The 42705-nt window shown below is 44.4% G+C and carries 20 protein-coding genes and 1 riboswitch (1 of these 21 cut by a window edge); of the genes, 17 read left to right on the top strand and 3 right to left on the bottom strand.

Annotated elements, in window-relative coordinates:
* The 8 genes from KI659_RS14970 to KI659_RS14935 all read left to right on the top strand — a co-directional run.
* Positions 1–1505: RHS repeat domain-containing protein (locus KI659_RS14970; protein WP_213946178.1), on the top strand; the 1505-nt coding region annotated here is incomplete at its 5' end.
* A gap of 14 nt (positions 1506–1519) precedes the next feature.
* Positions 1520–2095, top strand: a complete 576-nt coding sequence (locus KI659_RS14965; protein ID WP_213946177.1) for a hypothetical protein — start codon at positions 1520–1522, stop codon at positions 2093–2095.
* Positions 2096–2154: 59 nt separating this feature from the next.
* Positions 2155–2403: a hypothetical protein gene (locus KI659_RS14960; RefSeq protein WP_213946176.1), complete on the top strand. Its 249-nt coding sequence runs from the start codon at positions 2155–2157 to the stop codon at positions 2401–2403.
* Positions 2404–3601: 1198 nt separating this feature from the next.
* A complete protein-coding gene (locus tag KI659_RS14955; protein WP_213946175.1) occupies positions 3602–4324 on the top strand; it encodes a fibronectin type III domain-containing protein in 723 nt (240 codons plus the stop codon).
* A 41-nt stretch (positions 4325–4365) separates the two neighbouring features.
* A complete protein-coding gene (locus KI659_RS14950; RefSeq protein WP_213946174.1) occupies positions 4366–8544 on the top strand; it encodes a T9SS type A sorting domain-containing protein in 4179 nt (1392 codons plus the stop codon).
* 260 nt (positions 8545–8804) lie between these two features.
* Positions 8805–9344, top strand: a complete 540-nt coding sequence (locus KI659_RS14945; protein WP_213946173.1) for a hypothetical protein — start codon at positions 8805–8807, stop codon at positions 9342–9344.
* An 8-nt stretch (positions 9345–9352) separates the two neighbouring features.
* Entirely contained in the window at positions 9353–10978 is a 1626-nt protein-coding gene (locus KI659_RS14940) for a hypothetical protein (protein ID WP_213946172.1), read from the top strand.
* Positions 10979–11413: 435 nt separating this feature from the next.
* Positions 11414–11884, top strand: coding sequence for an MFS transporter (locus tag KI659_RS14935; RefSeq protein WP_246535434.1), 471 nt, complete (start codon positions 11414–11416; stop codon positions 11882–11884).
* A gap of 97 nt (positions 11885–11981) precedes the next feature.
* Here KI659_RS14935 and KI659_RS14930 read toward each other — a convergent pair whose 3' ends face one another.
* Positions 11982–12581, bottom strand: coding sequence for a TlpA family protein disulfide reductase (locus KI659_RS14930; protein ID WP_213946170.1), 600 nt, complete (start codon positions 12579–12581; stop codon positions 11982–11984).
* A gap of 484 nt (positions 12582–13065) precedes the next feature.
* On the opposite strand from KI659_RS14930, the gene KI659_RS14925 reads away from it, so the two are divergent.
* From KI659_RS14925 to KI659_RS14910, 4 genes are all read left to right on the top strand, one after another.
* Positions 13066–16899, top strand: coding sequence for a T9SS type A sorting domain-containing protein (locus KI659_RS14925; RefSeq protein WP_213946169.1), 3834 nt, complete (start codon positions 13066–13068; stop codon positions 16897–16899).
* A 262-nt stretch (positions 16900–17161) separates the two neighbouring features.
* Complete coding sequence (locus KI659_RS14920; RefSeq protein ID WP_213946168.1) at positions 17162–22573, top strand: Ig-like domain-containing protein; 5412 nt, start codon at positions 17162–17164, stop codon at positions 22571–22573.
* Positions 22574–22659: 86 nt separating this feature from the next.
* A complete protein-coding gene (locus KI659_RS14915; protein ID WP_213946167.1) occupies positions 22660–24666 on the top strand; it encodes a DUF7507 domain-containing protein in 2007 nt (668 codons plus the stop codon).
* A 1210-nt stretch (positions 24667–25876) separates the two neighbouring features.
* A complete protein-coding gene (locus KI659_RS14910; protein WP_213946166.1) occupies positions 25877–26293 on the top strand; it encodes a hypothetical protein in 417 nt (138 codons plus the stop codon).
* Positions 26294–27438: 1145 nt separating this feature from the next.
* Here the strand turns inward: KI659_RS14910 and KI659_RS14905 are convergent.
* Both KI659_RS14905 and KI659_RS14900 read right to left on the bottom strand, forming a co-directional pair.
* Positions 27439–29853 carry a zinc-dependent metalloprotease gene (locus KI659_RS14905; RefSeq protein WP_213946165.1) on the bottom strand — a complete coding sequence of 805 codons (2415 nt, stop codon included), beginning with the start codon at positions 29851–29853 and terminating at the stop codon, positions 27439–27441.
* A gap of 621 nt (positions 29854–30474) precedes the next feature.
* Positions 30475–32625, bottom strand: a complete 2151-nt coding sequence (locus KI659_RS14900; RefSeq protein ID WP_213946164.1) for a S9 family peptidase — start codon at positions 32623–32625, stop codon at positions 30475–30477.
* Between the two features lie 155 nt (positions 32626–32780).
* Here KI659_RS14900 and KI659_RS14895 point away from each other — a divergent pair, with 155 nt between their 5' ends.
* The 5 genes from KI659_RS14895 to metF form a co-directional block, all read left to right on the top strand.
* Positions 32781–37112: a PAS domain S-box protein gene (locus KI659_RS14895; RefSeq protein ID WP_213946163.1), complete on the top strand. Its 4332-nt coding sequence runs from the start codon at positions 32781–32783 to the stop codon at positions 37110–37112.
* A gap of 62 nt (positions 37113–37174) precedes the next feature.
* Entirely contained in the window at positions 37175–38482 is a 1308-nt protein-coding gene (locus KI659_RS14890) for an outer membrane protein (RefSeq protein ID WP_213946162.1), read from the top strand.
* 116 nt (positions 38483–38598) lie between these two features.
* A riboswitch (SAM riboswitch) is annotated at positions 38599–38700 on the top strand.
* Positions 38701–38769: 69 nt separating this feature from the next.
* Entirely contained in the window at positions 38770–39822 is a 1053-nt protein-coding gene (locus KI659_RS14885) for a homocysteine S-methyltransferase family protein (RefSeq protein WP_213946161.1), read from the top strand.
* A complete protein-coding gene (metH, locus tag KI659_RS14880) occupies positions 39819–42500 on the top strand; it encodes a methionine synthase (RefSeq protein ID WP_213946160.1) in 2682 nt (893 codons plus the stop codon). Before KI659_RS14885 ends, metH begins: the two co-directional genes overlap by 4 nt.
* Positions 42501–42705 carry the beginning of a methylenetetrahydrofolate reductase [NAD(P)H] gene (gene metF, locus KI659_RS14875; protein WP_213946159.1) on the top strand. Its footprint extends 749 nt past the window's final position, so 205 of the gene's 954 nt are visible here — the first part of the coding sequence; the start codon lies at positions 42501–42503; its stop codon lies off the right edge, out of view.

The raw sequence follows: 42705 nt of genomic DNA, 5'->3' as shown, positions 1-42705 counted from the left end.
GGAACCTGATTGAACTTGACCAGCAGGCCGGCCAGCAGCAGGCCCCGAAGGGCAATGGAAACGGAAAGGGAGGCAATAATGGCCAAGGTAACGGCAAGGCCAATGCGCCGGGGCAGAACAAAGGAGGAGAGACTGGAAGTTTAGCGCTTTCGACTGATGATATCAATTACAGGTATGATGCGGTAGGAAAACTGATATCTGATGAGAAAGAAGGTATCACCAATATAGAATGGAATCCTTACGGTAAAATCAGATCCGTGAGCAAGACAGATGGGACTAAGTTGGAATTCAGGTATGACGCCGCAGGGCAGCGTATTGAAAAGAAGGTAGGGGAATCGGTTCAGAGGTATGTGAGGGATGCGTCAGGCAATCCGATGGCAATTTATGAGGTGGATTCTTTGACGGAGCAGTCGATATACGGCAGTTCAAGATTGGGTATTCAGGTGGCCAGTTCACAGCAAGGATATAGGAACCTGGGAGGAAAGCGGTATGAGCTAAGCAATCATTTAGGCAATGTATTAGCAGTGGTTTCAGACAACATCCACCAATCTTCAGATAGCACGTGGGCTGAAATTATCAATCTGACTGATTATTACCCATTCGGGTTAGCCATGGAGGGGAGAGCTTACCAAGACTCCTTATCTTATAGATACGGGTTCAATGGGAAAGAAAATGATTCAGAGACGGGTACGCAGGATTATGGGTTTAGGATTTATGATCCGAAGATTGCGAAGTTTTTGAGTGTGGATCCTTTGACTAAATCTTACCCGATGTTGACACCGTACCAGTTCGCATCAAATAGGCCGATTGATGGGATTGATTTGGATGGGTTGGAATATTGGAATTCAACAAGTATATATTCAGAAGGTATAAATGTGGCCGTGGGAAATTTTTATGGATTTAATTTGGGTATTTCAAACGGTACTGCCTGGGATATGATTGGTAAAACCCAATTTAAAACCTATACTGCCGTATGGCCTGGTAACCAAAATTTAAGTGAAAGTAGTACAAATCCTAAAATTATTGGAGGAGCAGAAATAGGTATTGATGGAGGTTTCAACTTTGCATACAAGAAACCGACATTCTCAAAAGCAATGGAGGCTATAGGCATGTCAATGAGTACAGTAAGTGCTAAATGGGGGCTAGGAGGAAGTGTGCAGTTTGGGAAAAATTTGTTTGGAATTAGAGTGGGGTATGGTATAGGAGGAAGTTTTAAAAGTGGAGACCAATCTGTGGTTTTTGAATCTATTTCTATTTCAAATTCAGAAGCTAGTAAAATAAGACTAGGTGAAGATTGGATATTAAGTGAACCATCATTTTACAGAAACAGCCAAGAAGGCAGTATAAGGGCCGAAAGCCAAATTATTATTGATGGAAAAGGAAGTGGGATTAAGGTTTATAGTAATGCTGTTGAGTCAGTTAATGATTCTGGCAGTTTGGAATATAAACCAGATGGAATTTGGAAGTCTAGATCGTATTTTGAAAAAGAAAAGGAGTATAAATAATAACTTTCATAGATATGACATTTAATTTTAAAAGATTTTTAATTTCAATAATAGTAATTTCAATAATTGTTCCAGTCATATGGTATGGGTATGTAGGATATTGGCAGCTTAAAACCAAACGATTATATGTAAAGGCAAATTCAGAATATGAAGTAATGTATGGTTACCATACTAAAATAAATAAAATTGATCAGACTTTGATTGGGAGGAGTAGAGAAGATGGTAGAAAGTTGGTACATTATTATTCCAAATTAAATGAATTAAAGTTCGTTAAAAGGGATACAATCGTTTATAATGGAGATACTTTGTATAAAGATCCGATTTCAGTCCCTGTTCCAATCAATTATGTAGGAGTAAAAACAAGAATATATGTTTCTTCGGATGAAAAATTTAAGGAGGTTGTTAAAGGTTACGTGTTTAATGTTGAATGCTGGGGTTATTTTGTTGCTTATATTCCATCAATTAATATCCATGAAACAGAACCTTCTGAAGAGCAATATATTGATTTTATGAAATATGTAGACCAACTTCCAAAATCCAATAGTAACAGATTTGGTTCATTAAGTCCTTACGGTTTTTATTGTAATTAAGCAGATAACATTTATTTGACTAATGAAAGTGTCTTCCTTCATGAAAAACGTCATTAGGTTTGAGCTGGACCGCCATGATCGAGAAGGACCGGCAGGATACGGTGATTACGTTATATAGCTATGATGAACATGAGGACCGAGCGTTAAAAATTGCTCCGGTGGCCCCGAAAGCTTTCGGGGTTAGCGAGGAGCCTGTCCCGAGAAGCATTTGCGGATCGGGAGGCCAGGTTGCAGGGGAGGAAAGGGTTTACTTCAAAAGATCCCGTGACTGGCCCCTAAGCGTACGGAATATGTATATGATTTGGTGAGTGGGAATGTGAACTTTGTGATGTACCAGAATGGGGATTTGACTATAACTCACCACAGATGTCACAGATTCACACAGAGATAAAAATTAATAAAGAAGTCAAATACACACCTGCCTCGGCAGGATTTGTCCCACATATATTGGATGGATTCCTCTGAGGTGAAGTTTGGATGTGAATATACCGGGTGATGGTGATCCTGGTGCAGATGGAGTCAACGGCCTGAGGACAGGTAAGGATGCCTTTGCCTTTACTTTGGGGTATAATGCGGATGATTAATGAATAAGCAAATTAGGTTAAGCCGATTGCTTTATATGGTGGATTAAGAACACCTTCTAGAAGAATTGCAAATCCTTTTTATCCCGACCGCTGCGCTTATCGGGACCACTGAAAATGGTGGTCTGGCTTCGGAATTGCAAATTCCGAAGAGCAGGAGAGTGGGTTTATAAACTCCATAGTTTATAACGTTATCCCGAACACTTGACATTCACGGCTTGGTTGATAGGTTTAAGGTCCTTCAGGGAATAGCTGCGCTATATTCCCTGAAGGACTGATTAATGGATTAAGGAGTGGAAGTACCTTACGTTAATCCCNAGTGGGTTTATAAACTCCATAGTTTATAACGTTATCCCGAACACTTGACATTCACGGCTTGGTTGATAGGTTTAAGGTCCTTCAGGGAATAGCTGCGCTATATTCCCTGAAGGACTGATTAATGGATTAAGGAGTGGAAGTACCTTACGTTAATCCCTTAATCCATTCAACCCTTAAACCTATTTCATAGATCCCCGCAGGGATGATTGGGAAATAATCTTCTAACCTACGTAGTTTAGAAGGTTATTCGGCCTGCGGCCTGGTTTAGGGGTTTAGAAACCGCGGAGCGGCGAGGAGGATGAGGCGTGGGCTCACGCAAGCCCATAATGTTTATATATTGGCTCCACCAATTATTTTTTTGAGCGTGGTCCCTGAGTGAAGGCGATGGGAAGCCGAAGGGGGCGTCTTCCAAATACAATCTTCTTGAGTTAAAGCAATCATTAATTTTTTAAATATATCGTTTAAAGACTGTAAAGGGTGATTATGTATAAAAATAAGTAAAAAATTACTTAAAAATTTGATATTAATCCATGTAAACGTAATTTAGCAGTAGTTATTGTTTAAAAATTCATATAGCTGCTTAAATTATTGTTTTTACTTGATAGATATGATTGATATTTTGAAATCTAAGAAGGGTGGTTTTATTTTTTTCCTGTCTCTTGCCCTGTGGTCCTGTGAAGAGGATTTTGAATTGCTTAGACCATCAGTTGAAACCCAAGAAGTAACTGATGTTACCCATGAGTCCGCGTTATCTGGTGTCATTATCCTAGATGATGGGGGAGACCCTATTCAGCAAAAGGGATTAGCCTGGGGAATAAGTTCTCCTCCTACCATTGAAGATAACCAAACCCTGTTGGAGGGCGATAACATGGAGGCTAGTCTTACGGGGCTTCAGCCTGGTACCAATTATTTTGTAAGGGCTTTTGCTAGAAACAGTGTGGACATCAGCTATGGTAGGGAGTATGAATTTAAAACTTCATCAACCTATCCTCGAGTAGCGTTACTTCAAATTGAAAACATAACCGTCAATTCGGCCAGGGTTAATGCCGAAATGGAAAGCTATGGAGGATCCGAAGTGGCAGAGAAAGGGTTTTGCTGGGGACGGAGTAGCGAGCCTACCCTAGAGGATGGGCATGTCATTTTTGCTGAAGGGGAAGAATTTAATCAGACCCTCTCAGGACTTGAGCCGGATACTCAGTACTTCGTCAGAGCTTTTGCCAGAAATGAAGTTGGCTTGTCATATAGCGAAGAATATGACTTTTATACTAAAGATAGGCTACCTGAAGCCCCGGCTCTGCCTGGCAAGACGGCGTTCCCTTCAAAACGGTAAAGGGACTGATTGTAAACTAGTTATTAAATGATTTTTGGAATATGAAGAGATTTCTACTTTTTGCTGTTTTTATATTGATCAGTTTGCAGGCAGAAGCCCAACGGATTACCTCAAGGGGCGGACCTGTTTATTTTATTGATGATGAGAATCAACTTTGGGGATGGGGTGGTACAGGCTTGGCGAGTGGGAAAGGGGATGGGGATGTTCCTGAACTTTTAAATTTAGATATAGAAATAGAAAAGATTTATGCCAGCCCGGATGCCACCCTCGCCATTGATGTGAATGGTGATGTTTGGGGCTGGGGGACGAACTATTTTGGAAAATTGGGGATAGGTGAAGAAGCAACAGCTTCTACGCCGACCCAAGTAAAGTTTCCTGCAAAAATTAAGGAAATTAATTTTCTTCAAAATACAGCAATTGCTTTAACTATTGATGGAAAAATTTGGGGTTGGGGAAGCAACCAAAATAATAGATTGAATTTGGGGGAAATCAGCATTCAAAGAACACCCGTGGAGATTTTTCCTGAAACAAGTTGGAAATCAGTTAAATTAAGTTCATCTGGCTTCGCTGGAGTTCGAGAAGATGGTACGTTGTGGGCTTTTAACCGGATTATTCAAGAAGACGGAGGGTGGGAACCAGGTCAATCATTAAAAGCTGTTAATCTTGAGAATGATTGGAAGGTGGCTTATGATTTAAGTGCCAGCTTTGCGATGAAAGAAGATGGCAGCATGTGGAGTTGGGATCGCTTAAGAACCGCTTTGGAGGGCTTAGATCCTCTCTTACCAGAGAAAAAATTCAGTTCTTTCAACTATTCGGGTAGATACTCATTGATTGACGAGGAAGGAAATCTATTTCTATTTCAGGATGGGGAATGGATGCTTGCTAATGAAATGAAATGGAAAGAGGTAGAAACTGGAAGCGTCAATTTAGGGATAACAAACGATAATGAGGTGTATACTTGGGGTTGGAATCTGAATGGTAATCTTGGAATAGGCACTCATGGAAATAAAGCATTTCCTTTCAGGCTGGAGATTCCCTTTCCAGTAAGCTCTTTTAGCTCAGGCCTAGATTCATTTATTGCATCTGGTGAAGGAGGTAATCAATATATTTGGGGATCTAGACACCCGGAAAGACATTTTTTACCTGACACCGTAGACTATAGGCTGCCTTTTCCAATAGAAAGAAAAGGACTTACCTCAATTCAAATCAATGACAGGAACGTGACGGGATTTGATACCGACGGTTTCTTGTATGGTTGGGGGAATTTTGTCAGCTGGGATGGCATACTTGGAGAAACCTTACTAGAGAAAACCCGTCTATCTGATTTTAATGACTGGAAAGAATTTAGTTATACAATGGGTCATAGCTTATTTTTAAGAGAAAATGGTGATATATATATCTTAGGCGATTTTTATCCATACGAAAATAATGTGCCCTGGAATCTGAGGCTCTTGAAAGAGGATTCTGATTGGTATAAAGTAAGCGTAGCAAACAATTACAGCATTCTTGTAAAAAGAAATGGAGAAGTGTGGGTGGCAGGCCAAAATACATTTGGAAATTTGGGCACAGGGGATAATATTACCAGGGCAGAGTTTGTGTTGATGGACAGTTCGGGTGTGTTTGCTGATATTAGAGAGATAAGAAGCTCAGGTGTACAGACTCTCGTTATCTTAAATGACGGGACCTTATGGCGTTGGGGCCAAAATATTGATAAGCATATGGCCAATACTGAGGAAATAAGACTGACTCCTTTTCAGGTTGGAACTGATAATGATTGGAAAGAAGCTGCGCCTGGACGATATGGAGCTCTTTATATTAAAGAGGATGGGACCCTTTGGGCATCTGGGGAGAATGTTTTTCATTTAGACCATAGAGAACTTTCCGACCCAAGTGAAATAATACAGTTGGGAGAGGATAAGGATTGGAAGCATGTATATACCAACGATTTTGATACTAATTTTGCCCTTAAAAATGATGGTTCATTGTGGTCTTGGGGTAACTCCGGGCTGGGCCGAGCAGGTAATTCGGATGCCTTTCGAGATGAATTGCAACTGGTTAAATTTAATGTAGAGAAACCGCTTCCTCCAGTTATAGGTGACCTACAGGTGTCTGAAATGGAACCAGGAAAAGTAACCCTAAGTACATCTGTAGAAAATGTCAGCGCTGATTCGATATCGATTCGTGGGTTTATTTTCGCCCAAACTGATAATCCAGGTTTTGAGGACAGTGTAGTTGAAAGCCATGAGGGTTTTGAAGCAGAAGTTGAAGGACTTGCCCCCAATTCTACCTATTGGTTTAAGGCATTTATCATAATGAACAACTCTGATACGGTGGTGAGTGAAGTTTATTCCCTTACCACAGCCACCGTATTGGCAAGCATAGCCACCCCTAGCACAGTGAACATTGATATAACTACCGCTAAAGTGCAATCGGAAATAGAGTCTGAAGGGGGAGCCAAAGTACTCGAAAGAGGGTTTGCGTGGTCAATTAAACCTGAGCCCTCTATGCAAAACGCAATTCTATTGGAAGATGAAATGAGCTTTGCTGCCACCTTGACCAATCTCAGTCCAGATAGGGCATACCATGTATGGGCTTTTGTACGTACTGAAAAGGGGCTTGCCTGGAGTGAACCTTTGATCTTCAATACTTTGGATGACGATTTGCCGCCCATTATCTCATTTCGACACGAATCAAAAGAATATTTTTATCTCGAAGGTGCGTATGAAATCCAACTTGAATTAGCTGATCACAGTAAAATTTCGGAAGCCATAATTAAATATAAGGGAATCAGGCAAGCTGAGGATGACTTGGAATGGAAAGGTTCTGGGAATTTGGCAGAGATTCCCAGTGACACCTTGAATATAACCTACAGCTTTGAGGAAGTCAATTTTGATGAGTTGGGAATGGTATTTCATGTAGAAACCACTGATGAGTTTGACAATACGTCTATAAGTGAGGAGAAGGTTATCTATAGAACTTACAGTTCTGCCGCTCCTTTATCTTATGCTTTGCCACATGCTGGGGTGGCCACCGAGGACTATAGGCTTTTTAGTGTTCCTTTAGACCAGCCAGATGCCACGGTATCCAATACCCTGGGACGTGATTTTGGGGAAGTACATGAGGCACTATGGCGGATAATTTCACTTGCAGACGGAGAACTGAGGGAAATGTCTGGAAATGAGCGATTGGAAATGGGTAAGGCCTATTGGCTCATTTCAGCATTGAACCAGCCCTTGAATTTTGTGGGTAGTGTGGCTAGGGTGACTCCCGGCGATCCATTTCAATTGGAGCTGGAGGAAGGGTGGAATATGATCAGTAATCCTTACCCCTTCGATTTGGATTGGGATTTCGTAGCAGCTACCAACAAGAATTTGGGAGATGTGCCGTCCCCATTAGGGTTTGTCGGGGACTATTATGAAGAGCTTATGTTGAGGCCATTTGAGGGTGTGTTTGTGTTTTCTCCTTCCCCAAAGCAGGTTGTTTTACCGGTTGGATTAGGGGCAGGCTCATCTGCAAGGTTAGCTTCCAGAGAAGATACTGGTTGGAAATTGTCATTTAACCTAGGCACACCATCTGGATTATCAAACAATGTTTCAGCATTGGGTATTTTAGAAGAGGCTGTGGAGGGGTTTGATCGCTACGATTTACCCCTTATGCCGAGAATGGCATCGTATGTAGACATTTCGTTTTTGGATAAAGAAATTGTGGGGCTTCCGTTTACCAGGGATTTTGTCTCAGAGCTGGAGGGATATTCTTGGGAATTTCAAATTAACAGTACTGAAGAGCAGATTGATCTAAGTTGGTCCATCGATAATTTAAAGTCTGGTCAGCTTAAACTGGTAGACTTGACTCATGGTACATCCTACGATATGGCTAAGACCAATAAGATTTCAACTGTCAAGGGGAGTGAGTTTAAGGTTACTTATACATCCCAAGGAGAAATTAGGGGTGCAGCCCGGCTAAACAATATTTACCCCAACCCCGCGAGTTCTATTGTCCATATTCCTTTTACCCTGCAACACGATGCCCCCTATGAAATCCATATATATGATAGTATGGGCAAGCTGATTGACATAATTGGTCAAGAAATCGGCAAAGCCGGAGAACATGAGGTTTTATATAATGTAAATCAATTAACTCGTGGTCTTTATCAAATCTTGATTAGGACTTATGGCGATAATCAACCTGTTTTGATGAGTAAAAGATTGATTGTTAAGTAATTATTGAGTGGATTTTTTATGTGTAAAACGCAAATTTTTACGTGGTTTTGCGTCCCGCTGGCATAACTGTATTGGATGCCCAACGGGACAAATTAAGGGATTAAAAAATAAACAGGTTTTAAGTTTTAAGTCCAAATATTTGGCATTTTATTCATGTATTAAATTTTTGGTACTTTTTTTGTTTAGTTGCAGCTTTAAATTATTCAGTATTCGTCCCCTTAGGCCGAATTAGATATTCATCTTTTTAAATTCTTATTTCCATGAAAAAACTTTACCTCTTTGTCATCTTATTTTCACTAGGTGGCGTTTTGTCCAATTTAAAAGCTCAAGTCACCTTTTCCCATTCCGCGGGGGTTTTTTCCACTAACTTGACTAGCAACATCCCAGCAGGGCTGGCCTATTCTCCCAGAGTTAATTTCTTGGAATTGACAGATGAATCTACCTTGTCATTTGGAACCCATTTAGGGCTGGGCATTACCGGCGGTTGGGCTTCAGATCTTTTGGTGGATGTTCCTTTAGTGGTAGAATATAATTTTGGACATGCTTCCAGCCCCTATTCTGATGCGCTTTTTGGGGGATTCGTTGGACTCGGTTACGATTACATGCATATTGAAAGCCTAGGCGATGAACCATCCACTCTGCGCCAAAGCATCCATGGCCCTATGGTCAATGCCGGTATCAGGGCGATAGTATTGGAAGTGCCTTTTATGCTTAGGGCAGCCTACACCCTGAACCTCAATGATCACCAAGGCAATCCTACGAATGTGTTGGTTTTAGGACTATTGTTTAACCTTAATTGATAATTATTATGAGAAGTTTCGTCATTGTTTTATTGAGTTTATTTTTTGCTTTTTCGGTGGAGGCCCAAAACCAAACCGGCCAACTGGTCAAAGCCAAAAAGCTGAAAGGAAAAAAGTACAGGACCATACACCGGATAATCGGACAGGATGATCTAGGAGTCTATGCCGTAAAATCCAGTAAGGCTGACCATATCGATGATTTTGTCAAAAAACCTGTGTTGGAGCGGTATGATGAAAACCTGAATCTGGTACACTCCATGAAATTGGACAAAAGGCCTTATGCCGGATTTTTTCTGTTTGAGGAACTGATCCAATTCAACAATGATCTGGTCATGTTCTTCACGACAATGAAGAAAGGTCAGAATGTTTTCTATCAGAAAATAGACAAGCAGACACTACAGCCGATAGGCAGTCCGGAGCAGGTGAGCCAGAGCCAACTGCCCCTGTTGTTCAAACCGCAGATGCTCAAAAAAATCAATATAGAAGTTTCCCCTGATGGAGAGAAGGTGATGGTGTTTTTCCGCCACCCAACGGGAGCCGGGCAGCCGGCGACTTTTGATATGGCAGTATTTGGACCGGGAATGGAAAAAGAATGGGAGTATACAGCCAGGCTTACGGATGAAAACCGGTATGTTCATGTATCAGACGCCAAGATTGATAATGATGGAAGGGTTCATTTTGTAATTAAACAACAAGGTAAAAATAGGGAGGTGAAACAGGGCGGTGAGCCTGAATCAAGATCATTTCTACAATCTTATAGTAGGGATGGCAGATTGGCTTCTACGGAGTTGGTTTCCCAATTTGATCCATTTTCCAACATGATGCTTGGGATTGATGTACAGGGAGGGCTACACTGTGTGAGCATATACTCCAATTATAAAAAACGTAAAGGCTCTGCTGGGCTTTATACGATGAAACTCGCAGCAGACACTCATGAGGTGATTTATCAAGAATATAATGCCTTTACCGAACAGCTAACTTCACAGGGATATCGTGCTGAAGACCCTAAAAGCAAAGTAACCGTCATAGGCAATTTGAATCCCAGTAGGATTCTAGCCTATTCAGATGGAACCATTGGTTTTATTGCCGAAGAGAGAACGGACCATGTGGGGTATGAGTACAGGAACCCTTCGAGTCAATCCAAATATCTTCAGCAAGGGGTTCACCCGCTCCATCAGAATCAGATGAACTCTCAAAAGACAGAACGTTACCGTTTTGGAAGCGTATATGCTTTTAAATTCAATAGCGATGGGACAGAACAATGGAGTAGTAAGGTTTTGAAAAACCAACACTCCAAAGAGGAAAAGGATTTTTACCTGTCTCATGGCCTGGCCTTTCTAAATGACAAAATCTATATGGTGTTCAATGAGAATGTAAAGAATTTTGAAGTTGAATACCTCGAGGACTATAAAGGGCTGAAAGGTAAAAATAATAACCAGGTTGTGATGGTTGGGTTTGATCGCGAGGGTCAAAAAAGCAAAAGCGTCCTTGCCAAAACAAAAGATATCGATGTGTTTGCCCGGCCTATTATCACCAAGCAAGTTGAAAACAATCAGTTGATCCTATTCGGACAGCTGAACAGAAAAGCCTGGATGGGCAGAATTGATATCAATCCGAATTTAGCAACAAATTAAAAGCTGACTAATAGTGGTTTAAAGGTTTAACGTCCCGCTGGCATAATTGTATTAGATGACCAGCGGGACTGACCGCTTCTTCAATTTTATCGGTTGTAAAGTAGCCGACACCCGAGTCGGAGACTCTTTACTCAGAGGTGCGAAGTCTGAAGACATTCGCACAACGGTAGTTCTGAGCGCTGAGCACTGGGCATTTAAAATACGGAAAGGCCAATACGGCTAGAATGGCCACGTTTGATGCTGGATCTGACAACAATGACAATAATGACAACGGCGAATTCCGATGCGTAGCGTCGGAAAAGCGGACAACCATGACAACCACGTGAACCTCAAGTACGAAGGACGAAGTACGATCGGCATCCGATCAAACATTAAACCATAAACAAATGAACGAAAATATTTGAAATGTCGGGACTGGCTACAGACACTGCTTTCTTGCAGGCTGCATCAGTTGGGTTGATAAACATGGTTTTTACTCTTCTTGCCATGAGTTTGATAGATAAGATAGGCCGTAAGAGGCTGATGGGTATCGGGTCCATTGGAATGATCGTCAGCTTGATCACCACCGCATATCTTTTCCAGCATGGAAAGGGAGATGTTGGGATATTGATACCCTTGTTGGTTTTTATTGCCAGTTTTGCCTTCTCTCAGGGGGCGGTGATATGGGTATTCATCTCTGAGGTTTTCCCCAATAAAGTACGGGCATCAGGGCAGTCTTTTGGCACATTTGTCCATTGGTTTTGGGCGGCAGTGATGACTTGGTCTTTTCCTATCATCGCTGTAATGCCAGGTGGAGGCACGATAGCATTTGGCTTTTTTGCAGTGGCCATGATACTTCAATTTGGATTTGTGATTAAATATTTTCCTGAAACGAAGGGAAAAGTACTGGAAGAGGAACTTGCATAACTGACGGGCTACACCTTCTGGATTGGGTATTCGCCCTGCGGCCTGGTTTAGGGGTTTAGAAACCGCGAAGCGGCGAAAACGATTAGGGGGGTGGGGGCTAGTGGGTAGCAACGGATATGTTATCCAGTTTCCCATCAATAAATTCCCGAATGATCCTGTTGTAAGAGGTGGAGGCACCTGGGAGTACTTTGCCTAGGGTTCCGTCGGATTTGATCAAGAGGTGGAAGGGTACTGCCCTGCCTTTTTTGTTTGTTTCAAAGGATTTGATGTATCGGTTTACTTCGAGGTTGCCGAAGACCTGCTCGTAATTGAAGATCAGGTCCGGGCGCTTATTGTTATAGTTTCTAAAGTTGAACATGCCCAATTTATCAGGGTGTTCATCGGAGAAAGCGATAAACCTTACTTTTTCATTTTGGTAGTCTTCCACTATCTGGTTGAGATCCGGGATTTCCCCTATACAGGGCTGGCACCAGGTTCCCCAAAAGTTAACGATCAATATTTCATCCTCCTTAATGTCTTCATCAATCATATCGCTGATGGCTTTTCTGACATTGGCAGGGGAATCAGCTTTATATAGGCTCGCATCTGGTAAGGCAAAAGCCAGAAATATTATGATGAAAGCGGCTGGAAAGGTATAAGGTTTGGTCATGTGAATCTTGTAAAAATCAGTGGGTTGATACCTAAATAATCTTTTCAATATAGATGTTTTAGTTTTGCGGAGCAAAGACAGATTGTGGTAGCCACCGCAATGAAAATAAAGAAGCGCAAAGAATTATTAGTTTAATGGTAAGGGAAGCCGCAGGGTGGTGATGGCGTGGTTTGCTCTAAACTCCTAAACCTCCCTATCCCCGCAGGGATGATCAAGGAATAAACTTCTAACCTACGTAGTTTAGGAGGTTATTCGGCCTGCGGTCTGGTTTAGGGGTTTAGTAACCGCGGCCAGCCCTCTAACCCATCTACCATTTTAATATTCTGCAATCTCATGCATCTAAATGTATTTTATGGATACAAATATGATTTGCAAAATATTGTTTTAATTTATAGGGTCTGAAAGCTTGTAAATATTGGGGATTTAGTTTTAATTAGGACCCAAATAAAAACCAGTACTTCAGAGGTTTGGGTAATAGGATAGGTTAGCAGGTACAGGAATAATTCAATTAGTGTCCATTTAACTTATTTCTATGAAAAAAACTCTACTGTTTTGTATTGCCTTCCTTTTTGCCTTTTCAGCTTTTTCACAACATGTCTTTGACGCCAATTTTGCGCCCAAGTTTTATGATTATGCCAAAGCAGAGCAAGCCCTGGCCCAGCCCGACGGCAAAATCATTGTAGCAGGTAATTTTATCGAAATCGATGGGAAGGAAGTGTCCGGATTGGTCAGGCTTAACCCTGACGGTTCGCTGGACCCAAGCTTTAATTTCGACTGGGCGCCCATTACCATGGTGCGGAGGATGGAAATCGGCCCCGACAACAAAATCTATGTTCTCAATGGCAGCAGGGTAGGAAAGGGGCAGACGCTTTTCCGGCTTTTTGAGGATGGGTCAGTGGACTCCTCCTTTGAAATCTCCCTCGATACGGAGATCATGGAATTTGCCATCCTACCTTCCGGAAACCTTGTAACCCGACATTTCCAACGCCATGGGCCCTTGCTTCATATGTATGATGCGCAAGGGAAAAAGGTTGAGGATTTCCAGGTGGAAAGTAACACTGTTGACTTCACCCACCTTGCGGTGCAGGGGGAGAAAATCCTTGCGCTTATCCCTTCTTTTGAGGAAGGTCCGTCCAGCTATAAGCTTATCAGGCTTATGCCCGACGGCAAGTTTGACCCAACTTTTGATTCGCCAACCCGCTACAGTACCGTTCCGCAATACCATCAGATAGTGGTATGGCCGGACAACAAATTCACCCTATACGGATTCATCTCTTCAGAACAGAGGCAGCTTGCCAGGTTTATGCCTGATGGGGAGTTGGACCCCACCTATGCCAATCCCGTTTTCGGCTCAAATTATGACATCCTGAAATATTCACCGGCTCAAAACGGAGAACTTTTTATCCTCGACAGGGAGGAATTCAGGGATGTCACTCTGCGCAAACTCAGCAACCAGGGGGGGCAGCAGTTTTCCTTTCCCGGTATGACGTTGAGTTCCGAGGAAAGAAGCGAGTCCGAACAGGGCATCATCCCCCTGGCTTTGCCTGACGGGGGACTGTTGGTGTATGGAGCCTTCAGCAAAATTGCCGATCATAATTCTTTCGGAATTACCAAAATTGACCTGTTCAACAGGATTGTGGAGAACTTCAATCCGGAACTTTTAAAAGCAGGTTCTACACAAGTGGCCAAAATGGACCATCAGGGAAGACTTCTGGTCGGGGGGGATTTTGTGAAGGTCAACGGGCATTTTGCCAACAGTTTGACAAGGTTTAAGAGAACCGGTGAAGTGGACGTCACTTTTACTGCAAATTACCTCAAGCAGCGGAAGAATGCGGTTACCGATATATTTGTAACTGAGGAAAATGAGGTTTATGTGGGTCTGGAAGTTCCTTGGACCTCAGCGGATTTTCTCCACCAACTCAACGATCAGGGAGTGTTGATGGATGATTTCAAGGAGAAATTTATGGTGCTGTCCTTGGGCGATGGAGTCCGGAAAATTCTGCCTTTGGAAGACGGAGGATTTTTGGTTGGCGGAAACTTTATGGCCGATAAAAACAACCTGAAGCCCCAATACCATCTGGTCAAATTCAACAGGGACCATTCCTTTGATCAGGACTTTAACGTGACGCCCCACTTCAGCAATATGACAAGGCTTTACACCATGGGCATCTCAAACGGGCAGCTTTACACCTCCTCTTTTGACAGAGACGACAATTACCATTTGAAGGTGTTTGGCCTAGATGGCGAGTTTGTCCGGGATTCGGTTTTCCAGGAAAGCGCCAATTATTCCGTCAGGGCGATCACGGCCTTGCCGGGAGGTAAAACACTTATTTCCGGAGGACCCAACCGCCAATTCAGTGAAAATGACAGCTTCAGGAATTTTGTACTGGACAGCCTTGGAAACATAACTGAGGGTAATTTTTCGCATAGACGCTTTATGGTGAATGACGTACAGGTGCTGCTGGATTCAACGCTATTGTGGGGAGGAACCTTTTCTTCTTTCAACAATTTCAACACCCCATATATTGCCAGAACTGACATGGAGGGGATGATCAAGGCGGTGGATACCGAGCTCAATGGACCGATTGAAACCATCAATTATTTGGAAAATGGTTTTCTGGCCTTGTCCGGTACATTCACGGAAGCCAATAAACAGCCCAGATTTGGCTTTGCAATCCTACGAGGGCCGCGCATTTCCCCAAGAATCATTGGGATTAAGGGACCGGGCATTTTTGGCCAAAATGAAACCATTGACCTTGGGGACCTTTTGGAGGTCATCGATATGGACAACAGTTTTCCTTCAGGATATACTTTCAAAATCTTGGGCAATGAAGTCGGCTACAGCATTGGGGAGGGAAGTATCACTACCGAAAAGGGTTATGTGGGCCCTCTGACATTTGAGGTGCAGGTCAACGACGGGGAAAGGGACAGCAATATTTTTGCGGTGGAGCTCCAAGTGGAAAGCTATACCAAGATTCAAGTGTTGGGGACCAGCCTTCCTGAGATGATTGCCAAAAACGGGTATCTGGAAATCAAGTTGGAGGACCTGGAACTGAACCTTGACCCAGAAGATGAGGGGTACAAAGATCTTCTGATCGTGATCGAGGAAGGTGAGCATTATACTGTAGTTGATGGTAAAATCATACCTGACACCGATTATTTGGGTGAACTCAAAGTAACCTTCAGGGTGGATTTTGGCAGTGTAGAAGGATTGCCTTATATCCATAATCTGTTGGTAAGGGACTTTGAAATGCCTGTGATAGTAGGGACAACCTTGACATCTGACCGCTATTTGAATGAAAAGATAGGGGTGACCATTGGGGAGCTTGTTTTCGAAGAAAACCCAGAAATGAACCTCCAAGGTTTTGTGCTAAAACTTCATGCAGGAGCCAATTATATTATTGAAGGGGATACCATTGTTCCTTCAGACCATTTTAAGGGAACCGTTAAGGTAGGCATCAGTCTGGTCAAAGGAGAAGAGGAAACCAATGTATATATAGCTGAATTCAACATGGGTGCCTTGGAACTTCCACGGCCTCAAATCACCAGAGTAGCCTTGCCAAGGGTGATCAACCTGAATGATAGCCTGATCCTGACTTTGGAGGATCTGGTGTTGAGTATAGGACTTACGGAACAGGAGAAGGAGTATTATAAGGTAAATATCAGTGAGGGGGAAAACTTCCGGATAAATGGACAGAGCATTTCCCCGGTGAGGGCCTTTACCGGAAAGATGACCATACCGATATTCCTTACCGCTCCGGATTACATCAGCAATGTTTACCTCTGGGAGGTCACCGTGCTTGATCTGGTAATTCCAAAGATTGCGGAAGTGAAGCACGAAAAGGTAATCCCTCCGGGCCAGAACCTTCGGATCAAAGCAGAGGATTTGGAGTTTGATGAAGATATCCCGGCAGATCAAATGGAGTTTTTGAAGATTAACATTCTTCCCGGCGAGCATTACGAAGTTGAGGAAGAGGATATCATCCCTGAGAAGAATTACGAGGGTATGATCACCGTGGGCCTTGAGGCAGAGTTTGGCAAATACAACACCCAGACCGCCTATATCAACTTCAGGGTTTCGGCAGTGACAGGCATTTCCATGCTGGAGAACGTGTCCAACAAAGTGAGAACCTATCCCAACCCGACAACAGGTGAGCTGAACATAGAGGTCAACTACCTGCAGCAGGGCACCACCATGATCGAGGTGATGAATCCGGCCGGCAAGGTGCTGCTGCAGCAGCTGATCGATAAGGACAGCGAAAAACTGATGCTCAACCTCTCCTTGGCCAATCTCCCAAATGGCCTGTACATTCTGAGAATCAGGACGCAGGACAAGGTTGCCATTAAGAAGGTTCAGAAGAAATAATGGAAACCTTTCAGGTCTATCAAATCCATGAGACCTGGAAGGTTTTTTAGTGAGAAGTGAAAATTGGGAAGAAATAGGTGTGACACTTTCCTCCTACTTTTTACCACTTACTTTTAACTATTTCTCGAGTCGGAGACTCTAAACCTCGGGGGTGCGAAGTCGGAGACATTCGCACAACGGCTTAATGATGGAAACCTTCCAGGTCTATCAAATCCACAATACCTGGAAGGTTTTTCAATGAATAACATTTATTTCTTTTAAAATGAAAAAGTTTTTGCTTTTGGGGATCCTGCAGGTCCTGGTTTTACAGTTTACTTTTGCCATAGGAAATTCCCACACAGATTTGGGGAAATTATCAGTAGAGGAAACCGCCAATTTTCAAGCTTTATTGTTTAATGAAGGTGAGGATGACCTTGTCTTTGCATTGAGGGAAACACGTGATTTTCCACAACTAAAAGTTCTGACGGACTTGCCATTGACCTTATCACCTGGTGACTCAGCATATATTGAGTTTAGTTTTGTTCCAGAGCAACTAGGGCCATTCAATGGGCAGATTACATTTGAAAACGGGTTTAGGCTTTACGTCTTTGGGACTATCGTGGAAAATCATCCCGAGGTTTCCATGAAATTGCAGGGAGCTAAGACCTTTGGTTTTGAAGGGGAGGAACTTCAGTTAGAATTTATAGTTGAAAATACCGGTGAGGTGGAGATAAAGGAATTTACAGTGAGGGAAGACCATTCAGCTTTGAATTTTAAGATGGGAAAGATAGGAGTCGGAGAGGTGGCTTCACATAAATTTACCTATGTCGTCACCAAGAAAGATATTGACAGTAGCGATATAACGCTAATCTTTACCGGATTAACTGATAACGGACACGCATTCCAGAGGTATGAAAATCTGATTTTCCAACCTGGACCGGTTATCACTTTAGTAGAAGCTGATGAAATGAAGGAGCTTTTAGTGATGGAGTATTATCGGTATCATATTTTAATTCAGAATACGGGATCAGAGGATTTGGTTATAAGCGGTGTAGACTTTCGGTTTCTTGGCTTGGATAACACAAATACCTTTCCTATGGTAGTGCCTCCAGGCAAATTTGGATCTGTAAGCTTTAATTTTTTCGCAGATGGTCCAGGCGATTTTAGTCAGAAACTGACAATTAAAAATAACAGTGTTAACGAGCCTGAACTCGAGGTGGACTTTGTTGCCCAAGTAAGGTATGGACCTAGTGAATGGGAAACCTACATTAGTATTGATAAAGAATATTTTTTACACGAAGGGGATGATTTAGAGGTCACTGTAGAAATAGTAAATACGGGTGATTACGGTACTGAAATTAGGGGACTGGAGAGGTATACCGGAAAATCCATACACATTGGACAAATACGCTCAAGAAGTTCGGTAATTAGAAGTTTCAGCTATACCGTTACCCCAAGTGATATTAGCAAAGGAAGCATTTTATTTGAGGTTGAAACCAATGGTCCGAATGGGGAGGAAAACACTGTTTACAAAGAAATAATGCTTAGGCCCCTCCCCAATATAGAAATAACCCCAGATCGTTCTTTTTTTAGTGAGGTAGGGGAAGAGATCAGGTTTGAAATTGCCATAGATTATCCTATCGAAATAATTCAAATAGAAGCTTATTTGTCATCCTTCTCCACAACTGTCAAAAAGGAAGAAAAGGGGTGGTCAATTGACCATGTAATTACCCAAGATGATATAGAAGAAGAGGCAGTTGAGATCCGGGTAGTAATTATCGATAAAAACGGTAAGTCTACAGAAGCGCTCTACCTTTTACCATTTAAACCTCAGGAGGAAAAAGGTGACGATGAACCAGGCAGTGATGAAGAAGAAAAAGGTTCCGAGAAGGGGGATGGGGAAGAAGGTTATACTGGAGGAGACATTGATTTCCGGGTATTCCATCCAGGTTTTGCACCTAGATTTTATGACTATGGAATTGTCCATGCAACATTTGCCCAGAGGGACGGTAGGCTCCTGGTGGCTGGAGAATTCATTGAGGTTGATGGTCAGGAAGTGAAGGGCTTGGTGCGGTTTCACCCAGATGGAACGCTTGATCACAGTTTTCAATATGACTGGGTTCCCCTCACCAGAGTAAAGAAAATAGAAAAAGGCCCAGACGGTTTGATATATGTGCTCCATAATTCTATTATCGGCCAAGGTCAAACACTTTTCCGGCTTTTCAATGATGGAAGATTAGATGCTTCATTCGTGATTTCACTTGAAAGTCAAATTATGGATTTTGTAATTCTTCCCTCTGGAAACATTGTTGCTAGGCATGCAGAGCGGTTTGGACCTCAGCTACATATGTATGATCCCAGTGGCGAAAAGGTCAATGGTTTTCGAGTGGAGAAAAACGAGTCCACATTTACCCAGCTGGCAGTTCAGGGTGATAAAATTCTTGCCTTACTTCATGTTCATGAAAATGGTACATTTTCCAAGGAGCCAGTTCGATTATTACCAGATGGCAAATTTGACCCAACTTTTAGTTCCATACGTTTTAGTTCTGTTTCACCTGAACATAATATTGTTGTGTGGCCAGACCATAAATTCACTTTATATGTAAGGTACCATTCCGGGGAAAACCAATTGGTTAGGTTTAACCCTGACGGTTCAATTGATCCCACCTATACAAATCCAGTTTTTAGTTCCAGCAATAGTCTATTTGATTATGCACCATCCGAAAATGGGGAACTTTTTATTCTTGACAGAGTAGGTAGTGAAATTACCTTACGGAAATACACCGTACAAGGTGACCAACAGTTATCCTTTAGCCCTATGGTAGTGACGAGAAGTCAAAGAAGTGAGGGGATGTATGAAGTAAAACCTATTTCTTTACCGGAAGGAGGTTGCCTTTTATATGGAACTTTTAGTGGACTTGACAATCATAGATCTTTTGGGTTGGCTAAAGTCGATGCCCAACATCAGGTGGTAAAAGGCTTTAACCCTGAAATTTTAAGGCCGGGTTACACTAATGTTTCGCGGATAGATAATCGAGGTAGGCTAGTGGTAGGGGGCGTTTTTTCAAAAGTTAATGGGCATTTCACGAATAATCTAGTTAGGTTCCAATCAAATGGTGAAGTCGATAAAAACTTTGCTTCAAATTACCAAGTTGAAGGCCGAAACCAAATAAACGATCTGCATGTAAATGAGGATGGGGAAATTTATGTTGGCTTGAACCTTCCATGGACTTCGGCTGATTTTCTAAATAAGTTGAATGAAAAAGGTGATTTAATTCATGATTTTAGAGGTAAACTTACGACTACTATTGTGAGTTCGGGAGTAAGGAAAATATTACCTTTGGAAGGGGGAGATTTATTATTAGGGGGCAATTTTAGAACCGTAAATAAGGATCCACAATATCACGTAATCAAAATTCGCCAGGATAATTCCATTGATACGGATTTTAATCTTTCTGATCACTTTAAGGATATTCGCCAAATACACACAATGGAAATTTCTGCGGGTAAACTTTATACTTCCTCTTTTGATAAGGAGGATAATTTTTACCTGAAAGTCTTTTACCTTGACGGAGAGTTGGTTCAGGATTCGGTTTTCAGAAGCAGTACAAATTATTCGATCAGGGCTATCACTGCCTTACCAGGAGGAAAAACGCTGCTTGTGGGAGGGCCCAATAAGCACCATTGGCATGATGACCGTTTTAAGAGTTTTGTACTCGATAGTCTTGGAAAGGTAACGGATGGGGATTTTTCTCATAAAAGCAATCTTGTGAATGATGTGCAGCTACTAGCAGATTCCACATTATTGTGGGGTGGAAATTTTACAAGCCTAAACAATTTTCATTTCGATAATATAGCCAGAACAGACACCTTAGGGTCTGTTTTGCCTCAACAGTCAGAAATAAACGGGCCTATTTTCAGGTTCAGCATGCTAGGTAATGGATTTTGGGGGATATCAGGAAGGTTTACTGAGGTAGATAACCAGCCTAGCTACGGTTTTTCAATAATAAAGGGTACCCATATCCCGCCTCGTATCATTGGAATAAATAGCTCAGGTATTCATAGCCAGGACGAAACCATTTTTATGGGTGATCTTTTGGAGGTTGTAGATATGTTTAAACAGTTCCCAGAAGGTTTCACTTACCAAATTACGGGCAACGAAATAGGCTATACCATAGAGGAGGGAAGTATAAGAACTGATAGGGATTTTTCCGGTAAGATAAGTTTTGATGTGCAAGTAAACGATGGAGAGGCAGAGAGTAAAAGCTATTTGGTAGAGCTTTATGTGGAGGCTGTCAAGAGGGTACAGGTACTTCATCAACGACTTCCCGAGGTTATAGCAATGGATGGATATATGGAGATAAACCTTCAGGACCTGGATCTTAATGTAGGACCGGAAGAAGAAGGTTTTCAGGACTTGAGGATCGTAATTGAGGAAGGAGAAAATTATACAGTTATAGATGGTGTTTTAATCTTAGATAAAAGTTATCAGGGAAATTTAAAAGTAGTTTTCAGAGTGGACAGCGGGGGCATTGAAGGAATCCTTTACACCCATACTGTATTGGTGAGGGATTTTGATATTCCAGTGATAAAAGGGACTCTTATGGAAACGGACCGATACCTGAATGAAAGAATTACACCCACTTTTGATGACCTGATTTTGGAGAAAGTACTAGATAAGGATTATCAGGATTTTGTGGTAAAAGTGCATCCCGGTGCTTATTATTCAGTCCAAGGAGATACAATTGTTCCAGCAAGAAACTTTAAGGGAAGCATTAAGGTGGGCATCAGTCTCGTAAATGGTGGGCGGGAAAGCAACGTCTATAATGTAGACTTTTACCTTGGAGGGAAAGCAACACCAAAGCCCCGAATTATAAGGGTATCCCTGCCAAAATTGCTTAACCAAAACGACAGTGTTACGGTAGCTTTAAAAGATGTGGAGATGGATTTAAACCTTTCCGAAGATGAGTATTTATATTTCAGCTTAAATATTTTAAAAGGGGAAAATTTCCGGATAAAAGAAAGTACCATCATTCCTGAAGTAAACTTTACAGGAAATCTTACCATTCCAATTTTCTTGGAGTCAAGTGATTATAGGAGTCCAGACTATTTATGGGAAATAACAATCCTCGATATGGTATTTCCTGAAATTTCTGCAGTTAGGCATCCTGAAATAATTTTTACAGGATCAAATCTCAAAATTAGACCAGAGGATTTAACTTTCGATGTGGAAATACCGGAAGAGCAGCTGGAGTTTCTAGCCATTAATATCCTTCCGGGTGAACACTACGTTGTGGAAGAGAATGAGATTGTCCCTGAGGTGTCCTATGAGGGCATCATCACTGCAGGAATTGAAGCCGAATTCGGTAAATACAAAACCCAGACCGCCTTTATCAATTTTAGGGTATCCTCAGTGACCGGGGTTTCCATGCTGGAGAACGTGTCCAACAAAGTGAGAACCTATCCCAACCCGACAACAGGTGAGCTGAACATAGAGGTCAACTACCTGCAGCAGGGCACCACCATGATCGAGGTGATGAATCCGGCCGGCAAGGTGTTGCTGCAGCAGCTCATTGACAAGGACAGCGAAAAACTGATGCTCAACCTCTCATTGGCCAATCTGCCAAATGGCCTGTACATTCTGAGGATCAGAACGCAGGACAAGGTTGCCATTAAGAAGATACAGAAGAGATAGAGTGGGATGGGATCCTCCCTGTAGGGACGAAAAATTTTTCGCCCCTACAGGGAGGATTTTTTTTATTAGAATCAATTACATATAAAATGAAAAAGTTTTTGCTTTTGGGGATCCTGCAGGTCCTGGTTTTACTGTTCAGTTTTGCGAAGGGTAGCTCTTTTGTTGATTTGGGTGATCGGGTGGTATGGCAAACTGCTGAATTCCAGGTTGAATTAAGCAATTCTGGTGAGGATGATCTCATTTTTGATGCATTGTGGGAGATAGGGCTCCCCAGTCTAAGGATTTTGGATGATTTTCCTTTGACCCTTTCACCAGGTGAGACTACATATCTTAGAATGAGTTTTGTCCCTGAAAATGTTGGGGAATTTAAAGGAGAGATAGGATTTGATAATGGGTTTAGAGTATATATTGAAGGAAGGATCCTGGATTTTGAACAAAAAGTATCTATTATCCTACTGGGCAAAAAAAGCTTTGGGTATGTAGGAGAGGAGCTTACTTTTGAGGTGGAAGTTGAAAATACAGGTGACATTGCCATTGAAAGTTTTACAATCAGGGAGGAGCATACAGGTTATGATGGTGATATTGGGCCTATTGAACCAGGAAAGAAGTTGAGCCTGTATATACCCTATACGGTAACCCAGGAGGATATAGAGAGAAATAGTATCCACTTAACGGTTGTGGGGACTACTGAGAATGGGTTTCAATTTTTTCATGAAGAACTCTGGCGGTTTAAACCTGGTGCGATGGTTTCCGTGCCGGAGTTGATTGATTTGGGGAATGTCTATTATAAATATGTGGATACTTTGATCCATATAGATTTTCATAATCCGGGAACAGATACTTTAAGGGTTTGGGGAAAAAAGACTTTTAGCAATAACTTTTCTTCAGTCTCCAATTCCCTAGTTTTAATTATGGCCCCCGGAGAGAAAGGGGAATGGCCTATGAAGTTTTTCCCGAGGGCGGTAAACATGGATTTTGAAGGAGATATTGAATTTTATACCAATAGTACAGTAACCCCTGAGGTAATTGTAAAACATAGGGCCAAGGTTGTATATGGGCCTGGAAACTGGGAATTGAAAGGCTTTATGCAGGATACTTACACTAGGGTAGGGGAAAAAATAGATGTCAAAATTGAAGCGGTTAATTTGGAAAACTTTATTATTGGTAACCTGAGAGGCTCTGAGAGGAAATCCCAAAGGGAGTTATATTTTGCTCGCAGAATTAATCCTTTTGAAATCTCTGAGTTTGCATACCAGTATACAGTCACAGAAAATGACATCTTGAACAGCAAAATCGACTTTGACTTTTTTACTTCTGATGTCACGGGAAATGAGGTTTCCCTTCATAAGGAGGTCACCTTAAAGATCCAGGAAGATGACGCTTTGCCACGCAAAATAGAGCCTGTTATCATCAGGGAGGGAAATACTCCTTCGGCCATACAGTTTAAGTTTGAGTGGGAGGAAGAGGTGCTTTCTCTGGCCTTTGATCTGGTGATTAAACCCGGCTTTGCCATCGACTGGAGTAAGGTAGAGCTGCCGATTCCCCTTAGGGATACCCACCAATTGACGGTAGAAGAGAATGGGGCTCCCAATAGTAGAGTGCTGGACAATGTTGTCAGGGTAAAGATCACCTCCAAGGATGGGAAACCGTTACCTCAAGGCGAGGGGATACTGTTTAACATTCCCATTGAAGCTGAGGATTCTGAAGAGTATGAGGTGAACTTCGACAATATTGTCCTGCTTGCTGCCACAGGCAATGTATTGCCAATCAATGCTGGGAATTACAGACTGGCCGCGAATGATCCGGTGACCGGGGTCTACCCGGAATTCAGGCACCTCAACATCTTAACCCAGAACTACCCGAATCCCTTTAGTAGGGCAACCACCATTAAGGTAAACCTGCCCAAGGAGATGAAGGCCAGGTTGGCGGTGTACAGCGTGACCGGCGAAGAGATCATGGTCCTGCTGGATGGCCCGCTGAAGGCTGGCGAACACGAGGTAATGCTGGACGGAATGGATTTGAAACCGGGGCTCTATCTTTATCAATTGCAGGCTGATGGGATGGTGTTTCATAGGAGGATGATAAAGCGATGATATATGGTGGTTTAGTCGGCCTGCGGCCTGGTTTAGGGGTTTAGAAACCGCGAAGTGGCGAAGATGAGGGTTTGGATCACGCAGCGGCGCTAAGAAAATCGCAAAGGCCGCGACGTTTAGTGTGGTTAATCTCTTCTTCCCCTCGCCCCGGTCCTTGAGCACAGGTTGGTTAAAATGGTTATTATTCCACTGGGCGTAGTTACGCTGTATTCCCAGCGGTGACTGATTAATGGATTAAGGAGCTGGAGTACCTAACCTTAATCCCTTAATCCTTTCAACCCTTCAACCTTATCACGGGTTGGTTTAAAGGTTCAACGTCCAGAAGGGAATAGCTGCGCTGTATTCCCAGCGGTGACTGATTAATGGATTAAGGAGCTGGAGTACCTAACCTTAATCCCTTAATCCTTTCAACCCTTCAACCTTATCACGGGTTGGTTTAAAGGTTCAACGTCCAGAAGGGAATAGCTGCGCTGTATTCCCAGCGGTGACTGATTAATGGATTAAGGAGCTGGAGTACCTAACCTTAATCCCTTAATCCTTTCAACCCTTCAACCTTATCACGGGTTGGTTTAAAGGTTCAACGTCCAGAAGGGAATAGCTGCGCTGTATTCCCAGCGGTGACTGATTAATGGATTAAGGAGCTGGAGTACCTAACCTTAATCCCTTAATCCTTTCAACCCTTCAACCTTATCACGGGTTGGTTTAAAGGTTCAACGTCCAGAAGGGAATAGCTGCGCTGTATTCCCAGCGGTGACTGATTAATGGATTAAGGAGCTGGAGTACCTAACCTTAATCCCTTAATCCTTTCAACCCTTCAACCTTATCACGGGTTGGTTTAAAGGTTCAACGTCCAGAAGGGAATAGCTGCGCTGTATTCCCAGCGGTGACTGATTAATGGATTAAGGAGCTGGAGTACCTAACCTTAATCCCTTAATCCTTTCAACCCTTCAACCTTATCACGGGTTGGTTTAAAGGTTTAAGGTCCAGAAGGGAATAGCTGCGCTGGGTTCCCTTCTGGACTGATTAATGGATTAAGGAGCTGGAGTACCTTACGTTAATCCATTAATCCATCCACCCCATCAACCTATTCATAGATTCGCGAAGCGGTTATCGGGAAATAACCCTGCCATTGCCGGCCGGCAAGCCTCTAAATCAACACTCTAAACCTTACTGATAATCAGATTGTTATAATTAAAATATTCTGATTGTGATGAAGGCTTTTGTTGTGGTGTTTGTGGTGATGTGGATGGCTGTTTTTGATGCGATGGGACAGCAGAATGATGTGAGAAGGGAGCTCGAGGAGATCAGTTTGGCAAATAAGAGGATACAGGAACAATGGGAGTCAAGAAGTACGAAGTACGAGGTACGAGGTACGAAGACGGAAGTGCAAGGTACGAAAGAACCATGGTATGAGGAAAGGACGATGCCGGACAGTGTGCCCATACAGCAATATGTGATGGCTTATTACAGGGACCTTTACCGACAGGAATATAGACCTGAAAATCTCCTGAGAAGGGTAGGTGATGTCAACTTTATCCATTTCATACAAAGAGGGGATTTTTCGGTTTTCATACTTGGAACACCCAGGCCAGTCACGCCGATCCGTGGGGCTGGTATATGGAAGTGACACGTCGTGTGGTTTAGGAGTTTAGTCGGCCTGCGGCCTGGTTTAGGGGTTTAGAAACAGCGAAGCCACGAATGGTTTCACGCAACGGGAATCGCAACGGCCGCAACGTTTTAGTGTACTTCATTCTCTTTTTCGACCGTCTTGGTCCCTGAGCAAAGACGAAGGGCACGAGCTGGTTTAAAGGTTAAAGATCCAGGAGGGAATAGCTGCGCTAGATTCCCTTCTGGACTGATTAATGGATTAAGGAGCTGGAGTACCTTACCTTACTCCCTTAATCCTTTCAACCCTTCAACCATTTCAGGAGGTGGTTGAAGGGTTTAACGTCCAGTAGGGAATAGCTGCGCTGGAGTCCCTTCTGGACTGATTAATGGATTAAGGAGCTGGAGTACCTTACCTTAATCCCTTAATCCTTTCAACCCTTCAACCTTTTCAGGAGTTGGTTGAAGGGTTTAACGTCCAGAAGGGAATAGCTGCGCTGGATTCCCTTCTGGACTGATTAATGGATTTGGGAGCGGAAGTACCTTACGTTAATTCCTTAATCTATTCAACCCTTCAACCTTTTCACGGGTTGGTTTAAAGGTTCAACGTCCAGAAGGGAATAGCTTCGCCATAGTCCCTTCTGGACTGATTAATGGATTAGGGAGCTGGAGTACCTTACGTTAATTCCTTAATCTATTCAACCCTTCAACCTTTTCACGGGTTGGTTTAAAGGATCAACGTCCAGAAGGGAATAGCTTCGCCATAGTCCCTTCTGGACTGATTAATGGATTAGGGAGCTGGAGTACCTGACGTTAATCCATTAATCCATTCAACCCTTCAACCTTTTTACGGGTGGGTTTAACGGTTCACCGTCCAGAAGGGAATAGCTTCGCCATATTCCCTTCTGGACTGATTAATGGATTAGGGAGCTGGAGTACCTTACGTTAATCCATTAATCCATTCAACCCTTCAACCTTTTTACGGGTGGGTTTAACGGTTCACCGTCCAGAAGGGAATAGCTTCGCCATAGTCCCTTCTGGACTGATTAATGGATTAGGGAGCTGGGGTACCTTACGTTAATCCATTAATCCATTCAACCCTTCAACCTATTTCAGCAGGGATGATCGGGAAATAATCCTGCCTTTGCCGGCAAGCAGACTTCTAAACTACCAGCAGAATATGTCATCCTGCCCAATTGGGGCGCCGGCGGGGATGTCGAGGGGTTTGGTGGGGGTGAGCTCCTCGGGTTGGGAGAGGAAATGGTGGATGTGGCTGGCCAGATAGTTGTCATGGGCTTCCTGGGCATAATTGCTGCCTCCTTGCCTCTTGGTAATCTGCCTTGATTTATATTCCCCACTGTACAAATCCTCCAGCTTCTTGCGCGTGATGGCCCGTACGGATGCTGAGGCCTCCGAACTTTTGGCCAGGGAAATCAACTCCTCCACCAAAATCCTTGAATTTATCATGTTGATTTCCTGTGCCCAGCCTTCTTTTCCGCTTTCAAAAAACTGGTTGGTCAACTTGTCCACCGTTTCCTGAAAGGAGGGAAGGGAATTGTCACTCAGGTGCTGCTGGTAAAGCCTGTTAGCCCTGGCGGGATGAAAAAGGAAGCCCAAGGTCATTTTGGCCACATTTTCCGCAGGGGCGGCGGGGTCAAAATTAAGTGCGTTTCTGGATGAAAAGGTCTCCCTGCTTCTCCCAAAGCCCATAGGCCGGGGGGGAATCAAATCCGCGATATGCCCAGGAAGCACCAGGTGTTCCGGGGAAAGGGTGGCCAGCAGTGCATCCAGTGCCTGGCGCTGCATGCTGCCTTCCACTCTGCTCTGGGATTTTTGGTTGTCTCCTTTTACCTGATAGGTATAGTCCACGCCTCCCAGCAGCTTGCTGGCGGCCTCAATCTGATATCGGTGCATGAGGTAAAGTGGCACCAGCACTTCTTCCAAACTTGCCACAGGACGGCCTTCTTGCAGGGCGTTCAGGCCAAAATCCTCAAGTTTGCGCTTGCGGATGGTCAGCAACCGGCTTAGTTCCTCTGCTGGATTCTCTTGGTTGTCCCACAGGTGGGCGCGGGGATGGCTGCCTCCCGGATGTCTGGCGTCCATGTCGGCTATGAATTCCAAACCCTCCTCAGCGGCATCGATAAGAATCTTATCCAATTCTATTTCCTCATCTTTTCCTTCCCCAAATTGTGCATAGCCATACCTAATCGCCACCTTGTCCCAGTTGCCTATAGCTTGATCGTAGGCATTGCTAAGATCGATTTTGCCATTTGATTCCATGTCTATCTGGGGGTAAGGGTAGTCCATCACCGAACTCATATTTGGCGAAGCCGCATAATTATGGGACAGGCCCAAGGTGTGGCCGATCTCGTGGGCCGAAAGCTGGCGCAGGCGGTCCAATGCCATATGAAGCATGCCGCTGTCGTATTCAGCTCCCTGTTCAAATGGCTGGAGCAGCCCCTGAGCGATCAGGTAATCCTGCCGTACTCGCAGACTCCCCAAAGTAACATGGCCCTTGATGATCTCCCCGGTTCGGGGGTCGCGTACAGACGCTCCATATGACCAGCCCCTAGTGGATCGGTGAACCCATTGGATCATGTTGTATCTCACATCCATTGGATCAGCACCCTCAGGGAGCAATTCCACGCGGAAGGCATTCTGAAAACCGGCTGCCTCAAAGGCATCATTCCACCAATTTCCTCCTTCAATCAATGCGGACCGGATAGGTTCGGGAGTGCCTCTATCTAGGTAATAAATGATGGGTTCAACAGCTTCCGACCGTTCCTGCTCGGGGTTTTTCTTCTCCAGCCGGTGGCGGGAGATAAAGCGTTTCTCAGTGGATTGGTTGATTGGGGTGGCAAAATCCATGTAGCTGATGCTGAAGTAACCAGCTCGGGGATCAAACTTTCTCGGTTTATAATTCTCATCGGGAAGTTCGATAAAGGAGTGTCGCTGCCTTACTGTTACTGCTTCTGGCGAAGGGGTTACCGACCTGATGTGGCTTCCCTTTGGCGTGCCGGTTACGGTGATGTAAGCCTCCACCTCGGTGTTTTGGGGGAAGTTTTTGGTATTTTCAAAATTGAGCGCACTGCGGGAGGATTCCAGTTTGTAGGTCCCCTGATTTTGGTTGCCTAGCTTTTCGGCTATCTGGTGGGCGTCTTGAAGAAAAAAGGAGGTGGCGTCGACTTTATATTTTCCATCACTGTTTTCCTGAATTTCAAAACCCCAAAGCACCGATTCGGCAAAGGCATCCTGTACCGCTTTTCGTTCATCCTCATTATCGCTTTCAGCTCGGAAGTCAAGGTTTTTGTGCACCAATAGTATTTTGTTCCCCGCTTTGCGGAATTCCACTACCCGGGTATTGCCCAGCTGTCCGCGGTCCATGCCCAGGTCGTTGGAGCCTATCCCGGCCGGGAGGGAGTTGACGTATAGAAACTCCTTTTCCAGATCGTCTATCTCTAAAAAGATCTTACCCTTGTCCTCATCGGTTTGCATATTGATAAAGCCTTCAGAAGATTTCAGGGAAAAGGATAAATGGGTTAGAATTAATAGGGGAAACAATAAAAGTAAATGTATTTTCATGGTCGAAGCTTAGGTATGAATTGTGGTTTTATGTAATCTAATCTAGCTACAAAGGCGCTAAGACTCAAAGAAATGTTTGGGTTGAGAATGTCTTCAACATGAACTTCTTTGCGCCTCTGCATCTTTGTGGCTAGCTTATATACTAATTATTTTCTTAGCGCCTTGGGGCCTTTGTGGCCCATCTAATCTAGCTACAAAGGCGCTAAGACTCAAAGTAATGTTTGGGTTGAGAATGTCTTCAACATGAACTTCTTTGCGCCTCTGCATCTTTGTGGCTAGCTTATATACTAATTATTTTCTTAGCGCCTTGGGGCCTTTGTGGCCCATCTAATCTAGCTACAAAGGCGCTAAGACTCAAAGTAATGTTTGGGTTGAGAATGTCTTCAACATGAACTTCTTTGCGCCTCTGCATCTTTGTGGCTAGCTTATATACTAATTATTTTCTTAGCGCCTTGGGGCCTTTGTGGCCCATCTAATCTAGCTACAAAGGCGCTAAGACTCAAAGTAATGTTTGGGTTGAGAATGTCTTCAACATGAACTTCTTTGCGCCTTCGGGCCTTTGTGGCTAGCTTATATAATAAGTATTTTTCTTAGTGCCTTGGGGCCTTTGTGGCTAGTTAATTAATCTCTGTACCTCTCAAAGAATTCGATGATGCGGGCGATGCGGTCGATACGGCGGTTGATGTCTCCGGAGCGGGAAAGCTCGTGGCCCTCGCCAGGGTAGCGCACATACTCCACAGGCTTGCCGAGGATCTTGAGGCTTTTGTAAAGTAGCTCACTTTGTCTGACTCCGGTTCTGTAATCCACGTCCCCGTGCTTGATCAGCAGAGGAGTTTGGATCTGGTCCACATAGGTTTGAGGGGAATTGTAATCCAGAATCTCCTTCACGCCTTCTTCCCAGGGGTAGCCAAAGTGGTTGGGGACCAATCTCCAGGCGTTTCCTTCTCCCAAAAAGAAAGTGAGTTCGTAAACCCCTCTTTGGGCAAATGCAGCCTTAAACCTGTGGTCATGGCCTACAATCCAAGCAGTAAGGTAACCGGCATAGCTTCCTCCTGTCAAAAACAACTGATCACCGTCGATCCAGTCGTAGCGGCTCTGGGCATCATCCAAAGAGCCTAGCACATCACTTGCCGGGCCGTCTCCCCAATCCTGGAAATTGCCTTTTTGGAATGCCCTTCCATAACCTCCCGAACCTCTTGGATTGGCATATACCACGCCGTAACCTCTGGCGGTCATGGTCTGGTATTCATGCCACATGGAAAACTCACCCGGTCCCCACATGGCCGAAGGTCCCCCGTGCATCTGCAGCACCGTAGGGTATTTTTCCCCCTCTCTGCGGTCCACCGGCTCCATTACCCAATAATCGATCTCAAAGCCATCCTGACTTATTTGATGGGCGGTAGGCTTTGAAATTTTGCGCTCTGCCAACCAGCTGTCGTTGAATGAGGAGAATTTTTGGGCATTTCCAGCATCCAGATCCGCTAGATAGATTTCACTAGGGTTCTCTATTTGGGTCAAGGCATATACCAGCCTGTCACTGTCGATGTCAAAACTTTGAACGCCTACTGGCCCTTCGATCAATGGGGTAGTGCTGCCTCCCTCTATGGAGGTTCTGAAAAGTGTCACGCCTCCAATATTTGGAGCGGTATAATAAATGTGTTGCCCGTCTTTGGACCATTTGCCGGAATAAACGCTTCTGTCCAGGTCTTCGGTGATCCAGCGGAACTGTGAGCCATCTGGCTTCATTATGCCCAGCATGCCCAAATTGTAACTTGGTTCCGTGATGTCCTGACCGGACACCAACACCCATTCCCCATCAGGGGAGAAGGATGGATTTCCAACCCTGTGGTCCTCTATATGCAAAACCTGCGTTGGGGAGCCGCCATCTAGGGGTATTCTGTACACATCCGTGTGCATGGTCTCATCTGGGTGATCCTCATATTTCACCGACGAGGCCAGCAGGAAATTGCCGTCAGGAGCCCAGTCAGCGGAGAAATAATTCTGGAAACCATTGGTTAACTGGCGGCTTTCCTTGGTGTTGATGTCAATTACCGATAGGTGGCTGAATTGCATGTCGGGGCTTAAATCTTTTTCCCCGAGAAAATTAAGTCTGGTGATCACCTTTGGGTCCTTATCGGCGGCATTTTTGGCTAAATAAGCCCTCATTTCTTCCAAGGAGCCATCTACATTCGGCTTAACGTCTTCTTTGGCTTTTCCATCCTTAATTGCGCCATAATGTGGTTCATCACCAAACTCTCTGCCCGGTCTTTCGTATTCCCATGTGGGTTCGCCCTCCAGTTCCCAGATGGGCAGGGTGCTGCTGAAAAGGATTTTCTTGCCATCGGGAGACCATTTTGGGGAGGAAGCCCCGTGTTTGGCCGAAGTAAGCACTTGGGCCTCTCCACCTTCCAGTGAAAGGAGATAGATTTGGGCCTTGCCGTCTTTGGATCTCACAAAGGCCAATGTTTTGCCATCGGGTGATAGTTCTGCGCTACGGGTGGAATTGTCGCTGCTGGTGAGGGGCCGGGCGCGGTCGGGATTGTCAATGGGGGCTATGAATACCTGGCTTTTGTATTGGTATTTTTCCTTTTCCTGTTCGATGAAGTTTTTGACAAAAATCAGGTGCTTCCCATCCGGGGTTAACTTGTGGTCAGAAGTACTTACGATCTTGGTCAAGTCACTGATCTGTACAGGTTTTTTCTCTTGTGCCAAGGCCGATAATAGGCTTAGCTGAAGGAAGAGAAGGAAAATCAAACTGTTTTTTTTAATCATAGTCCTTAGATAAGTTGGGTTGAATAGGAATGAATATAAAAAATATTGCTATTATTAAGCACGTATTTTTATATAAATGGTAAAAAAAGTAAGTATAACAAATAGCTGGGTGCAAATCCCAGAAATGTTTATTTGTAGGAAAAATTGTGTATAGCGTGGAATCCAGCATCTTTCAGTCAATTGATATTGCAGAGTATTTTGATAAAATAAATGACCCTCTGTTTATATTCAGTGAGAGTGAAGTAATATATTTTAATAATAGTTTTAAAAATCATTTTGAAAGCCTTCCAAAGAGCTGGGAACAGTTCTTTAAGGAACCCAACTTGGTGGAAGAGCTTCAGAATTTTTTTAATGGGGGCAATTTGCCTTCTCCACAGGTGGCCAAAGATTCCCTGGAGCAGGCCGAGAAGAAATCATTCTATATCTGGGAGTTTGTAAAGATGCCTTCCAAGGAGGGGCAACCGCTCTGCATGGCCAAGGGCCGCAAGAAGGTGACCTTCACCGAGATTCTTTTCGACCACCTTAGTCAGGAATCGGAAGAGGTAAAAAGGAGTGAGGTGAGCCTTATCCACAATATCCTGCGAAACAGCCACGATATGATTGCCATTTTGGACAAAAATGGCATTTTCAGATACATCAGCCCTGCCACCGTACAGATATTGGGCTATGACCTCCATGAGGTGATCGGCAAATCCTTTATGTACCTGGTCAAAAACGGCTTTATCACCATTGAAAAAGGGAATTTCGAAGACCTGGACGACAGTGAGAAGGAGATTGAAATAGATTTTTGGATCAAGACCAAAGATGGGAAAAACCTGTTTTTGGAGAGCTTCGGCAAAAACCTGCTCAATGATCCCGAGATCAACGGCCTGCTTTTCAGTGCCCGGGACATCACTGCCATCAAGAAATCGGAAAAGTCGCTCAAGAAACGGTACGAACTAGAGCAACTGATCAACCGGATTTCTGCCCGGTTTGTAAACTCGGATGTCAAAAACTTCGACGAAGTATTCAATGAAGCCTTGCGCTTAATTGGGAAGTTTGAAAAAGCAGACCGCAGCTACATTTTCTTGGTTCATCAGGACCTGAAGGTGCTTGAAAACGTCTATGAATGGACGGCCGATGGGGTGGAACCCCAGATTGAGTATTTAAAGGAGCTGCCTTACTCTGAAGAGGAGATCATTATCCAAGGGCTACTCAGAAGGGACATTACGGTGATTCCTGATATTGAGAAATTGAGTGACCGCTATATGTATGAAAAGGAAATCTACCGGCAGCAGGGAATTAAATCCCTTATGGTGATTCCTATTTTTTCCGAACATCAGCTGATTGGTTTCTTTGGGCTCGATGCCGTAAAAGAAAGGCGGGAATGGCATGCCAATGACGAGTATGTATTGCGTCAGTTGGGGGATGTGTTTGCCGGAAGCTTTATCAACCGCTCTATCAAGGTAAAGCTTGAGCGGAATGAAAACCTATTGGCTTCCACGGAGCTGTTGGCCAAATCGGGTTCCTGGAGGTTCAGCAACACCAAAAAGCGGATCTATTTTTCCAAAGGCCTCAACAATATCTTTGAGCTGGACGAAAATCTGGAATACGCCAAGATCAACGATTTCTTCAAACTGGTGAGCCCCAAAGTGAGGATGGAAATCACTACCAATGTGAAGCGTTCCCTGAAATATAGGGAGTCCTCCAGCGGGGAGTTTTCTATCACTGCCAAGGGGGGAGGTTTGAAACACATCACTTATTCCATTCAGGTAAAGGAAAACTATACCAATTCCGAGTTGGAGATTTTCGGCTATTGCAGGGACATCACCTCCAAGAAAAATGCGGAGAAAAACCTCTTGTTGCAGTCCCAGATCCTGGCCCAGGTCAATGACGCCATTTTTGTGACCGACAAAAACTTGAGGGTAATCTATATGAATCAGTCGGCGGATAAAGGTTATTCCACGGATGATTTTGAAGAAAATAAGACCACGCTTTCCCAATTGATCAGCGTCATTCTTCCCAACAGCAAAAAGCTGGAGGAGCTAAAGATAAAGGTAGATGAAAATGGATCTTGGGTGGGAGAGGTGGAAATTGAAACCAAGCAGGGGAGGTTTGAACCCCATGAGCTTGCCGTTAATCCCTTTAAGGATGATGAGGGCAAGCCGATAGGGTATTCCTTTTTGGCCAAAAACCTTACTTTCCAGAAAAACAGTGAGGAGATAGCCAAAAAATCCAGACTGATCATTGAAAACAGCCCTGCGGTACTGTTTACTCTGGATCCCAATGAGAATTTCAGGATTAATTTCATTACGGATAACATCAGCCAGTTTGGGTACAATGCTGAAGAGGTAGTTCGAAATCAGACTTCCATACTAGATTTCATCCACCCCGATGATGCCAAGGAGTTGCTCCATTACCATAAGAGTAACACCACGGATACGGGGGTTCCTTCTTTTTCGGGGGAATACCGCTTCAGGACAGCTGATGGGGCCTATAGATGGGTGGAAGACAGGACTCGGGAGATCTATGACAAAAACGGCAAGATTCTTCTACATGAAGGCCTTTTCCAGGATGTTACCGAAAGGAAAAAGCACCGCCTGGAGATTGAAAGAAACGAAAAGCGGTATAGGGTGTTGGCTTCCAACATCCCTTTTACCAATGTATTTCTGATAGATAAAAACCTCAAATACATTGTGGCTGAAGGACCAAACTTCAAATATTGGGGGATGGATTCAGGTACATTTGAGGGAAAAACAATCTATGAGGTGCATACCACCAATTTGGAAAAGATAGAACCGGTAGTGGAGGCTGCGCTCAAAAAGAGGCGAACTGTACAGGAAACCATCACGCTGCTAAGCCGAGTTTACGAGCTTACGGCCAAGCCGATTATTGCGGGTGATGAGGTGGAATATATCCTAGGCATAGTGCGGGATATCACGGAGGAATACCGTGTGAAGCAGGATCTTCAGCGCAGTGAGGAGAAGTACAGAAACCTGGTGGAGGAATCCACCGAGATCATCTTCTCCCTCGGTGCCGATTTGGAATTGACCTATATCTCACCCAATGTCAAGCAGTTTTTAGGCTATGAGCCTCATGAAGTTACGTCGGCTAGCTTAAATAAGTTTTTACACCCTGAGGACACCGAAGTCTTTGTGGAGAAGATGAAGGAAAATGATATTTTCTTCCAGGACAACCAATATTTGGAGTTTAGGCTTGTCCATAAGAAAGGGGAATACCGAATCTTTTCTGCCAATGGAAAAGTGATCAAAGACCAGAACGGCAAATTTAAATATTACACCGGTATAGCCAGGGATATCTCAAAGCTCAAGGAAGCCCAGCGTGAACTTTACATTGCCAAGGAAAAAGCCGAACAGGCATCCATGGTCAAGTCGCAGTTTCTAAGTATCATGAGCCACGAGATCCGTACGCCTATGAATGCCGTGATTGGGATGTCCCACCTTCTGATAGAGGAGGATCCTAGGCAGGACCAGCTGGAGAACTTGAGGACGCTGCAGTTTTCGGCAGAAAACCTGCTGGGTCTGATTAATGATATTTTGGATTACAGTAAAATCGAGTCCGGAAAAATCGAGCTGGAGCACGTGGATTTTGAGCCGAGAAACGTGCTTAACCGCATGATGCACAGCCATACCTTCCAGGCCAGGGAAAAATCCCTTGAAATCATCGCCAAAGTGGATAACAGGGTGCCTGAGATACTCAACGGTGACCCGGTTCGGTTGGGTCAGATTATCAACAACCTGATTTCAAACGCCATCAAGTTTACAGAAAAAGGCCATGTGAAGATTTCCCTGAGTAACATAGGGGAAACCGATGACAAGGTTACGGTAAGGTTTATGTTTGAAGATACCGGTATTGGTATCGATGAGGATAAAAAGGATATCATCTTTGAGGCCTTTACCCAGGCCAGTACCGAAACTACGCGTAAGTTTGGTGGAACGGGGTTGGGCTTGGCCATTGTCAAGAAACTGGTTGAGCTGTTTGATAGCCGCATAGTGGTGCAGTCCCAAAAAGGGAGGGGTACGCTTTTCATGTTTGACATTGAGTTTAACAAGTACATCAAGAAATCTATCGTCCATAAGGACAGTCAGGATTCCAGTGTTAAGAATCTAACCCAGGCCAGGATATTGGTAGCCGAGGACAACTTGGTCAACCAGATCATGATCCGCAAGTTTCTCACCAAATGGGAGGCCGGGCATGTGGAGTTTGCCAATGACGGGGTGGAGGCCTTGAAGCTTTTTGAGGCGGGAGACTTCAACCTTATTTTGCTTGACCTGCAGATGCCCGAAATGGATGGATTTGAGGTTGCCAAGGTAGTCAGAAGCCATCCCAACGAGCAGAAAAGGACCATTCCGATCATCGCCCTTACGGCCTCCAGCCTCATCGAGGTCAAGGACCAGTTGGATGAAGTGGGCATGGACGATTACATTCCCAAGCCGTTTAACCCGGATAATCTATATGCCAGGATGATAAAATACCTGCAGAAGTAAAATTCAGGTATCATTTCTGTTATGTGAAGGAATAGCTTAATTTTGGGCCCAAATTCAAGTTGATGCGGATATTCTTTACCATTCTCATAAATGTATTGCTGGTCAGCCTGGCTTCCGCCCAAGGTTCCAGACACCAGAGAAGCACACTGCACCTTATCCAGGGTAATGCCGGTGCCAACCTAAGGGAGTTTAACCAGCTGCTGGAAGATAAGGGAATCAGCCCCCTTCGCAGGGGCTATTCCACTTTTGGCATAGGTTACCAAAACAGGTTCAACGATTTTGTGCTCGGCTTTGAGCTTTACCACAACAACGGTCCCCAGTCCACATTCCGTGACTATACCATTGATTACCGCACCTCCAGGGCCTACTTGAATGTCGGTTATGCCTTTACGGAGGAAGGGCGCTTTCACCTGATTCATTATATGTCCATAGGTGTAGGCTACCTCAATTTTGAGATGCTGGAGGAAAACCGCCCCGAATCGATGGCTGGCTTTCTGGCGGATCCCGAGATGGGTTTTATTTTGCGCCAAAACAATATTCACAAAGGCAGCCAGAAATTTGGTGGGCTGCTTACTGAAATAGGTTTTCAGGTCGGCTATGATATAGACCTGCCGGTGATGGAAGAATCAATTGAGGTGATTGCCAAATTCGGGTATTCATTCAGCCCCTTTGAAAATGCCTGGAACAGGAAAGGAATAGCTTTTGACAATGCCCAAAGTGGTCCATTTCTGCGCTTGGGAGCGGGGATAAGCCTTCCAGACTATAATTATTTCTACAGGGATGCCTCCCTGGGCGTACACTTGCTATATGGTTTGCACTTTACCCGGCCTAGCCAGTTGAATGAATCCTTGAGTACATATGGATATCAGCAGTTCCAAGGCAGGCCCAGCAATTGGGGCTTGAAGATCCTGGGGGAAAACCGCGGGACGCTATACGGTCTGGATATCTACAACCTCGCCTATGGCGGACAGGCAAATGCCGAAAGGTCGCATACGCTGAACAGTGTGCGGGTTTACGGCAACTTCGGTCAAAAGCTTTATGACCACAAGAATGTGGAAATGGGCGTATTGGGGGGCTTTGGATATGGCAACCTGCGCTACACCACTTTAAAGGATATGAAGCCAGACTTCCCATTGTTGTTTGAGGAGCCAAACCATGACGGGTATTTACGGACTTGGGGCTTTTTGGCCAAGCCGGAGCTTTACCTCGCCTATGCCATGCCGTTGAGCAAGCGTAAATCCTTTGACCTGATTTATAGTGCACATTTCGGCTATGAACTTCCTGTGGGAAGGTTTAGGCTGGCCGATATGGGGATGAACAAATACGTGGCAGGGCCCTATGTGCAGTTTGGGTTTGGGATCAGGCCGTAATGTGCAAAGAGGGGAAGTGATTTGGTTTTAGCTCCCACCCCTAAAGGGACTTTTGATTTTTTAAGAATGATGCAAGTTTATGTATTTATAAATAAATTTGCTTACTTTGTAATATTAGCTTATCAAGAAAGACCGAGGGAAGGGCCCGTTGACGTCTTAGCAACCTGTAGAAAGAAGGTGCTAACTCCCGTTCCGGAAACGCCGGAAAAAGATGAGCCGTATGAAAATACTCGTTATTTTTATCCGTTCGTGTCTGTCTATGATAAGCTTTTTAAACTACGAACTATATGCCAAACCGAACAGACCTATTACTCCAAGCCCTCCGTCAAAAGATCCTGATTCTGGATGGGGCCATGGGGACCATGATTCAGCGCTACCAGCTTACAGAAGAGGATTTTAGAATTCCAGAACTACAAGATCATCCCCAATCCCTAAAGGGAAACAATGACCTTTTGTCCTTGAGTCGTCCCGATGTGATTGCGGCCATCCATAGGGCATATTTGGATGCTGGGGCGGATATTATCGAAACCAATACCTTTAGCAGCACCACCATTGCCCAAGCCGATTATGGACTTGAGCATTTGGCCTATGAGCTGAATCTGAAGTCGGCCGAGATCGCCAAAAAGGAAGCATTGGCCTATTCTGAGCAAAATCCGGATAAGCCCAGGTTTGTGGCCGGAGCCATTGGTCCCACCAACAGGACGGCATCCATTTCCCCTGATGTCAACGACCCGGGATTTAGGGCCATTACCTTTGACCAACTAGCCGAGGCATATGCCGAGCAGGTGAGGGGGCTGCTGGATGGAGGGGCAGATATTTTATTGGTGGAAACAATCTTTGATACCTTGAATGCCAAGGCCGCTCTATACGCTATTCAAGATGTGTTTGAAGAAAAAGGTATTCCCCTTTCCCCAGAGGAAGGAGGGATCCCTATTATGATCAGTGGCACCATTACCGATGCCTCTGGCAGAACCCTTTCCGGCCAGACTACTGAGGCTTTTCTGATCTCACTTTCACATGTCCCCCTGTTGAGTATAGGCCTTAACTGTGCTTTGGGGGCCAAGGAGCTGAGGCCTTATTTAAAAGTACTTTCTGAAAAGGCCCCATTCTACGTGTCTGCCTACCCCAATGCCGGTTTGCCTAACGAGTTTGGGCAATACGACCAGGGTCCAGAAGAAATGGCCAAGCAGGCGGAGGTTTTTCTCAAGGAAGGGTACATCAATATCCTTGGAGGGTGCTGTGGCACTACTCCGGATCATATTGCTGCATTGGCACAAGTCTCAGCTAGCTATTCACCCAGAAAAGCAACATTGCAAACCGAATCAAACCTACCTATATGAATAAGACATTTCCATTGAAACTTTCAGGGTTGGAGCCTTTGCTCATCACTCCTGAAATCAATTTTGTCAATATTGGAGAAAGGACCAACGTGACCGGCTCCAAGAAATTTGCCCGTTTGATTTTAAATGGGGATTATGAGGAGGCTTTGGAAGTGGCTCTTGAACAGGTGAGAGGCGGTGCCCAGGTGTTGGATGTATGCATGGATGAAGGCATGCTGGATGGAGAAGCGGCCATGGTGAAATACCTGAACCTTATTGCCTCAGAACCTGAAATATCCAGAATCCCCATCATGATAGACAGCTCCAAGTGGAATATCATCCTGGCGGGACTCAAATGCATACAGGGGAAGGGGATTGTGAATTCCATAAGCCTGAAAAACGGGGAGGAGGAGTTTCTCCACCAAGCCAAAACCATCAAGAAATTTGGAGCGGCTGTCGTGGTGATGGCTTTTGATGAGGACGGACAAGCCGATACCTATGAGAGAAGGGTGGAGATCTGTAAGAGGAGTTATGACCTGTTGACCCAAAAGGCCAGGTTTAACCCTGCCGATATCATTTTTGACCCCAATATTTTTCCGGTGGCCACCGGGATGGAGGAGCATCGCAGAAATGCGCTTGATTTCTTTGAGGCCACCAAATGGATCAAATCCAACCTGCCAGGGGCAAGGGTAAGTGGAGGAGTAAGTAATGTCTCCTTTTCTTTCCGGGGTAACAACCCCGTAAGGGAAGCTATGCATGCCTCTTTTCTATATCACGCCATCAAACACGGGATGGACATGGGGATTGTGAACCCCACCATGCTGGAAGTCTATGATGACATTGACAAGGAGCTGCTGGAAAGGGTGGAGGATGTATTTTTCGACCGGAGGGAAGATGCTACTGAGAGGCTGCTGGAATTTGCCGAAACGGTGAGGTCCAAGGATAAAAAAGAGGTGGCTTCTGAAGAATGGCGTCAGGAAAGTGTGGAGATAAGGATAGAGCATGCTTTGGTGAAGGGCGTTATCGATCATATCATTGATGATACCGAAGAGGCCAGGTTAAAATATCAAAGTCCATTAAAGGTGATTGAAGGCCCATTGATGGACGGAATGAACGTGGTGGGAGACCTTTTTGGTGAAGGGAAGATGTTTTTGCCCCAAGTGGTGAAGTCAGCCCGAGTGATGAAAAAAGCAGTGGCCTACCTTGAGCCCTTCATGCCCAAAGCGGGAGATGAGGGCTATGAAGTAAGCCAGGGCAAGATCAAAAAAGTGCTTTTAGCCACTGTAAAAGGGGATGTCCACGATATTGGAAAAAACATTGTCGGGGTAGTTTTAGCCTGCAACAGCTACCAGATCGTGGATTTGGGCGTGATGGTGGATGCACAGAAGATCATCGATGAAGCCGTAAAACAGGATGTGGATGTGATAGGTCTAAGTGGTCTGATTACCCCTTCTTTGGATGAAATGGTTAATGTGGCCAGTGAGATGGAACGTCAGGGGCTAAAACTACCTCTCCTGATAGGCGGCGCCACCACCAGTAAAATCCATACTGCGGTGAAAATTGACCCCGTTTATTCCGGTTCTGTGGTCCATGTACAGGATGCCTCGAAGTCCGTTCCCATTGTGGGTGAGTCGATCCAGGAGAGCGGCAGGGAAGTGTTTAAAGAAAAGGTAAAAACTGAATATGCCTCCCTCCGTGTGGCCCATGAGGCTAAGCAAGAAGCCAAGCAGTTGGTTAGCTTTGGGCAGGCGGTGGAAAATGCCGCAGACCTATCCGCTACTAAACCGGTGGTGCCAAAAAGCTTGGGAAGAAAAACGATTGGGTTTGATATAGCGGTTTTGCGCCATTATATTGATTGGACTCCATTCTTTAGCACCTGGATGCTAAGCGGGCGGTATCCGAAGATTTTGGAAGACAAGGTGGTTGGGAATGAAGCCAAAAAGCTTTTCGCAGAGGCCAACGCCTTGCTGGATAGGATTGTAGAGGAGAAGTGGTTTGAGGCAAGAGGAGTGTATGGGATATTTCCCGTTCAAAGGATTGGTGAGGATGTAGAAGTAGAGGCCGATGGAAACCCAACCTTTCATTTTCTGCGTCAGCAGGGGAAAAAGGGAAAAGGGGTTCCAAACCGTTCCCTGGTGGATTTTCTTTCACCTAAAGAAAAAGATTATCTTGGGGCTTTTGCCGTGGCAGCTGGTATTGGCATGGAAGCCAAGCTTGCCGAATATGAAAAGGCAGGTGATGACTATAATGCCATCATGCTCAAAGCCCTAGCCGACAGACTGGCTGAGGCCGCAGCGGAATACCTTCATCAAAAAGTAAGAAAAGAAGAATGGGGGTATGCGGAAGGGGAGACTTTGGAAAATGAAGACTTGATCCGTGAGAAATACCAGGGGATCAGGCCGGCTCCGGGCTATCCAGCCTGTCCCGAACACTCGGAAAAAGCAACCTTGTTTGACCTGCTAAACGCTGGAGAGATAGGGGTGAGGCTTACGGAGAGCTTTGCCATGTTGCCTACTTCTGCAGTGAGCGGCTTTTACTTTGCCCATCCGGAGAGCAAGTATTTCGGTTTGGGGAAAATCGGCAAAGACCAGGTAGCCGATTATGCCAATAGAAAGGGGATCAGCCTGGAACTTGCTGAGCGCTATCTTTCGCCCAATCTTGCCTATACACCAGAAATCAAACCTATAGAACAGCTATAAATGAAAATTACAGAATATATAGAGCAGGCGGATAAATGTCTGTTCTCTTTTGAAATCCTACCTCCCTTGAAGGGGCAGAGTATCCAGCATTTAATGGAGGGAATCTCCCCCCTCATGGAATTTAATCCCCCATTCGTGGATGTGACCTACCATAGGGAGGAATTTATTTATAAAAAGCACCCCAATGGACTTTTAGAGAAGGTCA

Origin of the sequence: Litoribacter ruber (assembly GCF_018449405.1) — a bacterium.
Lineage (GTDB): Bacteria > Bacteroidota > Bacteroidia > Cytophagales > Cyclobacteriaceae > Litoribacter > Litoribacter ruber.
This window is presented reverse-complemented; position numbering and strand designations above follow the sequence as displayed.

Excerpts from the sequence above, each read along its gene's own strand:
- KI659_RS14965 (WP_213946177.1), top strand. The coding sequence starts at position 1,520 with ATGACATTTAATTTTAAAAGATTTTTAATTTCAATAATAGTAATTTCA.
- KI659_RS14955 (WP_213946175.1), top strand. The coding sequence starts at position 3,602 with ATGATTGATATTTTGAAATCTAAGAAGGGTGGTTTTATTTTTTTCCTG.
- metH (WP_213946160.1), top strand. The coding sequence starts at position 39,819 with ATGAATAAGACATTTCCATTGAAACTTTCAGGGTTGGAGCCTTTGCTC.
- KI659_RS14945 (WP_213946173.1), top strand. The coding sequence starts at position 8,805 with ATGAAAAAACTTTACCTCTTTGTCATCTTATTTTCACTAGGTGGCGTT.
- KI659_RS14925 (WP_213946169.1), top strand. The coding sequence starts at position 13,066 with ATGAAAAAAACTCTACTGTTTTGTATTGCCTTCCTTTTTGCCTTTTCA.
- KI659_RS14910 (WP_213946166.1), top strand. The coding sequence starts at position 25,877 with ATGAAGGCTTTTGTTGTGGTGTTTGTGGTGATGTGGATGGCTGTTTTT.
- KI659_RS14905 (WP_213946165.1), bottom strand. The coding sequence starts at position 29,853 with ATGAAAATACATTTACTTTTATTGTTTCCCCTATTAATTCTAACCCAT.
- KI659_RS14885 (WP_213946161.1), top strand. The coding sequence starts at position 38,770 with ATGCCAAACCGAACAGACCTATTACTCCAAGCCCTCCGTCAAAAGATC.
- KI659_RS14890 (WP_213946162.1), top strand. The coding sequence starts at position 37,175 with ATGCGGATATTCTTTACCATTCTCATAAATGTATTGCTGGTCAGCCTG.
- KI659_RS14900 (WP_213946164.1), bottom strand. The coding sequence starts at position 32,625 with ATGATTAAAAAAAACAGTTTGATTTTCCTTCTCTTCCTTCAGCTAAGC.
- KI659_RS14920 (WP_213946168.1), top strand. The coding sequence starts at position 17,162 with ATGAAAAAGTTTTTGCTTTTGGGGATCCTGCAGGTCCTGGTTTTACAG.
- KI659_RS14915 (WP_213946167.1), top strand. The coding sequence starts at position 22,660 with ATGAAAAAGTTTTTGCTTTTGGGGATCCTGCAGGTCCTGGTTTTACTG.
- KI659_RS14940 (WP_213946172.1), top strand. The coding sequence starts at position 9,353 with ATGAGAAGTTTCGTCATTGTTTTATTGAGTTTATTTTTTGCTTTTTCG.
- KI659_RS14950 (WP_213946174.1), top strand. The coding sequence starts at position 4,366 with ATGAAGAGATTTCTACTTTTTGCTGTTTTTATATTGATCAGTTTGCAG.